The organism is Amycolatopsis sp. NPDC039088 (genome assembly GCF_055598845.1).
In genome coordinates, this window is sequence record NZ_JBVKAE010000043.1 from 1 (window position 1) to 57,671 (window position 57,671).

Below are 57,671 nucleotides of genomic sequence, written 5' to 3' on the forward strand. Positions count from 1 at the left end.
AAAAAATTAAAAGGGTGGCGGGTCGGAATGTTTTTGGTGGGTCTGGGGGGGGAGTGGGGGGGGGTGGGGGGGTTGGGGGGGGGGGGGTGGGGGAGGGGAAACGCCCAAACTCCTCCACACTCGGACCCCTTAGGCATCAGCGATGTCACATCCGGACCACCAAGAGCCGCACTGACCAGCAGCTATGCGACTTTGCCAGGACCCTGCCTTGAAGGTAGGGAAGGAGGCCTTCACGGACACACCACATTCGGTTGGCCGGTGGAGAACCGTCATCGCCACTCACGACCGCCTTAGCCGTCGGACGAGTAGCGAGGGACGACGCGGTAGACGCGCAGATCCTTCGGGGTGCCCTTGGCACGGAAGTTCCGGCGCGGCCGCACGGTGACCGTGTCCGCGTCGAGTTCTTCGACGACGCTTTCGCTGGCCAGCACCTCGTCGCCGTCCGCGGCCGCCATGATCCGGGCGGCGATGTTCACGTCGACGCCGAGGTAGTCGTCGCCGACCCGCTGCGGGTTCCCGCGATGCAGGCCCGCACGCAGGTGGGGCAGGTAGCCCTCGGCTTTGATCACGCTCACGGCGGAGCACGTTTCGTAGGCGGCGTTCACCGCTTCGCCCGGGTCGGCGAACACGGCCATCACGCCGTCGCCGAGCCCTTTCACGATGCTGCCGCGATGCCCGGTGACGATCGCCTCGGTGACGTCGGAGACCGCGCGGAGCAGTTCGAGAACACGGTCGTCGCCGGCGTGCAGTGCCCAGGTCGAGAAGCCGACGAGATCGGTGAACAGCACCGTGACGCCGTTCGCCGCCCTCGGCTGCGTTCCGGTCCGCCGGAGCGCCTTCCACGCCTGCACGGCGGCCAGCCCCAGCTCGCGGGTCGCGCTGGGCCGGTCCGCGCCCGCCTCGGCGAGCAGCCGGGCGAGCCGGTCGGACGAGCGGCTCGTCGACGGCGCGAGCGGGTCGTCGCCGGGGACGAGCCGCCGCAGGAACCGCGCACCGCGCACCAGCTCGCCTCGCTGGTCCGTCGCGCGCAGGAAGCGGCGGGTCCGGAGGTGCCACGGCTCGGGTCGGTCGGTCACGATCAAGACAGTAGCCGCTCGCCGCCCGGGACGAGCACCTGTCACCGCCGTGACAAGAATCCCACCCGCGTTTCCCCTTTAAGCCTTCGCGTGACAATTCACGACAAGGCTATTCCGTATACGTGTGACAAGATCGGCACGTAAAGAAAACGCGAGAGATCTTTTCCTTTCCTCGTTGGTGACTTTCCACCTACATTCGGCTCCGAGCCCATTCAACGACGAAAGGACCTGGAAATGACGGAAACCCTCGTACGCAAGGGCGTTCGCCGGTTCTGCGCGGCCGGGATCGCCGCCGCGGTCGCAGGCACCGTAATGCTTTCCGCCGCCGGGACCGCGGCCGCCGTCGAAAAGAACCTCACGTACAAGGGCGGCTTCCCCATCATCGGCGACCAGCAGGTCGCGGTGGTCGTGAAGGCCGAAATCCCGGCGACCGCGAAGGCCGGGGAACCGATTTCGGTGCCGTTCACCCTCGACGTCGATTCGGGGCAGGCCGCGGGTGACGGGCTCCGGCTGGTCGGCGCGAAGAAGCTTTCCGGCACGATCAGCTCGAAGGTCAACATCGCGCTCGGCGAGCAGAAGGTGGCGATCCCCATCGAGCTGCCGATCCCGGACACCGAGGTACCCGCCGAGGGTTCGCTGAAGTTCACCGCGACGGGCAAGGTCGACTTCACCATTCCCGCCGGTACCCCGGCCGGTGACGCGACCAGCAGCGTGGACGCCGCGGCGACCTCACACATCAAGACCGACAGTTCGCTCGGCGAATTCGACGTCAACCTCACCCTCGACCCGCCCGACCAGGACGCGGTCCTCGGCAAGACGACCGTCAGCTGAGCACCCGTCTTCCCCCGGCTCGGTGAGCCGGGGGAAGACGCGTCTTGACCTCCAGCGCACTGGAGGTCACAAGCTGTCGATCATGTGGATTTGCGACAGGTGCGGTATCGAACATCCAGCCACCCCGGAGCCGCCCCGGTGCGTGCTCGACCGCGGCGAGGTCGGCATCGAAGAAGCCGGGGACCTCGGCCCGCACACCGGGCGATGGTGGACACACGAGGAACTGATCTCCGCGCCGCACAAGACCTTGCACCGTGAGCACGGCCGCGGCCTGCACAGCATCAAACGGGAACCGCGGTTCGCGATCGGACATTGGTCGTTCCTCGCGGTGACCCCGGCGGGAACCCTGCTCTGGGACCCGCCCTCCTGGTTGGACACCGAAGTACTCGACATCGTGCGCGGCCTCGGCGACGTCACCGCGATCGCCACCAGCCACCCGCATATGTTCGGCGCCCAGCTCAGCTGGAGCCGCACGCTGGGCGGGGTCCCGGTGCTGGTCAACGAGCACAATCGCGAATGGCTCCCCGCGTCCGACCCGGCCTTCGAATTCTGGGACGAGCACAGCGAACCCCTGCCCGGCCTCGAACTCATCCGGCTCGGCGGGCATATGCGCGGCAGCGCCGTGGCCCGCACGCCGGACGGCAGCATCCTGGCCGGGGACACGATCACCGGCGGACTCGCGCCGAACTGGGTGTCGTTCCAGCGCAGCTTCCCCAAGCACATCCCGATGTCCGCCGCCGTGGTCCGGCGCATCGTCGACCGGCTCGACGACTTCACCTACGACCGGCTCTACACCCTCGGCGGCGACACCATCGATCAGGACGCCCGTGCCGTCGTGCGCCGCAGCGCCGAAACCCATATCCGGTGGGTGAACGGCGACTTCGACCACCTCACTTGATCGCGCGTTTGTCCTTGTGGCGGAAGGACAACGCGATGAAGCCCGCCATCGCCATGAAGAACGCGACGGCCCACATCCCCGCGCGGAAGCTGCCGGTCAGCCCCTGCAGCCAGCCGGTGAGGTAAGGCCCGACGAAGCCCGACAGGTTACCGAAGGAGTTGATCAAGCCGATCCCCGCGGCGGCACCGACGCCGGTGAGAAAGGCGTTGGGCAGCTGCCAGAACACCGGGATTGCGGTGAACACGCCGACCGCGCAGATGGTCACCGCGATCATCACCCACAGCGGCGAGCCGAGGTACAGCGCACCGGCGATCGCGACCGCGCCGACGAACGCGGGGATGGCGACGTGCCCGGCCCGTTCGCCGGTGTGGTCGGAATGCCGTGCCCACACCACCATGGCCACGGCGGCCACCGCGTAGGGGATCGCGGTGATCAGCCCGATCTCCACGATGCTGTAGTCGGTCTGGAACTGTTGCTGGAAGCCCTTGATCACCTGCGGGAGGAAGAACGCGAGCACGTAGAGGCCGAAGATGATGCCGAAGTAGACGGCGCTCAGCGCGAGCACGCGCGGATCGGTCAGCGCCGATCGCGTGCTCACCTCCTTGCCGACCTCGCGGGTGTCTTCCGCGTCGATGGCCGACTGCAACGCCGTGCGCTCCCCCGAAGTCAGCCACTTCGCGTCCTTCGGTTTGCTCGGCAGCAGGAAGAACACCGCCACACCGAGCAGGATCGACGGCACCCCTTCGGCGAAGAACATGAACCGCCAGCCGGCGTCGAAGCCCAAGACGCCGTCACCGTGTTTGATGAGCAGGGAGGAGACCGGGCTGCCGATGACCGACGAGAGCGGGACCGCCAGGAAGAACAGCGCGACGATCTTCGCGCGCTGCTTACGCGGGAACCAGTAGGTCAGGTACAGGATGATGCCGGGGAAGAAGCCGGCTTCGGCGATACCGAGCAGCACCCGGACGATGTAGAAGCCGACCTCGCCCTGGATGAACGCGGTCGCCGAGGCGACGATGCCCCAGGTGACCATGATCCGCGCGATCCAGATCCGGGCACCGACCTTGTGCAGGATCACGTTGCTGGGCACCTCGAAGAAGAAGTACCCGACGAAGAACAGGCCCGCGCCGAGCCCGTAGGCCGCCGAGCTGATGCCGAGGTCGGCGTTCATGGTGAGCGCCGCGAACCCGACGTTGACCCGGTCGAGATAGTTGAGCAGGTAGAGCAGCCCGAGTAACGGGACAAGCCGGATCATCGCCTTGCGCACCGCTGACGCGGTGGACACCTCTGCCGTCTGTTCGTCCATCGCGCGAGTGTAGGGGGCGATCAGAACAGCGGGGGAAGAAAGGCGCCGAAATTGCCGCCCGCGGCCCGGTCGGCCGGGTCCGGGTCCACTTGGACCGTGTCGGGATCGCGCGGGTCGTAGGTGACCTTCACCGTCGAACCACGGGACGGGGCCTGCAGTGGCGGGGAGATCATCGTCGCGAGCACCGTCCGCTCCCCGGCGTCCGTGGGAAACCGGACCCGCACGGTGAACCGCGGGTTCCCCATCACCCAGACGTTCGTGAACTCGACGCCGACGACGTGGCCGATCACCTGACGGCCGGTCTGCGCCAGCGCCTGCGCCCGGTCGTCCGCCTCCGCCCTGGCGACGAAAGCCCGCCCCAGCACCATGAGCATGACCAGCGCCGTCACCCCGGCCACCCCCGGCACGAGATACGGCTCGTAGTAGACGACCCAGTCGACGTCGGTCCAGGGTTCGGCCGCGCCACGGCCGACCGGCAGCCGCTGCCCCACCGCCTCGGGCCGCGTCCACGAAGGAATCGCGACGCCGCTGCCCAGCGCCACCCCGAGAGACGCCGCGAGTGAGCTCGCCCGGAAGCCCACGCCCATTCCCCGCAACGACATCCCGCCGCCCCACAGCATCGCGAAGCCGAGCGACGAGGCGACCGTGATCGAGATGCTGAACAACAGGACGAGCGACACCGCCGGACCCGTTTCGTCGCCCCACGCGTCGACGCGGTTGAGCGACATCAGCCGGAAGCCGTCCAGCAGCCCGAGCACGCCGGACCAGCCCACGACCGCCCACGCGAGCGTCGTCGGCACGCCGAGCAGCCACAGGCGCGGCCCGGGACGGCGGGCCTGCCGGGGATCGCCCGGCAGGCCGAACTCGAAGGACCCGAACATCTCCGCCTCCCTACGCGATCGGGCCGAAGACAGCGACCTTGGCCGGGTCGGCGGGGTCTACCCGGGCCTCGTGCCGGGTGCCGGGCGCGTACTGCTGGATCGTCGCCAGCGGCGCGATCAGCGGGATCACCGTCTCGTAGGTGGCGCCGTCGGCGCGGGTGACTTCGAGGGTCGCGGTGTACTGCGCCTGCCCGGCGATCTTCCGGCCGGTCGGCTCCAGGCGGCGGATCACCAGGGTCGCGGGCTCGCAGGTCTCGTAGAGCCGCCGTAGTTCGGTGCCGTATGCCTGCAGTTCCTGCTGCTGGCGCAGCTGCTCCTCCATCGGCAGCGCCAGGAACTCCGCCATGTCCGGGTCCGCGTTCAGGTTCCGGAACGCCTGCGCGGCCAGCTGCGGCGTCGGCAGCTGCGGGGTGATGTCGTGGCCCTGCGCGGCGGCCGCCCGCCGGAACTGCTCGGCGTGCCGCTGGAAGTCCTGCGCACCCCGCGCCATGCCCTGCTGCGTCGCGTCGTTGATCTTGTCGCGGATCTTCTTGAACATCGGGTGCCGCCTTTCGCCGTGTCGTTCTCGCTGGACACAGCTTCGGCGGGGCGGCACGCTACCGAACCCAGGTTTTCCCGTCGTCGGTGGCGTCGAGGCAGGTCAGGGGCGCCCAGAAGACCGGCGAGCCGGCCGGTTCCGGCTTTTCGCGCCAGCGGGCCAGCCTCGCTCGCTGCCAGGCGTTCAGCTCGGTGACCGGATCCTCACCGGCGAGGGCGGTGTCGACGGCGATGACCAGATCGGACATCGGGTCCGCGCCGGGGACCGCTGCCGACGTCGGCAGCGCCCAGACCGTCGCCGCGACCAGTCCCGCTCCGGCCGCGACAGCGGCGAGCAGCACGCCGAACGGCTCTGCCAGGCCGAAATCGCTCGCGCTGGCGCAGCCGATCAGTGCCACCCGCGCGGGCATGGTGTCCACTTCGGACAGTGCGAGGTCGGCGGCGGTGAACGGCCGGTGCGTCCCGATCGGCGCCGCCGTGCCGGGCAGATCGGCCGTACAGGACAGGTGCAGCGCGGTCTGCGCGCCGTACTCGTCGCGGACGCGGCTGACGTGGCCCACGAACACCAGCCGTGAACAGGGCCGCGCCAGGAGGTCGACGAGCAGACGGCGGTCGGTATCGGTGCGGCGGACCAGATCGAGCCCGCGCGCGGCGGTGGGAAGCACCGGGCCGTCGGCCAGCCGCGCGTCCAGATGCCGGATCAGCGGCGACGTCGCGTCCTGCTTGCCCAGCACGGAACCCAGCTCGCCGAAGGCACTCTGACCGGGGATCCGCGGATCGAGCAGGTAGACGGGCGGGCCGTCGGCGGCGGGCGGGCGGCGCGGGATCCCGGCCGGGGCGAGCAGTGAGACGTCGGCGATGTCGAGGACGCGTTCGTCGCTGTCGAAACACGAGCCGATCTCGCCGATGTCCAGCACGTGATCGGCCCGCCGATCGGGCAGGGCGAGCAGTCCCCACGGGACCCCGGCGAGGCTCGGCGACGGCTGGATCCGCAGCAGCGGGCGGTTTCCTCCGGCGGCGGACCGCCGAAGCCGTCCGACCAAGTCGGCGGGCAGGAGATTGAGGGCGAGGACCCTGGCCAGGCGTTGTTCACCGGCGTGGCTTCCGAAGGCCTCTTCGCTCAGCGACCGCCGGACGGCGTCGGTGACGCTCTCGCCTTCGTGCGGGGTCGGCGAGGCGGCGTCGAGGTATTCGCGGGCGGTTCCGACTAGGGCGGCGTCGATCGGATGCGTGTGGACGGTGTCGAGGTCCTCGGTGGTCCGCCAGGTGAGGAAGGTGTGACCGGCGTCGGCGAACCGCAGGAGGAACGTCTCGCGCTCTGGCCGCGCGGCGGGCCAGGTTTCGACGGTTTCCGTGGCACGCCGCGGCAGGCGATACCGCTCGGCGGCGAGGCGGAGCCACGGGTCCAGCTCCATGGGCGAGGACGGCGACCAGCGCAGGTCGGGCGGTGGAGCGAGCCGGAGCGGCAATGACGACGTGACGGAACCCAGTGCCGCCAACGGAAGCCGATCGTCCTCAGTGGACGGAAAGACATCGAGGGTCGGCAGCGTTCCGGTCAGGCCGAGCGACGGCCCCTCGACCCCGGTGTACGCCCCGACCGCACAGGTGCGCTCGATCAGTTCGGCCGCCAGCCTCGGCTCCTTCAGCTGGGCCAGCAACGCCAGTGTCAGAGCCATCGTCGGAGCCGCGATGTCGCGTGCCCAGGCCGTGCGCGCCGGTGGCGAGACGAACTCGAATCGGTACTCCGCCGCCGCGAGGGTCAAGGGGAGCGCCAGCTCCAGCACCGCCCGCAGGTCTTCCCCTCGGGCGAATCCGATCGTGGCCGCCACGAAATCCGTGTGCAGGTGGTCCGACCAGTCCCCCGACGCCCGCGCCGATTCCCTGGCGCGGCTCGCGAGGTCCTCAGCCGTCGCCCAGTCGCCTTCCGCGGCGGCACACCGGGCCAGTGCCGTGTCGACGAGGCGCAGGCCCGGAACGTCACCGTTGGCCGTCCGGATCGTCTTCGCGTGTTCGAACTGAGCCCTGGCCTGCGCGACGTCGCCCGCGTACAGCAGCAAGGTGCCCAGCGCGTGGCTCGCCTCCGCGACGTCGCCGGTCAGGCCCGCCGCCGCGAGTTCGTCGCGGGCGGCGACGATCGCGGCGACCGCGCCGGGGAAGTCACCCGCCAGGGCACGGGCCTCCGCCAGCCCGATATCGGCCTTCGCGGCCACGGGAGCACCCGCGTGCTGGGCGCTCAGCCTCAGCAGGTCGGCCCGGGCGTCCGCGTCCTCACCGCCCGCCTGGAGGATCCGGGCACGTTCGGCCCTGGCCATGGCCTGCTGCTGGACGGCCCGCTCGCGGACCTCGTCGATCTCCGCGAGGACGTCCAGCGCTGCCAGGATCTCCTCGAGCGCGGCCCGCGCCCCCGCCAGCTCGCCGGCGGCGATCTGGACGCGCACGTCGAAGATCCGCAGTTCCAGCTCGTCGGCACCGTGGACGTCGAGCAGCTCGGGCGGATACTGTTCCGGCCCCGCTTCCTTGCGGAACGCCGCCCGGCGGCGCTGCCCGGCGATCAGCTCACGCGCCTTGGCGACGTCACCTTCCTCCGTGGCCAGCGAGATGAGCACGCGTTCGGCGACCTCCCGGGAGCCCTCGATCATCCGCGCCTCGGCGTACTGTCCGAAGTGGACTATGGCGGCTGCGCTCACTGGGAAGACTTGGAGCACCGCCTCGGCGCATTGCCTCGCGTTGCGCAGGTCACCCGCGGAGTAGCAGACGTGGGCCAGATCGCTGACGGCGGCGAGTTCGAGGTCGGTCCGGTCCAGTTTCCGCGCGATCTCCCGCATCCGCGCGTACTTCCGGTGCGCGCCGGCGACGTTCCGCGCCGCGGCGAGCTGTTTGGCCTGATCCTGGACTTTGGCGGCTTCCATGAGCAGTTTGCGGTACTTGCCCTCCGAAAGCGAGCACGCGGGCACTTCGCCGTACGACGCCGGGTCGAGACCGAAATGCCTTGCGACACAACGGCAGTTGTAGCCGTGTGAGGTCGCGGGACTCAGTTCGGGCGGGAGCGGACGGTCCGGCGGGGTCTGGGGCGGCGGCATGCCGACGAGCACGTCAGAACTCCTCTTCGGCGGAAGCGGCCGCCGCCCGTTCGGCGAGTGTCCGGCCTTCCGGCGGGCGAGCCCGCACGAGTGCGACCACTTCCGCCCGGTCTTCCGCCGTGGTCCCGATGACACCCTCGCCCGCCACGCCGACGACGACCGTTATCCGTCCACTCTGGACACTTGCCGCGAGCCGGGTCGAGGACTCGTCGAGGTCGGCGGTCCCGGTGAACCGTCCGGCGCCGAGCGAAAGCGGGACCTCCGCGAACGGCTCCCCGTCGTGCAGCGCTGTCGCGGTGAGGACGGCGTCGGCGAACGCGCCCGCGACGTCGACTTCGAGCCGGGCGGTGGCCGCCGCCATGACGACCCGCCAGGTCACCGTGTCCTCGGCGGCGTCCAGGATTCCCGGGGGAACCCGTGCCCAGTCGACGCTCGCCCGTCCCGTAGCCAGTACGCCTTCACCGGACACGACAGGATCGGTTCCGGCGGCCAGCGCGTACGCGCGTTGGCTCGGAGCCGCGATTTCCAAGCGCGCCACCACATCCGCCGCGGCTTCGGCGCGCACGACGTCGTCCTGGTCGTCAAACCACGACGCGAGGCGGCCGCACAGGCCGCGGACCTCGTCGGCGACCGGGGACGCGGCGGCCACCAAGGCGTCGTCCGCGGTCGCCGCGTCGAACAGCTCCGCCGGGGAGGCTTCGAAACCATCGAGGAGACCTTCGGCCAGGTCTTCGACCGCGGCCGTGGCGACCGCCGATTCGAGGTCCAGCAACGCCGGGTCGAGCGACGGCACCCCGAGCGACGGGCCGGCGGGCCACCAGCGACGGATCCACAGCAGCAGAGCGAGCCTGGCCAGCTCCGGCCGAGCGGGGAGGTCGGCATGGCCTTTATCGATCGCGTCCAGGCAGGCCTCCGCCCCGATGAGCCGGGTGAGCCACGGTTCGGCCGCGCCCGGGTCGCTGAGTTCGATCCGCATCGAGGAAACCCTGCCGGAAAGGAGATCGGCGAGGGCGAAACGGATGAGAGCGCCGTCCGCCGCGACGACGGGAGTGTGCACCGGATGCGTCACGACACGGCCTCCAGATCCGGGAGGCGCGCCACGAGCGCGCGCCGCACCTTCGTCCGCAGGTCCATCGAGGTCGACCGCACCACGCCGGTGACGAGGTCGCGTACGTCGGCGGCGTCGGCGGGCAGGTCACCGCGAACGTCGAAACCGTGCAGGCGGATCCAAAGCCTGCTGAGGAACTGCTTGGCGAACTCACGCAGATCACGCAGGAGTCCGGCGTCGGGTCGCGGGGTGAGCGGCGTGGCCCCGGCCAGTGCGCGGCGGGCGTGCAGCACGTAGCCCTCCCGGGCGACCTGGGCGTTGAGCCGCCGCGCGAACTCGGGGGCCCCGGCGGGCGCGGCACCGTCGAGCGGCCGGAGCGCGGGCGCGAGCCCGACACCGACCGCGAAGCAGGCGGCCAGCGCGGGCAGACCGAGCCCGAACCCGGCGGCGACCCGGGTGAGTTCGTCGTCGACGAGGTCGGCGACAGGACCCCGTTCGTCCGCCGGGAGACGGCGCAGGGTGGCCCGCACCCGCCGTTCGACACTGCGTTCGAGCAGTTCCGCACCGGTTTCGTCCCGCCGGTTCAAGGGCGGGACCTCGGTGCGTTCCCCGCGTTGCAGGCCGAGATCCGGCACGGGCAGACCGGCGATCTCTTGGACGGCCTCACTCAAGGCGCGCGCCCCGTCCGGACCGCGCAGGGCCAGCCCGAGAGCGTGCCCGGCGGCCGAAGCGGTGAGAGCCCGCCACGAGGAGTCGGTCAGCTCTTCGACGAACGCTCGGAGCGCCGGAATGTCCTGAGGTGCCCCGGACTCGGCGTGCCAGCGGCGGTGAAGTTCCGTGGTCAGATCCGCCGACATCCGGGGATCCGCGAGATACCGGGTGAGCTGATCGACGCCCGCCGCGCCGCCGTCACCGTGCAGATCACGCAACGCCGCCGCGGCCGTCGCGGGCGCTTCCGGACCCGGCGCGCCGAACCCCGTCGCCAGCTCGTACGCCAGCGGGAAACACACGTCCTGGACGTTGCCCGCCGTGATGCGCAACGCGCGGCGCTGGCGCTTCAGCTGCGTGAACCACGCGGCGGTGGCGCGCAGCCTGTCCGCGTCGGCGAGCAGCAGTTCCGTCAGCTCCGCGGCCGCGACCGCGTCCAGCACCGGACGGCCGAGCCGGGGACGCGCCGCCGTGCGGATCACCAGCGGGTCGATGATCTTCTTGATCGTCCTGGTCAGCGGGCCACCGTCGGCGGACGAGAGGACCTCCACCCCGGGGATCTTCTGCCAGGCCCGCGCGAGGACGGCCGATCGCAGCCGGGAGTCACCCGAATCCGTCGTCATCACCTCCCCCTCCCATGACCCTCCCCCTCGCGCTGCTTGCACTCTAACCGAGCAGACGACGGCTTCTCCCGGTCCAGCAACGTAGCGAAGGCCTCCTTTCCTACTCTCACCGTCAGGGTCCCGGCAAAGTCGAGGTAGAGCTTGATCAACGGAAGATCAGGGACACTCAACGTCCCTGATCTTCCGTTGATCAAGGGCGAGCCGAGGTAGGGCAGGCCTGATTCTGGACGCCGCGGGGCTACAGGTGCGGTTTCGGAGGAATGGTGTGAGTGGCGGTTCGGGTGAGGGCCACTTGTGTCTTAGGTACCTGCCACCGGGCGACACGCGTGATCCGACGGAGAACACGCGTGAGTGAACGGAGAACACCCGACGAAACCTGCCGCTCCCGCGTGTCATCCATCCAGTCACACGTGTCCTCCGTCTGATCACACGCGCCATCCATCCAGCCACGCGAAACCACCGACTCGGCCCCTCGCGAAACCGTGCAAGATACCCAAATCGGGCATTTCCATCTCGAAAAGTGTCCCTTATGGACAGTCCGGACCCGGGTGAGGCCCCTTGTGTGGGCCCGCTCCCGCCGTGTCCACCACGACGCGTTCGTCTTGTCCCGCTATAGAGGTGCAGCCGACCAGCACTTATGCGACTTCGCCGGAACCCTGCGCCTGCGCACAGGAAGGGGGCCTTCACGGACTCCCCGATCGACGGCACACTATCCACTGTGGACAGTCGTCCGACGCAGGTAGCGACCCCGCGCGGCCGTTCGGACTAACTTTCGTCCGAGTTGTACAGACTTTCGTTGACTTCGAACGAAAGTCCTCCTAGGTTCAGCGGACGTCACAGAGGTGCTCTGCCGCCAACCTCGAGGAGCAACGATGCTTCCGTCTGTCCGCAAGCGCTTCAACCGGTCCATCGTCGCCTCATTGGCGCTGGTCACAGCCCTCTCGGGGCTCGTGACCGCACCGGCCGAAGCGGCTGTCCCGCCCCAGCAGCCCGGGGTCACGCTCCGCACGTACGACCTCCAGCGCGAGATCGACAAGCTCTGCGTGATCAAGTCCGGTCAGACCCCCAACGTCGACAAACTGATGCCGACGATCAACTGGACGAGCACCGCCGATTTCGGGATCGGCGAGCAGTTCGTGTCCGAGGTGACCGGCAACATCACCATCGCCACCGCCGGCCGGTACGAGTTTCGCCTCACCAGCGACGACGGCTCCCGGCTGCTCATCGACGGCCGGCGGGTGATCAACCACGACGGCCTGCACGGCGCGACCCCGGCGACCGGCTCCGTCGAACTGGCCACGGGATACCGCGCGCTGCGGATCGACCATTTCGACAACCTTTACGACCAGCAGATCACCCTCGAATGGCGGCCACCGGGCGCGGCGGATTTCACGGTCGTGCCGAATTCGGTGCTCAGCACCGACGCCGACGTCGTCCGGGTGACCTCACCCGGCCGCAAGGAGTGCGAGGGCGTCGCGGACTCACCCGGTGACGGCCTGCCGCTGAACGGCGTCCACCCCGGTTTCACGCTGACGAACCTGCGGCCCGACGGTTTCCAGCCGCAGGTCACCGGGATGGATTGGCTGCCGGACGGACGGCTCGCCATCGCCACTTGGGGCGGCTCCGACAAGGTCCTCGGCGAGGTCCACCTGCTGAGCAACGTCACCGGGAACACCGACCCCACCAAGGTCCGGACCAGGCGCGTCGCAAGCGGTTTGAAGGAACCGATGGGGATCAAGTACGTCGACGGCAAGCTGTACGTGTCGGAGAAGACGCGGCTCGTCGAACTGAACGACACCAACGGCGACGAGGTGACCGACGACTACCGCACGGTCGCCACCTGGCCGTTCGGCGGCAACTTCCACGAGTTCGCGTTCGGCCTGCTGTACAAGGACGGCTACTTCTTCGCCAACCTTTCCGTGTCCATCAACTACGGCGGCGCCACGACCGACCCGCAGCCCGCGCCTAACCGCGGCACCACGATCAAGATCAGCAAGGCGACCGGCCAGGTGTCCTACGTCGCCGGCGGGCTGCGCACCCCGCACGGCATCGGGTGGGGCCCGGAAGGCGACGTCTTCGTCACCGACAACCAAGGCGGCTGGCTGCCCGCGAACAAGCTCGTGCGGATCAAGCAGGACCGCTTCTTCAATCACTACACCAATCCCCCGGGACCGTTCGACTCGAAGCCGGTGACCGCGCCCGTGTTGTGGTTGCCGCACAACGAGATCGCGAACTCGCCGAGCAACATGGTGACGCTGTCGCAAGGTCCTTTCGCCGGGCAGATGGTGTACGGCGACGTGACCTACGGCGGGCTTCAGCGAGCGTTCCTGGAAAAGGTCAACGGCGAGTACCAGGGTGCCGTGTTCCGGATGACGCAAGGACTCGAGTCGGGCGTCAGCCGGATCAGCCTCGGCCCCGACGGCGCGATCTACACCGGAGGCATCGACGGCGGCGGTAACTGGGGCCAGCCCGGCAAGCTGGCCTACGGCCTCCAGAAGGTGACACCGAACGGCACGAACGCCTTCGACATCCGCGCGATGCGCGCCGTCGCGGGCGGCTTCGAACTCGAGTACACCCAGCCGTTGTCGGCCGAGACCGCGCAGAACCTCGCGGCGAAGTACCAGGCGCAGCAGTGGCGCTACCAGCCCACTCCCGCGTACGGCGGGCCGAAGATCGACGAGCAGACCTTGTCCGTCACCTCCGCGAGCCTGTCCCCCGACCGCAAGAAGGTCACGCTGCAGGTGTCCGGGCTGAAGGCGGGACACGTGGTGCACGTCCGGTCCCCGCGCCCGTTCGCCGCGGAGTCCGGTGCGGCATTGTGGAGCACCGAGGCGTGGTACACGCTGAACTCCCTGGTCGGCGGCCCGGCGGCGAGTACGACCTACGAAGCGGAACGTGCCGCGCTCAGCGGTGGCGCCGCGGCCAACACCAACCACGCGGGCTACACCGGCACCGGCTTCGTCGACGGCTACTGGAACCAGGGCGCCGCGACGACGTTCACCGTGAACGTCCCCAAGGCCGGGACCTACAACGCGGCCTTGCGCTACGCGAACGGCCCGGATCCGGCGCCCGGGACCAAATCCGTGAACGTTTACGTCAACGGCACCAAGGTCGAACAAGTCCGGCTCGCCAGCACCGGCAACTGGGACACCTGGAACTCCCAACCGGAAACACTGACCCTCGCCGCCGGGACGAACTCGATCTCCTATCGCTACGACAGCGGTGACGCGGGCAACGTCAACCTCGACAGCCTCACCGTCACCGCGACCCAGCGCATCCCGTTGTTCGACGGCAAGAACCTCGACGCGTGGGAGAAACGCGCGGGCGGGGCCGCGACCTGGCCGGTGGCGGGCGGGGCGATGGAGTCGAACGGCGGTGACATCCGCACGAAGCAGCAGTTCGGCGACTTCCGGCTGCACGTCGAGTGGACCGAGCCGAACTATCCGCCCGAGGTGACCGGACAGGCCAGGGGCAACAGCGGCGTCTATCTCCAGGAACGCTACGAGCTTCAGGTGCTGGAGTCGTTCGGCGACACCACCCTCGCCAACAATGAAGCCGGGGCGATCTACCTGAAGAAGGCGCCCGACCGGAACATGGCGGCGGCGCCGGGAACGTGGCAGACCTACGACGTCACCTTCCGCGCCGCGCGATTCGACGGCGCCGGGAACAAGACCGACAACGCCCGGGTGACCGTGGTCTGGAACGGCGTCGTGGTCCACGACAACGTGGAGATCGACGGCGGCACGGGTGACAGCAACCCGGAGAACGCCGGGCCGGGCGCGATCCGGCTCCAGGACCACGGCGACCCCGGCGAGAACCCGCGGTTCCGCAACATCTGGATCGAACCCGTCGCCTGACAACGGAAGAGCGACCGGCAGGCCCGCGAGAGGGCCTGCCGGTCGCTCCTACACGGACACCGGCTCAGAGCTTCTGGGCCACAGGATCGGCCGCGAGGACTTCACGGGCGACGAGAACACCGCCGACGAAGCCCACCGGCATCACGATCAGGACGGCGAACGGGATCAGGCTCAGCAGCGAGGCGGGAAGGCCGAGACCGAGAGCGAGCGCCCGGCGTTTGCGCAGCAGCAGCCGTCGCTGCTTCAGGTCCATCCCACGCCGGTAGAACGAGACGGCGATCAGTTCCAGTGCCAGGAACCACGCCGTGACCAAGGCCAGCAGGACCGGCACGACGGTCTGCCCGACCACGGGGATGAAGCCCGCGATCAAAAGCGGGATGGTGAACATCAGCGAGCGCAGCACGAGCGACAGCCCGTCCTTCAGGCCCATCCCCAGCAACCGCCAGAACGACAGGTCCACCGCGCCGGGGACGCCGCCGAGATCGTCTTCGACCTTTTCCGCGATGTGCTCGTAGAACGGCCCGCCGACGGCGAGGGTGATCGCCGTGAACCCGATCAGGCACAGCGCCAGCACCACGCCGAACACCGCGACGCCGACCGCCACCCGGATCGTCGTCCGCCAGCCCGGATCCCAGTCGTCCGCGAACGGGGTGACCAGCAGGGAAAGATCGTCGATCCAGAACGCCAGCGCGACTACACCGCCGAGCAGCAGCAGTGTGGTGAGCACCGCGGGCAGCGCGCCGATCAGCAGCAGTTTCGGCGATCGCAGCAGGATGCCCAGGCCTTGCCAGAACATCCGGAAACCCTTGAAGAAATCCCGCATCGGACAGTTCTATCAGCCACCGTCCGGCAATGAGCCACTGCCGTCGGGGCCGGTCACGACGACGCGGAAGCTGACGTCGCCCCCGAACGGGACGGCGGTGACCTGCCAGGTCTGCGGCGAACCGACGTCGATCGTGGTCCTCGCCCGTTCGACCAGTACCGGGACGCGGTCGACGGCCAGTGCGCGCAGGTCGAATCTCGGCACCTGGGCTTCGGTCGGCGCGAAGACCACGGTCAGCCGCCGCTCCTCGACCACCGCGGTGATCACCTGCGAGACGTCCGTGGCCCGCGCCAGCGAGTCGATCGCGCGGCGCAATTCCCCCTCGCCCAGCAGCGACCGCTCGACGGTGACCGTCGCGGAGCCCGACGATGACGTGGTCGTGCTGGACTGCGTCTCTTCCGTCCGGGCAGGCGCTTGCGGCGCGAACAGTTCCGCGCGGAACAAGAACAGCACGAGCGCGGCGCCGAGCAGCAGCCCGAGGAACGCGAGCGCGCCGAACGCGCAACCCTCCGGCGGCTCCTGCACCAGGCTGGACTCCGGGGCGGATTCGATCACGGCTTCGGCCACGCGACGCTCCCACTCCGGCGACAGCCGCTCCACGATCTTCGCCTTCCAAGGCCGGTCCGGCGGGTACTGGACGACGAGGATGTTGCCTGGCCGGTGATCCGGGATGTCGACCAGATTGACGCCGTGCATGATCTTCACGCGGTGCGACGCCGCGCCGTCGGGTGCGACGGTAAGGACGAAGTCGACCGGGATGTCGCCCGTTTCCGTGCCACTCGCCCGCAGGCTCTCGATCTTGGCGAGCGCCATCACCGGGACGATCGCCGCCTCGCGAGCGCGTCGCGGTGCCCCGGCTACGTAGAGCAGAAGGCCGTAGACGAGAGGAAGCCCCAGGCCGGCGACGATCAGGGGGACGTACTCGATGATGATGCCGACGACGAAGGCACACAGTGTCGTGCCGATGACGATCCCGGCCAGGAAGCCGCGGACGACGGCGAGCGGACCGGGCCGGGCGGGTGCGGGGGCAACCGACATGGACGTACTCCAGATTTTCGGGCGGCGTTCAAGCCGCGGGCAGCCAGTCGCTGAGGGCGGGACAGCGCCGGAGCGCCACGAAGATCTTCTTGTCGTCGTCCGGTGACGCCGGATCGAACAGCACTTCGGCGGTCGCGATCGTGGTGTCCCGGGTGCGGCGGGTCACCCAGTGCCGGACGCCCGCGAGATCGGTGAAGCACAGCGTGACAGTCGCGCCGACGGCCCGCTTCCCCGACTCGTCCCCGCCGAGGTGGACCTTCACCTCGACGATCCGGGCGGGCACACGACGGCCATAGGCCAGGAGCCGGTCCCGCGTCCGGACCATTTCGGCGTACCGGCGGGAGAGCTGAACGGCCAACCACAGCGCGAGAAGCGTCAAGACGAGCATGAGCAGGGGCACCCACCGGTCCGCGTAATACATCAGCCACGCCCAGAACCCCCACTTTTCGTCCTCGTGGAAGACGGGGTCGACCGCGGTGCCGACGGCGAGCGGCGGAAGCCACTCTCGAGCGGAGTCACCGGTGCCGAGCGTGATGGCCGCGAAGACCAGCACGACCGGGAACGCCGGTCCCGAAGGCCGCCCCTGATAGCGCCGCACAGCGCCGCCCGCGAGCGTCGCAGCGAAGAGACAGCCGACGAAGGCGAAGGTCCCCCACATCAACCCGTACGGCGGATCGCTGTCGCCACGGTCGTCGAAGACGCTGTCGATCGCCATGGTCCGGAACATTTCGACCAGCGTGCCGAATCCGTGCCCGGCCAGGAAACCGCAGGCCAGCGTGACGGCCGAAGCCACGATCGCGCCGGCGAGCAGCCGCCGGTCTCCCCGCCGGCGCTCGATGCGGTCGTACCGGGCCCGCGCCGGGTCCACTGTGTTCATCACGTTCACCTCCGTTCGGCTTGGTCCCAGCGTCCGCCGGACCGGGTGCTACCGAACCCAGGTTTGGTTTCCTAAAAGCATTAGGCAAATCCAGAATGGACTATGGTAACGTGGCGGACATGGCAAGGGCGGGACTGACCACGGAGCGCGTGGTGCGGGCAGGGGCGGAGATGGCCGACGAAATCGGCTTCGAGCAGGTGACCCCGACAGAGCTCGCGAAGCGGTGCGGCGTCAAGACGGCGAGCCTGTACTCGCACGTGAAGAACGCCCACGAACTGAAGACCGAGATCGCCTTGTTGGCCTTGGCGGAACTCGCCGACCTGGCGTCGGCGGCGGTGGCGGGCCTGGCGGGCAAGGACGCGCTGATCGCCCTGGCGAACGTCCACCGTGACTACGCCCTCGAACATCCCGGCCGGTTCGCCGCCGCGAGATTCCGGCTCGCGCCGGAGACGGCCGCCGCCAGCGCGGGTATCCGGCACGCCCAGCTGATGCGGGCGATCCTGCGCGGCTACGACCTGGCCGAACCGCACCAGACACACGCGGTGCGGCTGCTGGGCAGTGTCTTCAGCGGTTACGTCGGCCTGGAGTCCTCCGGAAGCTTCAGCCACAGCAGTCCCGGCTCACAAGAGAGCTGGACCGAAATCCTCGACGCGCTCGATGTCCTCTTGCGCGCTTGGCCCCGAAAGAAATGACGAAGGAAATGCTCACGACCCCGATCACCGCCGCACTCGTCCGCGGCGCGTTGGACCTGGAGTACACCGAACGCGGCGTGCTCCCCCACCGGCTGACCGCGCACGCCCGGCAGCAGATCCCCGACGCCCTGCTGGCCATGGCGGAATCGCAGCCGTCCGGCGTGCGGCTGGTGTTCCGCACCGCGGCCACGATCGTCGAACTGGACGTCATCGCCACCAAACGGGTCTACATCGGCGCGCCGCCCAGGCCCGACGGCGTCTACGAACTCCTCGTCGACGGGCAGTTCACCGGCAAGGCCAGCGTGGACGACGGCGACACGCTCACCATCGACATGGCCGCGGGCACCGCGCAAGCCGAGCCCGGCCCGGTACGGACCTTGCGCTTCTCCGGCCTGCCGGGCCACGAGAAGGACGTCGAGATCTGGCTGCCGCACGACGAAGCCACCCGGCTGGTCGCCTTGCGGGCCGACGCGGAAGTCCACAATGTACAGTCGGTCGGCCGCAAGGTCTGGCTGCATCACGGCAGTTCGATCAGTCACGGCTCCAACGCGGCGACCCCGACCGGCACCTGGCCCGCGCTGGCCGCGAGGCTGGCCGGCCTGGACCTGGTCAACCTCGGGTTCAGCGGCAGCGCGCTGCTCGACCCGTTCACCGCACGTGCCATGGGGGATACGGCGGCCGACCTGATCAGTGTCAAGATCGGGATCAACCTCGTCAACTCCGACGTGCTGCGGTTGCGCGCGTTCGGCCCGGCCGTGCACGGTTTCCTCGACACCATCAGGGAAGGACACCCCACCACGCCGCTGCTGGTCATTTCGCCGATCTACTGCGCCATCCACGAGCACACGCCGGGACCCAGCGCCATGGATCCCAGTGCGCTGGGCGAAGGAAAGCTGCGGTTCGTGGCCACCGGCGATCCGGCGGAGATCCCGGCGGGCAAGCTGACCCTCACCACGATCCGCGGTGAACTCGCGCGCATCGTCAAGGAGCGCGCCGCCACCGACCCGAACCTGCGCTACCTCGACGGTCTCGAACTGTACGGCGAGGCCGACAACGCCGAACTGCCCTTGCCCGACGAGCTCCATCCGGACGCTGCCACGCACCGGCTCATCGGGGAACGCTTCGCCCGGCTCGGTCTCGGCGGCTGAAAACCTCGTGGCACGCCTTAACGAAGTACCTGAAGGCCCCCTTGCTTGCGCCAGGCGCCAGGGTTCCGGCAAAGTCGGGACCCTAGGTCCGGGGACCTCTTCGTCGTGGCGCAGGCCGACGTCTATGAAGGAATTGGGACGTTGAGTGTCCCAATTCCTTCATAGACACGGGTTCGCACCCGGTTGCGAAGCTTGATCAACAGAACTTCAGGGGCATGCCTCTGAACCCGGTGTACCTCGAGTGTGGAGGATTTGGGACGTTCACCGTCCCAAATCCTCCACACTCGGACCCCGCAGGCATCAGCGATGCCACATCCGGACCACCAAGAACAAGTGCCGACCAGCAACTCTGCGACTTTGCCGAGACCCTGCGCCTAGCGCAAGGAAGGGGGCCTTCATGTACTTCACGACCGGCCGCGGAGGTCACAGCCGTCCCACTGTCACCAGGGCTCACATCCGACGCTAGCGAAAGCCTCCTTCACTACCGTCAGAGTAGGCAAGGAGGCCTTCACTACCAGAACAACGCGTACACAAGAGCGACACCGGCCCCACGCCACGACACGTTTGCCTTACCCCTCAAGAGAACCGTCGTCACCGCTCACGAGGTTTAGGTAGGGCACAGGGCGCGGTACCTATTTTTCTTCCTGTCCAACGAAAGTCGGTACCGGGGTCCGGTGTCGCGGGATCACCCTGATCGACACCGGATCACCGGTGCCGGGCCACCTTGGTCGCGCCCGGCAACCCACTGTGTCCAGTGCGGCCACCTCTCGCGCTGGATCTTCCCTCGCGAAAGTGAGTCACCGGTATGCGCCCAACCCCCTTAGCCCGTACCGCCACCACGCTGGCGGCCGCGGCCGCGGTCATCGGCTTCCTCGCCCCGTCCACGGCCACCGCCACCACCATCGAGGGCTACTCCCCCACCGTGCAGCGCGAGGCGGTCACCTCGCTGGCCTCGGAGGCGGGGATCAGCGAAGCCGCCGCCACCGCGTTGCTGCGGAAGCAGACCGGCAGTGTCGAGGCGCTGCAGAAGGCCACCGCCGCCTTGGGTTCCCGTGCCGCCGACGGTTATCTCGACGACGCCGCCGAACCGGTGGTGAACGTGCTCGACCAGGCCGCCGCGGATCAGGTGACCGCGACCGGCGCGCGGGCGCGGGTGGTCAAACACTCCAGTGCGGCGCTGGCGGGAGCGCAGAACGCCTTGCAGGCGCTGCCCACGGTCGCGCACACGTCTATCGGCCTCGACCCGAAGAGCAACCAGGTCGTGCTGACCGTGTCCGACGCGGCCAAGGGCACCGAAGCCCTCGTGAAGGCCGCCGAGGCACTCGGCGACCGGGTCCGCGTGGAGCGGACCACCGGCGAAATGCACACCGCGATCTACAACGGCGAGGCCATCACCGGCGGCGGAACCCGCTGCTCGGTCGGGTTCAACACCAACCGCGGCGGCCAGAACTACATCCTCGACGCCGGCCACTGCACCCGCGCGGTGTCGCAGTGGAACGTCGGCCCGTCGCAGGGCGCGAGCTTCCCGAACAACGACTACGGCCTGATCCGCAACACCACCGGCAGCGCGCCCGGCGCGGTCACCCTGTGGAACGGCTCCACCCAGCGGATCGCCTCCGCCGGATCCGCCACGGTCGGGCAGCGGATCAGCAAGAGCGGCAGCACCACCCACCTCACCTCGGGTTCGGTGCAGCGGCTGAACGTCACGGTGAACTACGCCGAAGGTTCGGTGTACCAGCTGATCCAGACCAACGCGCTGGTCAACCCCGGTGACTCGGGCGGCTGCCTCTTCTCCGGCAGCGTCGGACTGGGCATCACCTCCGGCAAGGGCAGCGGAACCTCGTACTTCCAGCCGCTCGGCGAGGCCATGAGCGCCTACAGCGTCACGCTCAACCCGTAGCAGGTTCCCGGGGCCGGGTCCTGGTCAGCCCGACCGGGACCCGGCCTCGGCCTGCGCGTGGAAATGGTCGACGGTGTGGTCGCGGAACCGCCGGGCGGCGGCGGAAAGGTAGGTGTCCTCGCGCCACGCGACGCTGAGCACGCGGCGGCAGTCGGGATCGTCGACGTCGAGCCAGACCACCGAAGTCCTGATCTCGGCCCGCAGGCCGAGCGAGGGCACGAACGCGATGCCGAGACCCGCGTCGATGAGCTGGAAGAGCACGGCCGCTTCGTCGCCTTCACAGACGATGTGGAGGTCGAGCCCGGCCTTCGCGAACAGCTGATCGGCGAGCTCGCGTTGCCAGTAACCGGGCCGCGTGGTCAGGAACGGCTCTCCGGCGAGGTCCGCGAGGCCGACGCGGCCGCGGCCGGCGAGCCGATGGCCGGACGGCACACACAGCATCACGCGTTCGTCCAGGAGAACGCGGCTCCGGATGTCGTTGCCGGACAAGGGTTGCGACGTGACGCACAGGTCGACGTCGCCGGACCGCAGTTTCTCCGCCATCCCCTCCGCCGATGCCTGCGAAAGCCGCACGTCCACCTGCGGATGCCCGGGAATGAAGGTACGGAGCGGTTCGGTGAGGGCCAGCAGGCTTTCCGCCGCGACCGTGACGGTGCCGCGTTCCAGCCCGGCGGCGTCGTCGAGTTCCTGTCGGGCGTCTTCGAGTTCGGCCAGAACCCGGTCGACGCGGCGGAGGAACGCGGCGCCGAACCGGTTGAGCCGGATCCGGCGGCCGTGCCGGTCGAACAAGGGGACACCGAGGTCGTTTTCCAGCCTGGCCAACGTCCGGCTGAGCGAGGGCTGCGCGACACGCAGTTTCTCGGCGGCCCGGCCGACGTGTTCGAGCCGGGCGACCGTCTGGAAATACCGGAGCGCCAGAAGATCCATCGCTGATACCCCGTCTGCTATGAATAGATAACCGATCTTGTCTTGGACAGCATAAGGCCTCGGCTCTTACGTTCGGTCACGTGAGTGAAACCGTGACTACCCGAAGCCGGAAGGCGAACGGGACGCTGATGGTGAACCGGGTGCTCGTGAGCGTCCACGCCGTCGCGATCATCGGCCAGCCGGTCTTCGCCGGCGGCTATCTGGGCGGCGACTACGACATGCTCTCGCTGCACCGGGTGGGCGCCGATGCCGTGTCGTTCCTGGCGTACGCCCAGATCCTGGCGGCGCTCGTCCTGTGGCTGGTCCGCGGACCGCGCTGGTTGTTCTGGATCAGCCTGCTGCTCGCGGCGGGCGAGACCGCGCAGTACTTCGCCGGCATGGACGGCGCGCTCGACCTGCACATCCCTCTCGGTGTCGCCCTCGTCGCCGGGATGGTGCTCACGACAGTCGCGCTCTGGCGTCCGCAAGTCTGGCGGACGGCCCGATGAGCCGCCGTCTTCCCCGGCGGACGTTCCTCGGGCTCGCGGGCGGAGCCGGTGTCCTGCTCGCCGCCGGGCTCACCGCTCCCCGGTTGCTCGCGCAGGGTTCGCCGGGCACCGGCGAGTTGCTGCGCAGCGGGCTCCCCCTGCCGGAACCGTTCCGGGTACCACTGCCGATCCCGCCGGTGCTCCGTCCACACAGGACGGACGAAGCGGATCACTACCGGATCACCCAGCGGGCGGCGACGGCCGAGATCCTTCCCGGTGTCCGGACACCGATCTGGGGCTATGACGGGATCTTCCCGGGGCCCACGATCGAATCGCGGCGGAACCGGACGACGGTGGTGCGCCACCGCAACGAACTTCCCGTCCCCACCGTGGTCCACCTGCACGGTGGGCACACGCCCGCCGAGTCCGACGGCTACCCGACCGACCTCGTCCTGCCCCTCTCCGGCTGGGACGCCGGACACGGCGGGCACGGTATGGTCGACGCCCGCGCCCGGATCGCGAACGGCGAACGCGACTACGTCTTCCCGTTCCGGCAACGGGCCGCGACCCTGTGGTACCACGACCATCGCATGGATTTCACCGGTCCCGCCGTCTACCGGGGCCTCGCCGGTTTCCATCTGGTGCGCGACGACGAGGAAGAGGCGCTGGGGCTCCCGTCCGGAGATCGTGAGCTGCCGCTGATGATCGCCGACCGCTCCTTCGACGAGCACGGCGCCTTCGCGTACCCGTCGCTCGACCGGACCTTGCGGACCACGCCGGGAGTGGAAAGTGCTTTCGTGGAAGGGGTTTTCGGGGACGTCATCCTCGTCAACGGCGCGCCGTGGCCGGTACACGAGGTGGCGGCCGCGCGGTACCGGCTCCGTGTCCTGAACGGCTCCAACGCCCGCCGCTACGACCTCGCCCTCGACCCTCCGCCGCCCGGCGGAGGCGGCTTCGTCCAGATCGGTGGCGACCAAGGCCTCCTCGACGCGCCACGCGCCCACGACCACCTTCCCATCGCGCCGGCGGAGCGGTACGACCTCGTCGTCGACTTCGGCCGGTATCCGGTGGGCACCGAAGTCACCCTGGTGAACCGGCTCGGCACCGGCTCGACCGCCCAGGTCATGCGGTTCGTCGTCACCCGCCGCGCACCGGACGAGAGCCGGGTTCCGGCGAAGCTCGCCGAGATCGAGCCGCTCGCGCGCGAGCAGGCCACGACCACGCGGGAGTTCTCGTTCCGCGCCGGGACCGTCCACGGCCGCGCGGGCTGGGTGATCGGTGGCGAACCGTTCTCACCGGATCTGATGTCGGCGAGTCCGCGCCTTGGCGACGTCGAGATCTGGCGGTTCGTCGCCGACATCCACCATCCCGTGCATCTGCACCTGGTGGGCTTCCGGATCCTCTCGCGCGGCGGGCGTCCGCCGGGACCGTTCGACGGCGGGATCAAGGACACCGTCGATCTGAAACCGGGCGAGTCGGTCGAGGTCATCGCCCGTTTCGACGGCTACCGCGGCCGCTACGTCTTCCATTGCCACAACGCCGAACACGAGGACATGGCGATGATGGCGAACTTCGAGGTGGTGTGATCCGGCTCAGCCCCGGACCGGGTTCGTCAGTTCGCCGACCCCCTCGATGGCCACGGTGACCTCGTCCCCCGGCTTCATGGGGCCGACACCCGCCGGGCTGCCGGTGAGCACGACGTCGCCGGGGCGCAGTGTGAACCAGCGGGTCACCCAGGCGAGGATCGCGGGCACGTCGAAGATCATCTCCGCGGTGGCCGTCGGCCCGCCAGTCGGGGTGACGGCGTTGGGCGCTTTGAGGAACAGGGCTGGCCGCTCCGGCCACGGACGGCCCTTTTCCTTGAGCTGACAGGCATAGTTGCTGCCGACGCAGACGATCGTGCGCGGGTCGCACGGCGCCAGCAGCCGGACGCCGGACAGCGGGCCGACGACCTCGCCGGGGCCGCTGGCCGGGTCGTAGGCGCGGACGAGGTCATCGTCGACACATCCCGTCCGGTCGGTTCCGTCGGTGGCGAAGCGGATCAGGCGCATCCACACCGCCGAGCGCTTCGCGGAGCAGTTCGAGCGGATGCCACGCCGTCCGGCCGGCGCCGTGGAAGATCTGCTGGCGGCAGGAGACTCCCGTGGCGGTGACCAGCGTTTCGGCCGGTTCCTTTTCCATCGCGGGGAAAAGCCGGTCCCGGCCGACGGCCATCGAGGTCTCGTAGTGTTCGGCCTCGAAGCCGAACGAGCCCGCCATCCCACAGTATCCGGAGTCGATCTCGGCGACCTCCAGCCCCGGGATACGGCGCAGGAGTGCCATGGTGGCGGCGGTGCCGACCTCCGCCTTCTGGTGACAGTGGCCGTGGAAGACCACGCGCCGTCCGCTGAGCCACGACCGTTCGGGCAGCTTCAGCCTGCCGTCGTCGATGGCCTCGACGAGCAGTTCCTCGACCTGCCGGACCCGCTCTTTGACCTGCCGTGCTTCGGGAAGGTCCGGCAGCAGCGCCACAGTCTCGTCGCGCAGGGTGAAGACGCACGAGGATTCACAGCCGACGATCGGCGATCCCGGTTCGGTGTCGCGGGCCAGCGAGGTGACCAGTCCGGTGGTCTTCTTCTTGGCGTCGTCGAGCAAGCCCTTGGACAGGCTCGACCGTCCGCAGTAGCCACCGGAAGCGAGTTCCACCGCCCAGCCCGCTGAGATCGCAAGGCGGGTTAGCGACTGTGCGAAACACCGCGTTGTTGCCCTCCGCGACATCCGCGCGCTCGCTACCTGGTCATAGCGATCGCAGCACGGTCCGCGACCTGCCCCAAGAAAGCTCCGCGAAATCACCACGCGAGACCCCGCATTTAGTCGACTAATTGCGCCGAGGCGCACGCCGATGTCCGACCCCTCGCCCAGCGGCGTGACGCACAGCACTTGGACTTTCCGTCCAAGGCTTATACAGTCAGTCTTGTGACCAACGAGCATCCGTATCCCCCGGCCTTCCGCAGCGGCGACCTGGTTTCCGTGTCCGGACGGCTCGGGGTGACCGAGACAGGCGAGCTGGCGCCAGGCGGATTCGACGCCGAGTGCCCGCAGGCCTTCGCCAATCTCGACGCCGCGCTGCGCTCGGCGGGTGCGAGCCGGGCCGACGTGGTGAAGGTCGTCGTCTACCTGACCGACATCGCCGACCGCGACGGTCTCAACCGCGTCTACGAAGAGTTCTTCGCCGAGCCCCGGCCCGCGCGCACCTGTGTCGGCGTGGCTTCCCTGCCCTATGGCGGTGTCGTCGAAGTCGAGGCGCTCGCCCGGGTCCGCGATGTCTGAGCAGGACGCGATCCTCGACGCGCTCGCCCCGGTCGCCGACGGCATCGCGGCGACGCTCGGCTCGTTCTGCGAGGTCGTCGTGCACGACTTCCGCCGTCCGGAGAAGTCGGTGGTGGCGATCGCGGGATCGGTCACTGATCGCAGCGTCGGCGGGTCGATGAGCGAGATCGGCATGGGCTTACTCGCCCGCGGTGACAAGGCCGAGGACCAGCTGAACTACGTCACCCGCACCGCTTCCGGCAAGCTCGTGAAGTCCTCGACCATGCTGCTGCGCGACAGCGGCGGCTCGGTGTTCGGCGCGCTGTGCGTCAATCTCGACGTCACCGCTCTCGGCCAGCTGCGGACCCTTGTCGGCGAACTCGCCGACGTCGGCACCACCGCCGAGATGCCGACCACCACCTTCGGCGACGACGTCGACGCGGTGGTGGACGCGATCGTCGACGAACACCAGCTGCGGCTGAACAAACCGTGGGCCGCGCTCAACCGTGAAGAGCGGCTCGACCTGTTCCGCAGCCTGCACGCGCGCGGCGTCTTCGCCGTCCGGCGGGCGGTGCCGCAGGTCGCGGCCCGGATCGGGATCTCCCGCGCCTCCGCCTACAACTACCTGTCCGAAATCCGTGATCAAGGAGCATCATGACCGCCCCCGTGACCATCGACGACATCCGCGACGCCGCCGCTCGCCTGGCCGGTGTCGCACACCGGACCCCGGTCGTGCGCTCCCGCACCCTCGACGACCTCGTCGGCGCCGAGGTCCTGATCAAATGCGAGAACCTCCAGCGCGTCGGCGCCTTCAAGTTCCGTGGCGCGTACAACGCCGCTTCCCGCCTCTCGCCGGAGCAACTGGCCAAGGGTATCGCCGCCTACTCCTCGGGCAACCACGCCCAGGCCGTCGCGCTCGCGGCGCGGGAACTCGGGAGCAGCGCGGTCATCCTGATCCCGGAGGACACCCCTCAGTCCAAAAAGGACGCCACCGCGGGTTACGGCGCCGAGGTCGTCACCTACGACCGGTACACCGGCGACCGCGTCGCGATCGGCGAGGCCCTGGCCGCCGAACGAGGCCTCGCGCTCATCCCGCCGTACGAACACCCGCACGTGATCGCCGGGCAGGGCACCGCGGCGCTGGAACTGCTGGAGGACAGCGGTTCCCTCGACACGCTGATCGTCCCGGTCGGCGGCGGTGGTCTCATCGCGGGCAGCTCGACCGCCGCGAAAGCCGTGCAGCCCGGAATCCGCGTCGTCGGCGTGGAACCCGCCGCTGGCGACGACACCAAACGCTCGCTGGAGGCGGGCGAACGCGTCTCGATCCCGGTCCCCCGGACGATCGCCGACGGCCAGGCCGCTTCCATCCCCGGCGAACTGACCTTCTCGATCAACCGGAAGCTCGTCGACGACATCGCGCTGGTCACCGACGACGCGGTCCGGGAGGCGATGCGGTTCGCGTTCGAACGCCTCAAGCTCGTCATAGAGCCGAGTGGTGCGACGGGTCTGGCCGCGCTGCTCAGCGGTGCGGTTTCCGCCTCCGGCCGGGTCGGGGTGATCATCAGCGGCGGAAACGTCAGCCCGGAACGCTTCGCGGAACTCATCACCACCCGCGGCTAGTCCTCTAAATGCCGAGTGCGCCGGCCAGCACCGGCCACGAGTTGCGCAGGGCGCGTTGCCAGTACGGCCAGCTGTGCGTACCGGCGCCGTAGTAGTCGACGGTCACCGGGATTCCCTTGAGTTTCAACCGATCCGTGAAGCTCACCGAGGTGCCCAGTGCCGAAGGTTCGAAGATGTCGGACTGACCGGGCGGATCGAGTGGCCCGGTCTGGCCATTGCCACAGGAGACATAGAGCGCGGTGCCGCGCAGGTCGTCGATGTGGTCGTAGGGGTTGTTCGCCGACCACAGCGGCCGCATCCCCCAGCTGTCGCCCCAGAGTTCGAGGTAGTTGAAGATCCCCGCGCGGGCCAGGATCCCTTGGATGAACAGCGGAGTTCCCTGGTAAAGCGTGTTCGGGACACCGCTGTAGGACGCGGCCGCGCCGAACATCCCCTTGTGCTTGTACGCGTAGGCGAGGGCGCCGTACCCGCCGATCGACAATCCGGCGATCGCCCGGCGGGTCCCGGCGCGGTACCCGCGTTCGACGATCTGCCGCACCTCCAGGGTGTGGAAGGTGTCCCAGTCCGGCGTGCTCTTGAGGCCGAAGTTCCACCACTTCGTGTACATCCCGGCCGGTCCACCGGTCGGCATCACGACGACCGCGTCCTTGTCCGCGGTGAACGCCTTGACGTCGGTGAACTGGTCCCACGAGCGATAGTCGACCGGTTCGCAGCAGCCGTGCAGCAGGTACAGCGTCGGCCAGGTCCGCGTCGGTTGCGCGGCCCAGCCGGCCGGAACGAGCAGGCGGACCATGCCGGTGGTACCGAGCGCGGGCGAGCTGATCTTGAGGTCGAGCGTGCGCGCGTCCAGCCAAGTCTCCTCGACGACCTTCGCGCCGTTGTCGGCGGCGGCTGTCGTGGGAGCGGCGCTCGCCGGGATCGACGTCCCGAGCAGAGCGACCATCGACAACACCAGCAGACCCCACCGCCGCGTTCGGTTCATCAGTTCTCCTTGGTCACAACGGGATGTTTCCGTGCTTCTTGGCCGGGAGGGCCTGCCGTTTGGTCCTCAGCGCCTGCAACGCCCTCGCCACCTGAAGGCGGGTCTGCGACGGCGCGATGACCTGGTCGACGTAACCACGTTCCGCGGCCACATAAGGGTTCGAATGCCGTTTGCGGTACGCCTCGGTGAGCCGTACCTGTTCGGCGGACCGCAGTTCCGGCGGCAGCGCGGCCAGTTCGCGCCGGTGCAGGACCCGCACCGCGCCCTCGGCGCCCATCACCGCGATCTCCGCGGTGGGCCACGCCAGGTTGACGTCCGCGCCGAGATGCTTCGACCCCATCACCGCGTAGCCGCCGCCGTAGGCCTTGCGGATCACGACGGTCACCTTCGGCACGGTCGCCTCGGCGTAGGCGTAGATCAGCTTCGCGCCGCGCCGGATGATCCCGTGCCGTTCCTGCTCGGCACCGGGCAGATAGCCGGGGACGTCGGCGAGGGTGAGCAGCGGGATGTTGAAGGCGTCGCAGAAGCGCACGAACCGCGCGGCCTTCTCCGAGGCGTCGATGTCGATCACGCCCGCCTGATGCCGCGGCTGGTTGGCCACGACACCGACCGTGCGGCCCCGCACCCGGCCGAACGCGCAGAGCATGTTGGGCGCGAAGCCGCTGTGCACCTCGGTGAACTCGCCGTCGTCGACGAGGCGGACGATCACCTCGGTCATGTCGTAGGCCTGGTTCAGCGAATCGGGCACCAGCCGGTCGAGTTCGAGGTCGGCGGCGGTCAGCTCGGGCTCGGTCTCGTCGGCGTACTCCGGGGCGGGGTCGAGGTTGTTGGACGGCAGGTAGCCGAGCAGGGTCTGCACCCAGTCGATCGCGTCCTGTTCGTCTGCGGCCCGGTAGTGGGCGTTCCCGGAGACCTCGCTGTTCACCAGGGCGCCGCCGAGTTCCTGCGCGGTGACGCGTTCGCCGCTGACGGCGTTGACGACGTCCGGCCCGGTGACGAACATATGCGCGGTCTCGTCGACCATCACGGTGAAATCGGTGATCGCCGGCGAGTAGACCGCGCCCCCGGCACAGGGACCCATGATCAGCGAGAGCTGCGGGATGACCCCGGACGCCAGTGCGTTGCGCCTGCCGAGTTCGGCGTAGTACGCCAGCGAGACGACACCTTCCTGGATCCGAGCGCCGCCGGAGTCGTTGATCCCGACGATCGGGCAGCCCAGCGTCATCGCCAGATCCATCACCTTGAGGACCTTCTCGCCGAAGACCTCGCCCATGCTGCCGCCGAATACGGTGAAGTCCTGCGAGAACACGCAGATCTGCCTGCCGTCGACGGTGCCGTGCCCGGTCACCACGCCGTCGCCGTAGGGCCGGTTGGCGTCCATCCCGAAGTCGGTGCACCGGTGCCGGGCGAACTGGTCGAGTTCGACGAAGGAACCCGCGTCCAGCAACAGATCGACGCGTTCACGCGCGGTCAGCTTGCCCTTGGCGTGCTGCCGGTCGACGGCCCGCTTCTCCGCGATCCGGACGGCTTCGTCCTGACGGGCGGCCAGATCGGCGATCCGGAACGCCGTCGTCGGAGTCAAGGGGACGTCGGTCATGGCCTCGCCGCCCTCGGTGCCGCGAGCCGGTTCGCGAGTGCCGAGGCGACCACCTCGACGTGGGGCGGGTCGATCATCGACAGGTGATCGCCAGGGATCCGCACGACCTCGAGGTCGGCGCAGAAGGCGTCCCAGCCGAGGGTGTCGTCGGTGCGCAGATAGCGCGGATCGAGGGTGGTGGTCAGCGGATGCGGATCCTGCGCGCGCAAGAGCAGCACCGGCCCGGAATACGGCTCCGGGGAGTACCGTTCGGCCACCCGAGCATCCACATAGGACTCGTACTGGTGCCGCAGCACACCCTGCCCCATTCCGGGCACCCGCGCGGCCAGTTTGCTGATCACCAGCCGGATCTGGTCGTCCTCGCCGAGCTGGACGAGGTCTTCGCGCGGGAGGTCCAGCGGAACACCGTAGGTCCGTTCGACGTGCTCGGCGAACCGGTCGAAGCGGTCCAGCAGGATCTCGTGCGCCGGTTTCCCCGGGGCGGGCAACGGCAGGATGCTGTCGATCATGAACACGACCTCGACCCGCTCCCCCGCCGCGGTCAGCCGCCGGGCCGTCTCGTAGGCGAGGCAGCCGCCGAACGACCAGCCGCCCAGCCGGTACGGCCCCCGTGGCTGGATTTCCCGGATCAGCTCGAAATAGCAGTCGGCCTTTCCCTCGACGGTGTCCTCGTCGTCGATCCGTTCGAGCCCGTAGACGGCCCTGCCTTCCGGAAGGAGGCGCACGAGTCCCTCGTACACGCTCGTCGGGCCGCCCGCCGGGTGGAACAGGAAGACCGGCTCCCCGCCGCCTTCGCGCAGCGGCCGGACCGGGCAGTCCCCGCGTCCTTCGATTTCGGCGCGCAGCAGATCGGCCAGCGCGGCGATCGTCGGAGTGGCGAAGAGCCGGTCGACGTCGGGGACCGCCGCGAGCTGACCGGCGAACGCCGACCGCAACCGTTCCGCGGCTTCCGTATCCCCGCCAACGGCGAAGAAGTCGTCGTGGACGCCGGGTTCCGCGCCGCCCAGTTCCGCCTGCCAGTGCCGGGCGACCCACCGCTCGGCCGGATCGCGTGGTCCGACCTTGACGGCCGGCCCCGCGGCTCGCGGGCCGCTCGGGCCGAACCCGGCCTGTTCGGCGAGATGGTCGGCGAGTTCGCCGAGGCTGGCGCCGCGCAACAGCAGCGGAATCGGCAGTGGCAGGCCGAAGTCACGCTCCACGACACCTCTGGCGCGCATGGCGGTGAGGGAGTCCAGGCCGAGCCGGGTGAGCGAGGCGTGCCTGTCGATCTCGTCCGCGGCGAGTCCGAGCATGCCGGCGACGAGCCCGGCAAGGTAGTCGGCCAGCATCTCGCGGGCGGCGTCGGGCAGGACCGCGCGCAGTGCGTCCAATCCGTCCCAAGTGGACGGTGTTGCCTCGGGTTCCTCCCCCGGTACCAGCATTTCGAAGAACGGTCGTTCGGTCAGCCGGGGGAACAGGGCCAGTACGGTTCCGGCGTCGACACGGGCGATCCCGGTCGCGACACGGTCATGTGTCAGCACGGCGTCCAGCGCCGCCAGCGCCTCTTCCGTACCGAGCGGTTCGAGCACCGGGTTGCGGCTGCCGACGGCCGCGCCCGCCTCGCCCCAGGCTCCCCAGCAGATGGTCGCCGCCGGTAGGCCGGCGGCGCGGCGCCACGCGACGAGCGCGTCCACCCAGGCGTTCGCGGTGGCGTAGGCGGTCTGGCCGGGCGAGCCGAACAACGCGGCCGCCGACGAGTACGCCAGCCACCAGTCGAGGTCGTGTCCGGCGGTCGCTTCGTGCAACCGCCACGCTCCCAGCGCCTTCGCCCGCCAGGCGGCCTCGACCGCGTCGATGCCGACGGTGATGGCGGCGCCGTCGGCCAGTACACCGGCCGCGTGCAGTACACCGCGCAAGGGCACACCGCCTTCCGTGGCCGCCGCGACCAGTGCCTCGGCCGTTCCCGGCTCGGCGATGTCGCCGGTCACCACGTGAACGTCGGCGCCGAGGTCTCGCAGTGCCGCCAGCGTGGGTTCGGTGTCCGGGCCCGCGCCGCTCCGGCCGGAGAGGACGAGCCTGGTCGCACCGCGTCCGGCGAGCCAGTCCGCCGCGACCAGGCCGAGGCCGCCGAGTCCGCCCGTGATCACGTAAGCGCCCTCGCGCACAACGGTTTCGCGGGCGGGCTCACCGAGCGGCGGACGGCCGAGCACCCTGGTGTACCGGATGCCTTCGCGCCACGCGACCTCGTCGTCCGGCGCGTCCGCCCGGATCTCCGCCACGAGCCTTCCGACCCACAGCAGAGCGGGATCCGGTTCGGCGTCGAAGTCGACCTGGCTCGCGCGCAGTTCGGGATGTTCGAAGGCGAGGACCCGGATCAGCCCGCGCAGGCAGGACTGGCCGGGGTCGCCGCTCTCACCGGGTTCGACGGCCGACCCGCCCGCGCTGACCAGCCACAACCGTGGGGGCGTGGTGCTTTCGGCCAGTTCGGCAACGACGGCGGAGAGGGTGGCGATCGTCTGCCCGGCCCGCATCGGGTCGGGCTCACCCGTCGTGGCGACACCCGCGAGCACGCCGGTCACCTCGCGGGATCGCAGCAGTTCCGCCAGCGCCGCCCGGTCGCCGAGCGGGGCCATCGCCAGCTCGTCCCCTGCCTCGGTGAGCCGGTCGCGCAACGCCGTCAGCCACGGCGCGCCTCGGTGTTCGTCGTCGTGCAGCACGACCCAGCTGTGTCCGCCCGCCTCGGCCGTGGGCAGCGCGGCCTGCCGCCAGACGGTTTCGAACAGCAGGTCCGCCATCGGTACCGGCAGGGCCGAACGCTGGAACCGGCGGCAGTAGACGTCGCGGAACTCGACCAGGACGACGTCGTCGGCGTCGACCAGCTGGACACCGCCGACCAGGCCGTCACCGGCCGGATCGAGCGAATCGAGCAGGGCGTCGACCCGGACACCGCGGCGGGGATCACCGGCCAGGACGACCTCGCCCACGGTCAGCGGCAGGAAAACGCCGTCGGCTTCGCGCAGCGCGTCCCCGCCAGCCGCGGCCAGCGCGTGCAGGCAGGCGTCGGCGATCACCGGGTGCAGGACATACGCCGGATGGTCGGCCGGCAAGGTGATCGACGCCGAGGCGCGGCCGGGCGCGGCCATGACCGCCTGCAGCCCGCGGAAAGCAGGACCGTAGCTCTGCCCCATCTTGGCCAGCGCCTGATAGAGATCGACCGGCCGGGCCTCCTCACCGACAGCGCCGAACGGCACCACCGTGGTGTCCCCCTCGCGAACTCGCGCGGCGGCGTGCCGGATCCAGCCGCCGTTCCCCGACCGCGCGTAGATGTCCACTTCGGACGGACCGGAACCGGTGCTGAGACTGGTCGTGACGTCGGTGTGCGCGGTGAGCGGGAGCACCCGGTGCAGTTCGAGATCGCCGACGCGCAGTTGCCTGCCGGGTCGCAGAACGGCTTTGACCGCCGCGAGCGCCAGTTCCAGGAAACCGGCGGCGGGGAACAGCGGGACACCCATCGCCGCGTGGTCGGCCAGCCACGGCAGTACCGCGGTCCCGACGTCCGCGCGCCACAGGTGGCCACCGCCGGTGGGCTGTTCGATGTGGACACCCAGCAACGGATGCGCGCCACCGGATCCGGACCGGGTGACCGGACGCCGCGGCCAGAACCGTTCGTGCCGCCACTGCGGGCCGGGCAGGGCGACCGGGATCGAGCGGGGACCGCGCGCGTCGAGCACGCCGGGAAGCCCGAGGGTGTGGAGCCGGGCGAGCGTGGTGAGGAACGCCGTCCGCTCGTCGATCTTGCGGCTCGCCGACGGGAGCGCGAGCGCGCCGGTACTCTGCTCGATCGCGGCCAGCGCCACCGGATGCGGGGAGATCTCGACGAAGACGCCGTATCCCTCGGCGGTCGCCCCCGCCAGTGCCTGGCTGAACCTCACCGGACGGCGCAGGTTGGCCGCCCAGTACTCGACGTCGAACGACGGCGTCCGCTGTGGATCGGCGAGAACACTGCTGTAGCAAGGGATTTCGGCAGGTTTCGGGGTGAGACCGTCGAGGTCGGCACGGAACCGGCCGAGGACGACGTCGACGGCTTCCGAATGCCCGGCGCCACCGACGGGTAGCCTTCTGGCCAGCCTCCCGAGGCTCTCGACGTGTGAGACCAGCGCCTCGACCTGATCCGCGGCCCCGCTGACGGTGCACTGGACCGGGGAGGCGTACACCGCGACGGTGATCCCGGGAAACTCCGCTTCCAGGTCGGCCAGTTCGGCAGGCGAGAGTTCGACGACGGCCATCGCGCCGTCTCCGGTCGCGTCGACCTCGGCGAGCAGCCGTGCCCGCGTGGCCATCACGCGCAGCCCGTCCGCGACGCCGAGCGCCCCCGCGACGACGGCGGCCGCGACCTCGCCCATCGAATGCCCCAGCACCGCCGCCGGGGCGACACCGTGCGCACGCCAGAGCCCGGCCAGTGCGAGCTGCATACCGAACAACGCGAGCTGGGTGGCGCCGAGATCCGGCAGCTCGTGTTCGCCGGAAAGCACCTCACGCAGGGAGAAACCGGCTTCGGCCACGAACACCGGATCGAGTGCCTCGACCTCCGCGCGGAACGCGGGTTCGGTGCGCAGCAGGAGGCGGCCCATCCCCGGCCACTGCGAGCCGTAGCCGGAGAAGACGAACACGACACCGGGCACGCGTCCGGCCTCACCGGTGACGACGTCGCCGCCCTCGCGTCCGGCCGCCATTTCCCGCAGGGCGGCGACGATCCGGTCGCGGTCCTCGGCGACCACCGCGCCCCGGACCGGCAGGTGATCCCGGCTCCGCGCCAGCGTCGCGGCGACGGCGTCCAGTGGCACCGCGCGATGGGCGGGGTCGTCGAGCCAGTCCGCCAGATCGGCGGCCCGCGCCCGGAGCACATCGGGCGACTTGGCCGATAGCGCGAACACCCTTGGGCCTTCGGTTTCCTTCCCGCGAGCAGGAAACGCCGCCGCGGGCCACTCTTCGAGTACGACGTGGGCGTTGGTCCCGCCGAAACCGAAAGCGGAGATCCCGGCCCGCGCGACGCCGGAGTAGCGAGGCCAGTCCGTCGCCGTGCCGACCACGTGCAGGCCGAGGCCGGAGAAGTCGATGTGCGGACTGGGCTCGTGGTGATGCGGGGTCGGCGGCAGCCGCCGGTGGACCATCGCGAGGACGACCTTGATCAGCCCGGCGATTCCCGCCGCGCCTTCGAGATGGCCCAGGTTGCCCTTCACCGAACCGATCAGCAGCGGGCGGGCGGGTTCACGTCCGGCTCCCAGCACCGCACCGAGCGCACCCGCCTCGATCGGATCCCCCAGTTCGGTGCCGGTCCCGTGTGCTTCCACGTAGTCCACAGAGGACGGTTCCACGCCCGCCGCCGCGTACGCGTGCCGCAGCAGCGCGGCCTGCGCGTCCGGGCTGGGGGCCACGAGGCCGTTGGACCGGCCGTCGGAGTTCACCGCGCTGCCGCGGATCACCGCCAGCACGCGGTCCCCCGCGCGCCGCGCGGCCTTGAGCGGTTTGAGCACGACCACACCGCAGCCCTCGCCGCGCGCGATACCGTCGGCGGCGGCGTCGAAGGGCTTGCAGTGCCCGTCGGGAGCGAGCACCCCGGCGCGGTGGAAGGTCGCGGTGACGGCGGGCGAGAGCATCAGGTTCACCCCGGCGGCCAACGCCGTCCCGCATTCGCCGTGGCGCAGGCTCTGCACCGCCTGGTGCACCGCCACCAGCGAAGACGAGCAGGCCGTGTCGACGGTGAGGCTGGGGCCGCGCAGGTCGAACAGGTACGAGAGCCGGTTGGCGGCGATACTGGTCGCCGCTCCCGTGGCGGACCACACGTCGACGGCGGCGGGGTCGGACATGGTCAGGTGCCCGTACTCGCCCGCCGAAAGCCCGACGAACACACCGGTCCGGCTTCCCCGCAGGGTGGAGGGCGGGATCCCGGCGTCTTCCAGCGCGGCCCAAGCGACTTCGAGCAGCATCCGCTGCTGGGGATCCATCGTTTCGGCCTCGCCCGGCGTGATGCCGAAGAACTCGGCGTCGAAACCGGCGACGTCACCGAGGAAACCGCCGCGGCCGGGCAGCCAGTCGAGGTCGGCGCCGAACGCCTCCCAGCGACCCTCCGGGACGTCGCGAATTCCGTCGCTTCCGGCGTCCAGCAGCCGCCAATACCGGTCTGCGGACTCGGCCCCGCCGGGCAGGCGGCAACCGAGCCCGACGATCGCGATCGGTTCCCCTTCACGGCCTTCGGCGCCCGCGACGTCGTCATGTTCCACTGTGGACAGATGCTCGGCGAGGGCGTTGATCGTCGGGCATTGCCACACCAGGGTCGGCGCCAGCGGACGGCCGAGGTACCGGCCCAGATCCGCGGCCAGCGCCATCGCATCCCGTGAGGAAAGCCCGCTTTCGTGCAGCGGGCGATCCGGATCGACCTCGTCCGCCGTCAGCCCGGTCCGTTCCGCCACCCGCGCGATCAGCCAGTCCCGGATCCTCGCGGTCATCCGAGCCGCCGTGCGGTCAGCGCACCATCCACATAGGACTTCCGGCACAGTACCCTGCTGATCTTGCCGCTGGAGGTGCGCGGAACCTCACCCGGTTCGAGCACGACGACGTCGTACGGGCGCAGGCCGTGCGCGGCCGAGACCGCTCTCCGGATCTCCGCGGTGACCACCGTGACGTCGGCCTCGACCCCTTTGGCTCGTTCCAGTACGACGACCGCCGCCTCGCCCTCTTCATGCTCGATCGCGAAGGCCGCGGCGGAATGCGGCCGGACCGCGGGATGCGTCTCCACCGTCTGTTCGATGTCCTGCGGGTAGTGGTTGCGGCCGTCGACGACGACGAGATCCTTCAGCCTGCCGGTCACGAACAGCTCGCCGTCGTAGCGCACGCCGAGGTCGCCGGTCGCCAGCCAGCCCGCGCCGGAGTCCGGATCGACCGGCGGCAGGCCGAAAACGGCGGCCGAGGCGCCGGGCCGCCCCCAGTAGCCCACGCCGACGTTCGGGCCCTTCACCTGGATCTCGCCGACTTCGCCAGGCCTCGCCGCGGCCCCGGTGACCGGGTCGACGATGCGGATCCGCTGGCCGGCGGGAAGTCCGCAGGAGACGAGCGTGGTGGGTGCCGCGCCGGATCCGGCGGGCATCGCGAACCCGGCGGCGAGCCGGTCGCGGTCGAACGTGACCTGCCGTGGTGCCTTGCCCGCCTCGGTGACGGAGACGAGCACGGTGGCCTCGGCCAGGCCGTAGGACGAGCGGTGCACCTCGGGCCGCAGGCCGCAGTCCACGAAGGCGTCGTGGAACTTCGCGATGGTCGAGGGCAGCACGGGCTCGCTTCCGTTGATCAGCGAGACGACCCGGCTCAGTTCGAGGTAGCTCTTCTCCGCTTCGGTCACGCGGGAAGCGGCGTAGGCGAAGGCGAAGTTGGGTGCGGCGCTGATCGCGCCAGGGCTGGCCGTGAGGGCGCGCAGCCATCGCGACGGGCGTTCGAGGAACGCGAGCGGATCCATCAGCACCGACGCCGCGCCCGCCGCCATCGGTGCGCCGATGCCGAGGATCAAGCCCATGTCGTGGAAGAGCGGCAGCCAGCTGACGGTGGACGTCGCGGCGGTTTCGACCCCGTAGGAGTCGCAGGCCTGGCGGGCGTTGGTGAGCGCGTTGCGGTGGGTCAGCATCACTCCCGCCGGGCTCCGGGTGGAACCGGACGTGTACTGCAGATACGCCAGTCCGTCCGGTTCCGGTCGCGGCCAGGAATGCTCACCGGCCGCGACCGGAGAAGGGGTGTCGACGGCGAGCACGGCGGGCCGCTCGATCTCCGTCGAGGTGAGGAACCCGGAGACGCCGTCGATCGCGTCGGCGGTAGTGAGCACGACCCGCGGTGCGCAGTCGGCGAGCACGGCCGCCAGCCTGCCCGCGTGTCCTGGCAGGTCCGGGGCGAACAACGGAACGGCGACCAGCCCGGCCCGGATCGCGCCGAGGAAGGCCACGACGTAGTCGGCGGACTGGCGGGCCAGGATCGCCGCCCGCTCCCCTGGTACGGCGAAGTCGGCCAGCCGCGTGGCGAGGACACCGACCCGGTCGTCGAGTTCGCGCCAGGACAGGGTGACGGCCCTGCCGTCCGCGCCGGCACGATGGTCGAGGTAGGTCACGGCGACCTCGTCACCGAGGCGGCGGGCCCAGTACTCCAGCAGGGTCGCGAACGACTCCCCGGCGAGTGCGTCGTCCTGCCCGTGGGCGACGACGACCGTTTCCGAAATGGTTTCCATGGCCCCTCGTTTGACGACGTGAGCAGGAGCGGGTGAATTCGGAACGGCACCGTTGCCGAAAGCGGATTCCATTCCGGAGACCGTTCTTTATCTGCGCCGAACTGTATGGATCAGGCGGGAAGAGTGTCAATGAGGTGACCGCGAAACGCTGACGGCGATGCGGTCATGCTCACGGGGAAGTGAGAAACGGGGCACCACGCTTGTCACCTCGGGACGGATTTCGGCCCGCTCGCTCCTTCAGCAGCCTGAACGCGAGGAGTGCGCCGGCGAGTTCCAGGGCCGCCGCGGTCAGCAAGCCCGCCGTGTAGCCGCCCGCCAAGGCAGGCGCGGCGCCTTCGCCGAGCCGCGCCGTGCGCACCACCGCCAGTACCGTCCCGATCAGCGCGACCCCCAGCGCGCTCGACAGCTCGCGGGACGCGGTGAGCAGGCCGGAGGCGGTACCCGAGTGCCGCTCCGCCACGATCTCCAGCGCGTAGGAGGTCAGCGGTGTGGTCAAAGCCGACCCGGCACCGATCAACACCAGCCCGGGAACCCTGGGAAGCACCTCCGGAACATGGTTGACCACGGCGAGTGCCAGCAGCCCGATGACGACCGTGGCCAGCCCCATCGCGACCGTCCGATGTGGACCGAAACGCGGTACCGCCCAGGGAACGAGTGGAGTCGCGGCGACGACCGCGATCGCCACCACGACCAGCGGCAACCCGGCGAGCACCGGACTGAGGCCCAGAAACTCCTGATGCAGCAACGGCGTGAAGAAGAAGACCCCGGAGACCCCCAATCCCCACAGCATTTGCACGCCGAGCGCGCCGGTGAAGACCCGCTGCCCGGTCAGTTCCGCGGGAACCAGCCGCTCACGCGCGCGTTTTTCCCGCAGCACGAACCAGATCGCGAAGGTGGTTCCCGCGGCGCCGAACGCCACCGGCGCCAGCACGTCACCCTCGCCCAGTCGCACCACGGCGGCGGTGATCAGGACCATTCCGGTGGTCACCACCAGCATCGAGAGCACGGCGGGCCGCTTCGCCGCCGGATCGCGGCCGGCGGTGGCGACCTTGCGGCGCAACACCAGCATCGCCGCCACGAAGGGAAGGTTGACGAAGAAGATCCAGCCCCAGCCCAGGTACTCGCTCAGTACGCCGCCGAGAGGCGGGCCCAGTGCCAACGCGACCGCGAGGCAGGCCGTCCACACCGTCGCGCCGACCGCGCGCCCTCGCGCGTCGAGATTGGTGCGAAGCAGGCTCAGCAAGGCCGGTACCAGGAACGCCGCCGCCGCACCCTGCACCACCCGTGCGGCGATGACCAGCCACGCCGTCGTGGCCAGTCCGCCCACGGCCGCTCCGGCGCCGAACGCGAGCAGCCCGGCCCGCAGGGTCGCGGCCTGCCCCCAGCGGTCCACCAGGGTACCCGCCACCGGCAGCAGCCCGGCGAACGGGAGCATGTACCCGATGCTCACCCATTGCAGGGCGGGCAGGCCGAGGCCGAGGTCACGCGCGATCGAGGGCGCGCCCGCCGCGACGATCGTGTTGTCGAGGGTGGTGACGAACGCCCCGAGCCCGATCATGACCAGCGTCGGATTCATCGGTCACCTCGCGAGTGGTAATGACTGTTATAGCCGTCATTACCACTCGCGAGGCCGGAAAAGGCGACAGGGCGAATTCCTCAGGCGAAACTCGGGCGTGAGTGACAAGCTTCCCGCGACTGGCTCGGGTTGTCGTGAGTGTTTTGGGTCGTTAGAACGAACCTTCTCTCAGGTACCTACTCGTGGCCTGCGGGCTTGCTCGCGTGAAGTACATGATGGCCCCCTTCCTTGCGCTAGGCGCAGCAAAGGGGGCCTTCATGTACCGGGAAAGGTGTGAGGGTCGAGTTTCCTCGGCTGAGCCGAGGGAAGGGGTCCTTCACGCGCCGCTGTTGTGACTGGTGGTGCCGCTGGGGCTTGTGATGGGGTTTCGGGTCCGTGAAGGACTCCTTGAGGGACTCTGGGTCCCTCAAGGAGTCCCCCACGGACGCAGCGCTACCCAGCTCACCCGCCGTAGGTAACCAAAACACCGTTGGCCAGAACGACCCAAAACACTCACGACAACCCGACCCACCCCTTCATGGCGCCTTCGAGGTGTGGCTCCGGGCGCCGACCACGCTAGAGTGTCCGCAAAGGACAGTCACCGGCGCTCAGATGTGCGATTGACACCTATGCACGGTTCAGTACGGGGTCGTGAGTGGGTGGTTTCGCGTGGCTGGATGGATGGCGCGTGTGATCAGACGGAGGACACGTGTGACTGGATGGATGACACGCGGGAGCGGCAGGTTTCGTCGCGTGTTCTCCGTTCACTCACGCGTGCCCTCCGTCGGATCACGCGTGTCGCCCGATGGTAGAGGTACCTAAGCCGCCTTGACATCGATGTCGGACGCGCCGTCCGCTGTTTGCGCTCGCTGTTCTTGAGGGGCGAAGGTCGTGGATTCGTGCGGCCGAACCGGTAACGAGGGGATCACAGACCCTGGCGCGGGTTCTTCCGTCCGGAAGAACCCGGGATCAGCTGTGGACGGGCATCCCCTTCTCGTCGGCCGCCGCGGTGGCGGTTCCTTCGAGGAGTTCGCGCACGATCTCGTTCGCCTTGCGCACCTCGGGGCTGACCATCTTGATCTTGACCTTGCCGTCGTGCCCGAGGTGGCCGCCGACCTCGACCGTCTTGTCCTCACCGGGCAGTGGCAGCCCTTGGCAGCCTGTGAACTTCTTCTTCGGCGTCAAGCCGGTCTGGAAGTAGGCCACGATCGGGTCGTCGACGCAGTCGGTGTTGTACGGAAAGATTCCGTGGCTTCCTTCGTTGTCGACGCTGACCATCTTGGCGCCCGGCAGGTTGTTCGCGGTGGCGAGCCCGCCCTCGTACGGCGTGGCCGCGTCCAGCTCGGTCTGCACGATGAGCAGCTTCGGGAAGGTCTTCGCGTCCGGCGCGGGCTTGGCGTTGGTGGTCGGCCAGAACGCGCACAACGGCGCGCCCGAGAGAGCCATGATCGGCGCGACGAAGGGCGCGTTCTTGGTCAGGTCGGCCTGCCAGTAGTTCCAGTAGTGCAGGTTCTGGTTCCACTGGCCGTCCTGGCAGCGGATCGCCTCGAACGCGGCGTCCCAGGTCTCGACCTCGGCGCCACCCTGATAGAAAGCCTTGCGCTCGACCGAAGCCTTCTTCGCGATGGCCTCCAGCGCGTTGCCCTTCGCCTTGGCCAGGAATGCCTTGTTCGCGTCGGTCAGGCCCGGAGTGGTCAGCGCCTGAGTGACGACCTTCTCGAGCTTCTCCGCGTCGGTCCCGGTGGGCGCCGGACCCTTGACGAGCGCGGCCACCATGGACGCGGCCGACGGGTACTGCGTGGTGTCGTACATCGCCGGGATGATGAACCAGGCGGCGTAGAGCATGCCCGAGTATTCGCGGGTGCCGCCCGCCTTCTCCCACTTGCGGCGGATCTCGAGCGGGTCGGTGCCCGTCCGGTACTTGGCGTCGTTGCGCGCCATGTAGGGCAGCAGCGCTTCCTGGAACTGGCGGTCACGGCTGCGCGGCTGCAGGTCCCAGGTCTTCTCCAAGGTCGAGCGGCTGGCGTCGGTCGAGGAGTCCAGCAGGAACCGGTGCGCCTTGCTCGGGAACATGGTGGCGTACCAGGTGCCGAGCCACGTGCCGTAGGAGTAACCGATGTAGCTGGTCTTCTTCTCGCCGAGGATGACCCGGATGAAGTCCATGTCGTACGCGGTCTGCTCGGTGGTGATGAACTTCGTCAGCGGGTTCTTCAGGCAGCCGTCGACCTTCGCGCGGTTGATCACGTTCTGGTCGGTGCTGTCCGGGACGGGGTAGCTGCACGTCAGCGGCGTGCTCAGGCCGACGCCACGCGGGTCGAAGCCGACGAAGTCGTACTGTCCGGCCAGCACCGGGCTGCGCTTCGCCATCGCGGCGCCCCACGGCAGTCCTACCCCGCCGGGGCCGCCCGGGTTGACCAGCGCGATGCCCTGCCTGCCGGTACCGGGGTAGGCGGTCGCGGTCTTGGAGACGCGGATGCCGATCGTGTTGCCGTCCTGCGGGTCGTGCCAGTCGCGCGGTACCTGGATGGTCGCGCAGGCCAGGCCCTTGACCTTCTTCAGTTCGGCTTCCGCCGCCGGCGCGACCGAGGGGAACGAGCACTCGCCCCAAGCCACGGCCTGCTCGGTCAGCGCACCGGCGAGCGCCGCGGTGTCCGGCTCCGCGTTATCCGCGGGTGCCGCACCCGTCGCCGGAGCCAGCAGCAGGCCCGACGCCAGGAAGGCACCGGCAACCACGGACACGATGCCCTTCCGCGTTTCTCCCGTACCGCTGATCACCATCATCCCTTTCGACAGGAGCCCCGACGTCCGTACGAGAAGTAAAGACGGATGATCAGCTTACCTACTCGGCTCGGAGTTGGTGGGTATCCGACATGCCGGAATCTCGGCACCCTGGACGCGACTACGGGTGCAGACCGGGCCCGTGGTCGGGATCCGGCGACGGCGCGATCGGAGTCGGGCTGAGCGACGCCTCGTCCTCGCCCTCCTCCAGGAGGGTCGCCGCGGCGCCGACCACCTTCAGATCCGGCTCGCCGACGACGTCCTCGTCCTTGTCCGCGTAGTCCAGCCGGGCGAGCACACTGCGCATCGCCTCGACCCGCGCCCGTTTCTTGTCGTTGCTCTTGACCACCGTCCACGGCGCGATCTCCGTGTCGGTGGCGCGGAACATCTTCACCTTCGCCTCGGTGTAGGCGTCCCAGCGGTCGAGTGACTTGACGTCGTTGGCGCTCAGCTTCCATTGGCGCACCGGATCGACCTGCCGGATGAGGAACCGGGTCCGCTGCTCGGATTTCGACACCGAGAACCACAGTTTGACGAGGACGATCCCGTCGTCGACGAGCATCCGCTCGAACAGCGGGGCCTGCCGCATGAAGCGTTCGTACTGTTCGTCGGTGCAGTACCCCATCACCGGTTCGACGCCGGCGCGGTTGTACCAGGACCGGTCGAACAGCACGATCTCGCCCTCGGTGGGCAGATGGTTCACGTAGCGCTGGAAATACCACTCGCCCCGCTCACGTTCGGTGGGTTTGCTCAGCGCCACCACTCTCGCGCCACGCGGGTCGAGGTGTTCGGTGAACCGCTTGATGGTGCCGCCTTTACCCGCCGCGTCCCGTCCTTCGAACAGGATCACCATGCGGCCACCGATGTCTTTGATCCAGTACTGCAGTTTCAGCAGTTCGATCTGCAGCAACCGCTTCACCACGTCGTATTCGTCGCGTGGCATGCGTGTCGAATACGGATAGTTCTCCCGCCAGGTGTCGATGGGGGAACCGTCCGGGCGGAGCAGGACCGGGTCGTCGGCGTCGTCGTAGTCGACGACGAGACGCTGGTCCCGCAATTCGGGGAAGTGCGCGGCGAGATCAGCTGATGGGTCGAGCACGGGCGAGGGGTACCCGCGATGATCTTTCCGTAAACGTCGGCCTTCATCCGTCGCGCAGATGATCGCGCAGCGTCCGCGCCACGCGCGCCATCAGCACTTCGGCCTCCGGCTGGATCACCGCGGGGACCCGGGATTCGGTGAGCGCGGCGATCGCGAAGACCCCGCCGTCGGCGTGTTCGACGACGCCGACCTCGTGCCGCAGGTTGAGCAGTGTCCCCGTTTTCGACGACCACTTCGTGGCGTCGGAGGCGAAGTCGGGACTCAGCCGCTGACGCAACAGGTTGAGCCCCATCAGCTCGCGCACCCGCCCCGCCACGGACTCGTCTACTTTGGACGGTGTCCACAACGCTTCCAGCAGACCGACGAAAGCGCGTGCCGAACCGGTACTCGCGCGCGTGATGTCGAGCTGAGGAACGGGATGTCCTTGCCCGGCGGTGCCCGCGTTGATCGCGAGAGCGTGCGCGAGGTGGACGTCCTCGGGGCCGAAGCGTTCCGCGGGGGTGTCGCTCAGGTCCGCCGCCGGATGCCGCGCGGAAATCCCCGGCACTCCCCATTCCCGCGTCATCCTGGTGACTTCGGCCGGCGGCGTCAGCGAGAAGAGCGCGTCGGCCGCGGTTTCGTCGCTGATGGCCATGGTGAGGTAGAGCAGGTCGTCGATCGCCACCTTGGCCGGATGCCGGAACCGGGTCAGGCCGGTCGGACCCGGCGCGGTGGCCCGGCCGGGCTGGACCTCGATGGGTGCCGAACCATCCAGTTCACCCCGGCGAATTCGTTCCAGGGTCGCCGCCGCGAGCGGGATCTTCACCAGCGAAGCACTCGGGAACTCGAGGTCGGGATCGATGCCGATCTCGGATCCGGTCCGCAGATCCCGGACCAGGAAAGAACCGCGCAGACCGCCGTCGTCCAGTTCCGCGCGCAATCGCGGGAGCAGCGATTCGGTGTTCATGTGGTCTCCTCCGCGCCGAGACACCGGGCGATGTCCGGCCACAAGCGTGCACGGAGCCGCTGCGCGTCCTCGCCGAGCCCCGCGGTGATCTCGTAGCCGCGAACGAGCCGGATCTCGCCGATGGGCCGCCAGGCCAAGCCGAGTTCGGTGGCCTGCGCCGTCGAGCACAGCAGCAGATCGGCCGAACCGAACACGGCCGCCGCGGCCGCGGTGAGCGAATCGGCGACGGTGACCTGGGCCGGCCGCAGTCCCACCGAATCGCGGACCCGGAACAGGCGGTCGCGCAGATGCGGGACGTCGTCCTCGGGCTGGATCCAGACCCGCCGAGGCGTACGGCCGGACCGGCCCACCCGCAAGGTTTCCAGATGCAGCGGACCCGGCCGCGACCCGCCCGTACCGGCCAGGCCCAGCGTGACCTTCCAGGCGCCCTCTTCCCCGGGGACGGTCGTGAGAGCCGCGCGGACCTCTTGGGTGCGGACGAGTTCGGCTCGTTCCCGTGGCGGGGCCTGCCGGAACTCCAGGAAGACGTCCAGTGCCCGTGCCGCCGCGTCGAGTTCGGCGAGCTCGCGGGTGGTGCAGATCTCCGGCATCGCGACCCGCGTCGGCCGCAGTTTGGCGCGCCGCGCGTCGTGCTCCATGGCGTCGGCCAGGGTCACCAGACGTTTCGCCGAGGGCAGCATGTCCCGGCCGAACGGGGTGAGCAGCGCGCGGCGGGTGGTGCGGTCGAACAGCCGCTCGCCGAGATGCCGTTCCAGCGCGGCGATCCGACGGCTCGCCACCGGTTGGGGAATGCGGGCGAGCGCGGCTCCCGCGGTGAAGCTCCCGGCCTCACTCACGCTCACGAACGCCCGGCAGCCGCCGATCAGGTCCACGACCGCATACTATGCCTGATACGCATGGAACAGCTCATTCGTGTCTTGGACAGCATGAGCGGCGCTCGCCAGACTGCGGACACCGAACGATCTTGAAAGGAATCTCCGTGTCCGTCTCTTCTCGCCGCCGGCCCAGCCGGGTGGCTCTCCTGGCGCTTTCGGTCGTGTCCCTCGCCGCGTGTTCCACGCCGGCCCCCGCACAGCCACCTGCCACCCCATCCACCGCCGTTCCGGTCGTGGCGGACGGTCGTGCCGACTTCGAACAGCTCGAACGCACCTTCGGCGCCCGGCTCGGGGTGTACGCGGTGGACACCGCGACCGGCCGCGAGGTCGCCTTCCGCGCCGACGAGAGGTTCGCCTACGCCTCGACGCACAAGGTGTTCACCGCCGGCGGCGTCCTGCAGCGGACACCGGTCGCCGAACTGGACCGGACGGTGACCTACAGCCGGCAGGACGTCGTCACCGGATCACCGGTCACCGAGAAGCACGTCGGGACCGGCATGCCGCTGCGCGCGATCATGGACGCCACCCTTCGCTACAGCGACAACACCGGCGGCAATTTGCTCTTCCGCGAACTCGGCGGTCCCGCGGGTCTCACCTCGGTGCTGCGCGGGATCGGCGACACCACGACCCACGTCGACCGGATCGAGACCGAACTCAACGACACCGCTCCGGGCGACATCCGGGACACCAGCACGCCTCGTGCCCTCGCCGTGAGTTTGCGGGCCTTCGCCCTCGGCGACGCGCTCCCCGAGGACAAGCGCAAGATCCTCGTCGACATCATGCGCGGCAACACCACGGGTGACGCGAACATCCGCGCCGGGGTCCCGGGCTGGCCGGTCGCCGACAAGACCGGGACGGCGAGCTACGGCACACGCAACGACATCGCCGTCGTCTGGCCGCCGAACCGGGCGCCGATCGTCCTCTCCGTACTGACCGACCGGTCCACAAAGGACGCCAAGATCGACAACGCGCTGCTCGCGCAGGCCACCGCGGCCACCGTCAAACTGCTCCCCTGACTCACGGAGCAGCTGGACAGGCCGGGCGGACGGGAGTTCCCCGTCCGCCCGGCCGATTCATCCCATCAGCGGCGGCAAGGGTTGCCCGCCGGGTGCGCGGTGGTGCCGTGCACGTCGGCCTGGGACTCCGCGAGCACGATCTTCGCGAGCGCGGTGTCCAAGGCGACCGCCTGCTGTTTCACGACGCCGTTCGACACGGTCTGGCCGTTGAGCTTCAGCGAGCCGATGACCAGCGGGATGGTCAGCGGTTCCGAGCCCACCGTGACCGCCGAACCGTTGATCTTCAGCGACGCGACATGCGAACTGCCTGCCAGTACCGGGGCGAGACCGCCCGGCGCGGGCTGACAGGTCGCCGTGGCCCGCGACTGGATCACGCCGAGTTCGATGGTCAGCCCGACCGTGCTGATCACCGTCTTGTCGATCCTGGCCGTGGCCAGCGCGCGGTCGCCCGCGGCCGGGGCCGCCGACTGGTCGTCCGGCGTGAGATCGGTCGACGCGGTCAGCGCCTGGGTGTCCACCTTGATCAGACCGGCGTTGAGCGTCGCGGCGGCCACGGTGCTCGCGTCGTCGGCACACGGCAGATTCGCCGGGTTGGCCCGCGCCGCGGTCACGCCGAGAACGTTCGCCGCGGTACCCGTGCAGGAAAAGACGCCGTCACGGTCGTCGTCGACGATCGTCCCGACACCGACCGGATCGACGAGCCCGGCGCCCGACGGGGCCGAGAGGTTCACCGTGAACGTCTCGTTCGGTTCGTCGACGGTGTCCGGGCTGACCAGAACGGTCACCGGTTTGACCGTCTCACCGGGCGCGAACGTCACGGTGCCGCTCGCGGTCGCGTAGTCGACGGGCGCGGTCGCGGTGCCGTTGGCGGTCGCGTACTGGACGGTCACCGGATTCGGGCCGGGGCCACCGAGCAGTGACACCGTGAAGGTCGCCGGGACCGGCGCGCCGCCTGAACCTTCGTCGACCGTCACGTCGTTGATACTCAAACCGAGCACGCGCACGGTCGTGGTCTCGAGATACCCCAGCAAGACACCATCGACCTGATAATCGACCACACAGTGGTAGGTGCCGGGAGCGGCCCCGGCCGAGGCGGTGATCGTCTCGGTGAACTGGGCGACGCCGCCGCTGACCACCTTGACGCTGCCCGGGTCGTTGGTGACTGTGAGCTGCGGGTCGCAGCTGGTCACCTTCGGGGTCACCGTGACCTCGATGGACTTGATGCCGTCCAAAATGGCTTGGGAGACCTGACCGGCGGGGACGTTGTTCAGCAGCACCCCGCCCGTGGCCGAGGTGATGGCGCTGGCCTGCCCGGTGGCGTCGAGGCCCCCGACGTTCACGGCCACGACGCGGATCTTCGCCGCCTGCAACGCCGCGATGGTCTGCGCCAGGTTGTGGCCGCCGCTCGGATCGTGCGACGGCGCGTCGCCGAACCACGCGATGATGCGGGTGCCATCCGGCCGGAAGGTGACCGCACCGGTGGCCAGCTGATAGAGCGCGTTCAGGTTGGCTTCCGGCGTATCCCCACCGCCCGAGGCCACCCACTGGTTGATCCCCGACTGGACCGCGGTGGTGTCGCCGGTGATGCCCTGGTTGACCTTGAACGGCACCGAATCGGTGAAGTCCTTGTATTCGGCGACACCGAACTGCGCGGTCGGCTGCGCGGCGAGCACGTCGCCGGTGATGGCATTGGCGTTGGATCGCACGTTGCCGATCGGCCCGCCCATACTGCCGGTGGTGTCCGCGAGCAGGACGAGATCGGGGTTCGGCGGCACCGCCGAGGTCGTCACGTTCTTGGTCACGGTCGTGCTCTGCCCCGCGGCGAGGGTGAGATCGACCGTGGCCGGGTCGACCCCCGGCGGCGCCGCGGCGGCGACCGCGGTGGATACGAGCGTCGCCGTGACGGCGGTCAGGACGACGAGCAGTGGTCTTCGCGACATGGACTTCCCTTTCGAGACCCGGCCACAGCCGGAATTCTGTGGGTTGCCTGAGAAAGACGGAAAAATTTCTTCTTCCGTTAGCGCGACAGCCGGAGATCACCGGAGTGCCGCGCGTCGATGCTCTCAACGGGTTGTTACCGCGAATCCGGGCTACTCGGACCATGTCCGCATTGCGCCGTTCAACCGAAAGCCCTTCGGCCCTTCTCACTCTTCAGCGTGAGAAGGGCCGAACGTCCCGGCAGTCTCCGTGATCACCTCGCCGGGCGGAACCCGGATCCCACCGATGTTGTCAGTGAAACTTCACCGAATGGCGCAGCGCCGGCTGTCGGCCGATAGGCCCTGCCGGGAGACGCGCTCAGTAGGCACACTGGATGATCGCGTCGTCCAGGCGGACGTACTTCGCCGGGCCGCCGTTGTTACCGTAGATCGGCTGGAGATAGACGGTACCCACGCCGTTCAGGTTGAGGTTGGGCAAGGTGATGAGCTGATAGCCCTGCCAGTCTTCGATCCACTTCACCGTGTGGGAGATCTTCCGCCAGCCGTTGGGATCCCAGATCTCCAGCCCGATGTTCGCTCCGCCACCGACCGGGTCGGCGTAGATGGCGGCGGCGCAATTCGATCGATTCGACGGGAAACCGCCCAGCGACTTGGGAACCCGCATCGCCGACCAGCCGTTGTCCGCGAAGAGCCAGCCGTTGTTGTTGCCGGTCCGCGCCACTCCCATCCCGATGTCGAACCAGGAATGCCCGTCACCGCCCTGAATTTCGCGTTCCCAGGTACCGAAGGGATTCGATTCGTACCCATCGGACCATTGCACGATCCCGGCATGCGCCGTACCCGCGACACTCAAGAGCGCCAGCGAAAGCACCGCCAGTACGGCTGATATTTTTTTGACCACGAGTGTTCCCCCTCGTCGCGCGAAATGAATCCCGTCAGAGGACCAGGATCCGCACGGCGGCCGCAACGTACCTTCGCGCGCACAATCGACTGCCTCGAAGTACTTAAGCGAGATCGACGGGGCGCGTCCGCAGCTTGGCGGCGATCCGGGCCAGCTCCCGCTGCTCCTCCGCGGTCAAGGGGTCGAGGACGAGTTCCCGCACCGAACGGACGTGCGTGGGCGCGGCCGCGACGACCACTTCGTAGCCGTCGTCGGTGAGCACGGCGAGGGTGTACCGGCCGTCACCGGGATCCGGCGTCCGCTCCACCCAGCCCCGCTGCTCGAAGCGTTTGACCACATTGGACAGACGTGAGAGCGAACCGTTGGCGAGGTAGGCCAATTCGCTCATCCGCAGCCGTCGTTCCGGGGCCTCCGAAATATGACTGAGGGTCAAGTACTCGAACAGCGTGAGCCCGGCGTCGTGCTGCAGTGGCGACTCGAGCCGCCCCGGCAGCAGGAGGACCAGGGAGACCAGGCCGGTCCAGGCCTCTTTTTCGGCAGGGGTCAGCCACAGCGCTTCGTCCGGATCCGAGGTGGCCATGACGGAACCTTACCCAGAGCCAAAGGACTTCACACGTGAAGTAAAAGCGTGCTACTTTGACTTCAAAGATGAAGTCAACGAGAGGATCCCCCATGCCCCAGCCGGAGTTCTTCGCCACACCCGGATATGGCGACCGGCAACTGGCCAGAATGCGCTACAGCCAGGCGGTACGCGTCGGCGATCGCGTCGAGATCTCGGGCCAGGGAGGCTGGGACGACGACTTCACCTTCCCCGAATCGCTGGAGGAGGAAATCGTCAAGGCCTTCGAGAACGTCGCCCGCACCCTCGCCACCGCGGGCGCCACCTGGCGCGACGTCATCGCCGTGAACTCGTACCACGTCCCGGAAACCCCCGGCTTCATCGGCGAGACCCACAACCGCGTGATGGTCGAGCAGTTCCGCGAGCACATGGGCGACCGGGCACCGATCTGGACGGAGATCGGCGTCCCGGCCCTCGGCGCGCCGAAGATGCGGGTCGAGATCAGGGTCACCGCGATCGCCGGGAGTCCCCGCGTGTGAATCCCGTGTTCCCGGGGTACTCCCTTGAGCACGCCCATGCTCTTGGCCAAGCTGGGAAACCCGCTGAGGAGAACGCGTGGGTATCACGAGAACACGACAGGTTTACGAATTCCGCACCGGGATCGCCCCACCGCTGGGAGAGATCCGGGCCTGGTTGCGAAAGCGGCTGAGCGAGGTCGGCCGCGCCACGATCGCGGACACCGAGCTGCTGACCACGGAACTGGTGACCAACGCGCACGAACACGCGGACGGCGCCGCCGAACTGAGGGTTTCCGTACCCTCAGGCCGGCACGTCGTCCGCGTCGAAGTGGACGACTTCCGCCCCGACCTGCAGCCTCGCCGCGTGAAGAACCGGGACCCGGCGAGCCCGCACGGACGAGGCCTGGCCCTGGTCGGCGCGATCAGCAGCGCCCAGTGGGGTGTGGACGCCGGAGCGGAATGCAAAACGGTGTGGGCGGAGATTCCGGTGCCCTGACACCAAGGCGGGGCAAGAGAGCTACTTCGCTTCGACTCGCCCGACTGGAGCGGACTCGGTGGCCAGCGCCTCGGCCGCCTCCTGCCAGGCGGGGTCGCCCGGGTAGAGCTCGCTGCGGAGATAGGCCGCCGTGAGCCGCTGCAGCGCGGCCACTCGCTCCGGGTTCTCGTCCGTGGTCTCGGCGACGTCGTAGCCGGAAATCCCGCCGAGACCGTGTTCCGCGTCGAACAGGGTGAGCAGGGTCTTGCGCCCCGGCGAAAGGAAGTACGGATCGGTGTGCCATTCCGGACCCCGAACCGTCAGATGCGCCGAGGAGTCCTTGTCACCGGCGACCACGAGCGCTGGCGTGGTCATCGCCGAGAAATCGGTACTGACGAAGAAGGGATAGTTCTCCGCCACGAACTCGGTGACCGCGTCGCCGCCGCGGCCGGGCGCGGCGAGCAGGACACCGGCCGAGATCCGAGGCTCGGCGAGGTTCACTTCCTCGCCGCTGACAGGATCGATGTAGCGCGCACCCAGCAGAAGGCTCGCGGTGTGCCCACCCATCGAATGCCCGGCCACGGCGACCTTGTCCCGGTCCAGGCGTCCGCGCAGACCCGGCACCGCGGCCTCGACCTCGTCGAGCCGGTCGAGAACGCTGATCATGTCCTCGGCCCGGGACCGTTGGTACAGCGGCGCTTCGGGGTGACCGGACCCCAGATCCAGAGTCCTGGAACTCAGATGGGTCGGCTGGAGAACGACGAATCCGTGCGCCGCCCAGTAGTTCACGAGCGGGGCATAGCCGTTCAGGGAGGAGAGGTGATTCGAATAGCCCTGGCCGTGCGACAGCAGGATGATCGGCAATTCGCTTCCGGTCACCGGAGCCGAGATCCGCAGCCGTAGATCCACGGCACGTTCCGGAGCCGGCAGCTCCACCGGGGCGATCGAGATTACTGGGGTGCTCATGGTGTCTCTTCCCTCGTAAGACGGCCCGCGCTAAGCGGAACACTGTTCCACAAACATACGGAGCAGTGTTCCGCTTTGTCAAACACCCCTCGCCCGGTTCGCGAGAGCGCTCGCGAGCGAGGCCACCTCCGCCGAAAGGCCGGTCCAGTCATCGGCAGCCGTACCGAGGTAGCCCGCCCGCGCGCGCTCCAGCAGTACGCCGCCATCGACCATCGCCACCGCGGCGTCTTTCGAGACGATCCGGCCCGTTTCGACGGTCACGACGATGCGCGCGAGCGTGAGCAGGACGTTGCGTTCGTCGCCTTCGACCTCGGACAAGAGGCCGGGGATCACGCCGAGTGCCGCGTCGCGGAGCAGGTCCGGCGGCACCGGATCGAGGACCTCGGCGAGGGCGGGGCCGCGCAGAACCCGGTGCGCCGCATGGGCCGTGGCCGCGAGGATCACGACATCGGGATCGTCCGCGGGCACGGGAAGACAACCCTTGACGAAGTCCTCCCGAAGCCATTCCCCGTACTGGAAATCCCGGCGAGACGGTTCGTCCCCGGCCACGATCCCGGTCAGCTCGATCGGACGACGGTCCGCAGCGTCGGGAAAGCGGTCGGCGTGGCCACTCCAGCCCGAAAGCCGCGACAGCAGTGACACCAGCGCGGCGCGTTCTTCTCGGCCGAGCGACCGGCGGGTGACCAGCAGCAGATCGACGTCACTGTCCGGCTTGAGCCCGCCCGCCGCGGCGGAACCGTAGAGGTACAACCCGAGGACGCCGCCGGGATCCTCGCGGTCGAGGTGGTCCAGTAGAGGTGTGACGCACATGCCCCAACGATCACCTATTACGCAAGGTATTTCCGCGCCCAGTCGGCGAAGCCGGTGAGCGGGAGGCCGAGGTCCCGCGCGTACTCCGGACGCCCCGGCTGGCCGATCACGTTCAGCCACTCGTGCGAGGCGCCCATCGGCGGCATCCCGGCGGCGACCGCCTGCTCGACGGTCATATCCGGGGCCGTCAGCCTCGTCCCCAGCACACCGGACAGGATCTCGGCGATCTCCGTCATGGTCAGGAAGTCGCTCGCGAACTCGAGTTCGATCCCGGTGAACCGCTCCGGTTCGGCGATGGCCGCGGCGGCAGCGGCGCCGATGTCGTCGACGGCGGCCAGCGACAGGGACGTCGACGGCTTGATGACGCTCACCAAGCCACCCTCCACCCCGCGCGGGAACAGGAACTTCATGTCGGGCAAGAAGTTCTCCATGAAGAAGCCCGGCTTGAGCAGTGTCCACTGAGGAAAGCCCGCCTCGCGGAGACGGTCCTGGATCGCCGCCTTGGCCCCCAGCGTGGGCTCCATCGAGGCCCAGCGGCCTTCGGCCCATCCGTCCGCCTCGACGTGCTGACCGGCCCCCGAAACGGAAGTGTGCACGAACTGCGGCACACCTGCCGCCTTCGCGCCTTCGATGAGGTTGACACCTTGAGTCACCTCCCCGGCGAAGTCGAATCCGTCCTCGTTCACGCCGGGCATCTGCACCGAGAAAACCGCGCGGGCCCCCTTGGCCGCGCGGATCACGGAGTCGACGTCGTGAAGATCGCCGACGACGAGCTCGGCGCCGAGCGCTTCGACGGCCTTCGCCCTGGCCGGGTCGCGGACCAGCGCGCGGACGGGAACACCGGCCGCGAGCAGGGCACGGGCGGTCGCGCCGCCCTGCCTGCCGGTGGCGCCGGTGACCAAAACGGGTGCTGCGGACATGTTGGCTCCTTCGGGCAACTAAGTGGCGGGGCCCGCCACTTATCGTCCGCTACAATATGGCGGGCCCCGCCACTTACGCAAACACCGAGGTGAAACCATGTCCGACGGTCGGCGCGCCGACGCACGGCGGAACTACGCGCGCATCCTCGCGGTGGCCGAGGAAGAAGTCGCGACCCATGGCTCCGGGGCCTCGCTGGAGCAGATCGCCCGCACCGCCAACGTCGGTTCGGCGACCGTGCGCCGCCACTTCCCCACCCGCCGGGCGCTGCTGGAGGCGGTCTCCGCGAACCGGATCGCGGCGCTGTGCGCCCGCGCCGTCGCATTGACCGGCGAAGACGACAGCCGGAAGGCGCTCCTGACCTGGCTCGACGAGGTCGTCGTCTACTGTGTCTCCGCCCGCGGCCTGGCGGCAGCGCTCTCGTACGACGGCCCCGCGACCGAAAACTCCTGTTCCACCGCCGTCGAGAAAGCCGGGGAACCGCTCCTGCGGCGGGCCGTGAGGGACGGAGCGGTGCCGCCGGACGTCAGCGTCGCGGATCTGATCACGCTGATCGTCGGCATCGTCCTGGCCACCGAGCACCATCCGGATCCGGCCGCACAGGCGGACCGGCTGTTCCGGCTGGCCGTGGCGGGGATGAGCCCCCGCACGTGAAAAGGCCGGAGCGGTCCCCCGCTCCGGCCCCCTGACAACCTTCCCTACCGCGTGCCGCGGCGGCCCGACGAGACCACCGCCTGCACCGGGCCGCCGTTGATCACGAACTGCGACCCCGGCTCACGGACGACGTCGCCGTTCGCGGAGCCGCTGATCGTCACGTTCGTCAGCGTCGCGCTGCCGCGGGCGCCGCTCATCGCGAGGACACCGGCCCCGTTGTTCGACTTGTCGATCTTGACGTTCGTCAGAGCCGCGGTCACCACGCCGCCACCCGTCTTGAACTGGACACCGTCGTAGGTCGAGTCATGGATCTCGGTGTCCCGCAGCGTGACCCCGGGAATGTCCTTGCCCTGCGCGAAGAACGTGATCGCACCGAACTCCTGCTGCTCGCCCCAGAACACCCCGCCGCAGCGGTACAGGGCGTTGTTCGCGATGAGTGTCTGCCCGGAGAACGGCAGCGGATCGTGATCGGTCGCCAGCATGATGCCCGGGTAGTTCATCGTGTCGTGGACGATGTTGTTCTCGATCTTGTTGCCGTATCCGCCGTAGATCGCGATCCCGTTGGCCCGCCACGGAAGCTGGATCGTGTTGTTGGCGAACACGTTGTCGTGCGCGATGTCCTGTGACGTGTCCTTCACGTACTGGTTCGCCCACACCGCCAGCGAGTCGTCACCGGTGGTGCGGAACGACGAGTTGAACACCTTCGAGTTCCGGGTGCCGTTGGTGAAGTTGATGCCGTCGGCGTAGGTGTCGCGGATCCGCATGCCGCTGAACTCCAGGCCGTCGGCCGGACCCCACAGCGCCGGGATGTTGGTGTAGTCCCGGCCGACCCACACCCCGACGTTCGCGTGCTCGATCCACACGTTCGAGATCTTCGTACCGGTGCCGAACCGGCCGTTGAGACCGACGCCGCCTTCCGCTCCGCCGTCCCCGCCCCGGATCCGGCCGGAACCGAAGATGGCGATGTCGGAGATCTGGGTGTTCTTGTCGATGTCGAACCCGAAGTTGCCCTCGTGCGGATGGTTGATCCCGCCCGCGTTCTGGGGCTCGATCTGCGAGTACAGCTGTGAATGCCACATTCCGGCACCGCGGATCGTCACGTTGGAGATGCCGATCTGGTTGTACTGGCCGCCGCCGTTGGGCACGTTGGGATCGTCGGTCAGGATCTTCTTCTCCTGCCGCCACTGGCCTGCCGGGATCCAGACACAGGCGATCACGCCGTTCTGGTCGTCGGTGACCGCGCGCTGGATCGCCGCCGAGTCGTCGTTCCCGTCGTTCGGCACCGCGCCGTACTCCGTGATCGACACACAGTTCGACGGCTTCTCCGAGGCCGGGGCGACCTGCTCCAGATCGACGAGGTCGACGATGTAGAACGCGGCGTTGTCCCCGCTGTCGCGCTGCAGCTTGAACTTCGTGCCCGGCGGGTACGACTGGGACAGTAGCGCGTGCGACTCGTCGAACAACCGTCGCGCGTTGGCCTGCGGCGTGTTCGTGAGCCCCTCGGGGTCGTCGGTGCTGCCGTAGAGCCAGCTGTGCTTCGAGGACAACGTCAGCTTCTGCGCGAAGGTGCCGTTGATGTACAGGCTGAGTGTCGCGTCCTGTCCCCCGCCGCCCGGGGCGTCGGGGATGGAGTTGCGCACCACGATCGAGTTCGCTTGGTTCGCCGAAGTGAACTCCACGTACTGCCCCTGGTTCGCCAGGCGCACGGACTTGCGGCCGGAGGACTCGGTCGCGAAGTTCGTGTGCCCGAACGTCCGCAACCGGTCGGCCTCCAGCAATTCTCCTTGGTACTGCGCGGATTCCGCTTCGTATTCGACGTAGGGCACCGCCGCGCCGCGGCCGACGACGATCGCCCGCGAGAGCCCGTTGTTGGACTCGTTGGTCTCCGCGACCGTGCCGGTCGCGTCGGCCGTCGCGGTCAGGGTCGCGCCGCCGTTGGCCGCGGTCCACGTGCCCGAGATCGCGACGTTCGCCGTGGCACCCGCCGTGATCGCGCCGGTGGCACCGGTCAACGTGGTACTTCCGACGGTCAGCCGGGTCACCGAGGAACCCGCTACGCTCGTGCCGCGGTTGTGCACCGCCACGGTGAACGAGACCGCCGCGCCGACCGCCGCGTTCGGCGGATTCGACGTGATGCCGGTGACCTCGAGGTCCGGACCGGGCGACTGCGCGATCACCAGCGGAGCCGGGGAGGTGAAGGTGTTGTTGGTGTCGTTCTGCTCGGCCACCTTGTCGGCGGGATCGACGGTGGCGGCCACGGTGTAAGTACCCTGCGGCCGGGTTCCCGCGTTCACGGTCACCGTGGTGGACGCGCCGGCGGCGAGTGCCCCGACCGCCGCGTCGCCGACGACGGTGCCGCCGAGGCTGACGTTCACGGTCGTCGCGCCCGCGTTCGCGGTGCCGTTGTTCTTCACCGTCGCCGAAACCGCCAGCAGGCTGGTCTCCGTCGGGTTCTCCGGTGTCCAGGTCGTCCCGGTGACGACGAGGTCCGGGTTCGGTGCCGGGGTGCCGATCACCTGGAACTCCGCGACCTGTCCACCAGGAGCGCCGGAGTTCGCGAAGAACTGCAGGCGCACGTCCGAGGCGCGGTCGCTGACCGGGATGGTCACCGTGTTCTGGTTGGTGGCCGGGTCGAAGCGGCGCTCCGCCCGCGCCGACAGGGTGGTGAACGCGGTCGCGCCCTGTTCACGGCCCAGGATCTCGAAGTCCTGCGTCCGCGCTCCCCAGATCGGGTCCGGGTTGAGCTTCACCACGACCGAATCGACGTCCGCGTCGATCCCGAGCTTCACCGTCAGCGAGTTCGGATAGCCCGCGGCGGATTCCCAGTACGTGGCGGTGTTGTTGTCGTTGGCATTGGCGGCGACGAACGAGTGGACCGTCGACGTGGCCTCGATCGGCTTGCCGGCGGCCAGGTTCGCGCCCGCGGTGGTCCCGGAGCGCACGACGTGGTTGCTGTCGGCGGATTCGTTACCCGCCGCGTCCTTGGCCCGCACGAAGTATTCGACCCGCGTCCCCGTGGGCCTGGCCTCCGTGAACGTGGTGCCGGTGAGCGTGCCGGCCGGAGTGCCGTCCCGGTAGACGGTGTAACCGGCGACGCCGACATTGTCGGTCGAGGCCGACCAGGTCAGCCGGATCTGGCCGGCGGCGGGTTCGGTGAGCGTGAGGTTCGTCGGCGCGCTGGGTGCCTGTGTGTCGCCGGTGTCCGGTCCGTACAGCTC

The 57,671-nt window shown here is 69.2% G+C and carries 44 protein-coding genes (1 of these 44 running past the window's edge); 15 read left to right on the forward strand and 29 right to left on the reverse strand.

Translation table 11 applies throughout. From position 1 onward, the window contains the following. Window positions 1–290: 290 nt before the first annotated feature. Window positions 291–1,082, reverse strand: coding sequence for an adenylate/guanylate cyclase domain-containing protein (locus tag ACZ7KI_RS36970; protein ID WP_470277657.1), 792 nt, complete (start codon window positions 1,080–1,082; stop codon window positions 291–293). A 228-nt stretch (window positions 1,083–1,310) separates the two neighbouring features. On the opposite strand from ACZ7KI_RS36970, the gene ACZ7KI_RS36975 reads away from it, so the two are divergent. Both ACZ7KI_RS36975 and ACZ7KI_RS36980 read left to right on the forward strand, forming a co-directional pair. After that, the gene (locus ACZ7KI_RS36975) at window positions 1,311–1,907 is read left to right on the forward strand and encodes a DUF6801 domain-containing protein (RefSeq protein ID WP_470277658.1); all 597 of its coding nucleotides are present in this window, start codon (window positions 1,311–1,313) and stop codon (window positions 1,905–1,907) included. Window positions 1,908–1,989: 82 nt separating this feature from the next. After that, window positions 1,990–2,805 carry an MBL fold metallo-hydrolase gene (locus tag ACZ7KI_RS36980; protein ID WP_470277659.1) on the forward strand — a complete coding sequence of 272 codons (816 nt, stop codon included), beginning with the start codon at window positions 1,990–1,992 and terminating at the stop codon, window positions 2,803–2,805. Here the strand turns inward: ACZ7KI_RS36980 and ACZ7KI_RS36985 are convergent. Genes ACZ7KI_RS36985 through ACZ7KI_RS37010 form a run of 6 tightly spaced genes read right to left on the reverse strand, consistent with a single transcriptional unit; the run spans window position 2,798 to window position 10,988 of the window. Then, window positions 2,798–4,111, reverse strand: a complete 1,314-nt coding sequence (locus ACZ7KI_RS36985) for an MFS transporter (protein WP_470277660.1) — start codon at window positions 4,109–4,111, stop codon at window positions 2,798–2,800. The two genes, ACZ7KI_RS36980 and ACZ7KI_RS36985, sit on opposite strands and share 8 nt — an antisense overlap. Window positions 4,112–4,131: 20 nt before the next feature. After that, window positions 4,132–4,992, reverse strand: coding sequence for a DUF3592 domain-containing protein (locus ACZ7KI_RS36990; RefSeq protein WP_470277661.1), 861 nt, complete (start codon window positions 4,990–4,992; stop codon window positions 4,132–4,134). Window positions 4,993–5,002: 10 nt separating this feature from the next. Beyond that, window positions 5,003–5,530 (reverse strand): hypothetical protein, encoded by a 528-nt coding sequence (locus ACZ7KI_RS36995; RefSeq protein ID WP_470277662.1) that lies wholly within the window; start codon window positions 5,528–5,530, stop codon window positions 5,003–5,005. Window positions 5,531–5,588: 58 nt separating this feature from the next. Continuing rightward, the gene (locus ACZ7KI_RS37000) at window positions 5,589–8,621 is read right to left on the reverse strand and encodes a hypothetical protein (protein ID WP_470277663.1); all 3,033 of its coding nucleotides are present in this window, start codon (window positions 8,619–8,621) and stop codon (window positions 5,589–5,591) included. Window position 8,622: 1 nt separating this feature from the next. Further along, complete coding sequence (locus ACZ7KI_RS37005) at window positions 8,623–9,678, reverse strand: hypothetical protein (protein ID WP_470277664.1); 1,056 nt, start codon at window positions 9,676–9,678, stop codon at window positions 8,623–8,625. After that, window positions 9,675–10,988 (reverse strand): hypothetical protein, encoded by a 1,314-nt coding sequence (locus ACZ7KI_RS37010; protein WP_470277665.1) that lies wholly within the window; start codon window positions 10,986–10,988, stop codon window positions 9,675–9,677. The genes ACZ7KI_RS37005 and ACZ7KI_RS37010 overlap by 4 nt, the downstream gene beginning before the upstream one ends. 872 nt (window positions 10,989–11,860) lie before the next feature. Here ACZ7KI_RS37010 and ACZ7KI_RS37015 point away from each other — a divergent pair. Continuing rightward, on the forward strand, window positions 11,861–14,845 hold the full coding sequence (locus tag ACZ7KI_RS37015; protein WP_470277666.1) for a 3-keto-alpha-glucoside-1,2-lyase-like domain-containing protein: 2,985 nt from the start codon (window positions 11,861–11,863) through the stop codon (window positions 14,843–14,845). Between the two features lie 64 nt (window positions 14,846–14,909). Here the strand turns inward: ACZ7KI_RS37015 and ACZ7KI_RS37020 are convergent, their stop codons facing one another. Genes ACZ7KI_RS37020 through ACZ7KI_RS37030 form a run of 3 tightly spaced genes read right to left on the reverse strand, consistent with a single transcriptional unit; the run spans window position 14,910 to window position 17,583 of the window. After that, entirely contained in the window at window positions 14,910–15,668 is a 759-nt protein-coding gene (locus tag ACZ7KI_RS37020) for an EI24 domain-containing protein (protein ID WP_470277667.1), read from the reverse strand. A gap of 12 nt (window positions 15,669–15,680) precedes the next feature. Next, a complete protein-coding gene (locus ACZ7KI_RS37025; RefSeq protein WP_470277668.1) occupies window positions 15,681–16,706 on the reverse strand; it encodes a hypothetical protein in 1,026 nt (341 codons plus the stop codon). A 28-nt stretch (window positions 16,707–16,734) separates the two neighbouring features. After that, a complete protein-coding gene (locus ACZ7KI_RS37030) occupies window positions 16,735–17,583 on the reverse strand; it encodes a hypothetical protein (protein WP_470277669.1) in 849 nt (282 codons plus the stop codon). Window positions 17,584–17,702: 119 nt separating this feature from the next. Here ACZ7KI_RS37030 and ACZ7KI_RS37035 point away from each other — a divergent pair, with 119 nt between their 5' ends. The 3 genes from ACZ7KI_RS37035 to ACZ7KI_RS37045 all read left to right on the forward strand — a co-directional run bounded on the left by ACZ7KI_RS37035 (window position 17,703) and on the right by ACZ7KI_RS37045 (window position 21,323). Then, the gene (locus ACZ7KI_RS37035) at window positions 17,703–18,275 is read left to right on the forward strand and encodes a TetR/AcrR family transcriptional regulator (protein ID WP_465505220.1); all 573 of its coding nucleotides are present in this window, start codon (window positions 17,703–17,705) and stop codon (window positions 18,273–18,275) included. Window positions 18,276–18,283: 8 nt separating this feature from the next. Next, window positions 18,284–19,423 (forward strand): GDSL-type esterase/lipase family protein, encoded by a 1,140-nt coding sequence (locus ACZ7KI_RS37040; protein WP_470277670.1) that lies wholly within the window; start codon window positions 18,284–18,286, stop codon window positions 19,421–19,423. Window positions 19,424–20,228: 805 nt separating this feature from the next. Beyond that, window positions 20,229–21,323: a S1 family peptidase gene (locus ACZ7KI_RS37045; protein WP_470277671.1), complete on the forward strand. Its 1,095-nt coding sequence runs from the start codon at window positions 20,229–20,231 to the stop codon at window positions 21,321–21,323. A 24-nt stretch (window positions 21,324–21,347) separates the two neighbouring features. Here ACZ7KI_RS37045 and ACZ7KI_RS37050 read toward each other — a convergent pair whose 3' ends face one another. Then, complete coding sequence (locus ACZ7KI_RS37050) at window positions 21,348–22,250, reverse strand: LysR family transcriptional regulator (protein WP_470277672.1); 903 nt, start codon at window positions 22,248–22,250, stop codon at window positions 21,348–21,350. Window positions 22,251–22,330: 80 nt separating this feature from the next. Between ACZ7KI_RS37050 and ACZ7KI_RS37055 the strand changes: the two genes are divergently transcribed. Next, window positions 22,331–22,738 (forward strand): hypothetical protein, encoded by a 408-nt coding sequence (locus ACZ7KI_RS37055; protein WP_470277673.1) that lies wholly within the window; start codon window positions 22,331–22,333, stop codon window positions 22,736–22,738. Further along, window positions 22,735–24,303, forward strand: coding sequence for a multicopper oxidase family protein (locus ACZ7KI_RS37060; RefSeq protein ID WP_470277674.1), 1,569 nt, complete (start codon window positions 22,735–22,737; stop codon window positions 24,301–24,303). Before ACZ7KI_RS37055 ends, ACZ7KI_RS37060 begins: the two co-directional genes overlap by 4 nt. A 6-nt stretch (window positions 24,304–24,309) precedes the next feature. Here the strand turns inward: ACZ7KI_RS37060 and ACZ7KI_RS37065 are convergent, their stop codons facing one another. Both ACZ7KI_RS37065 and ACZ7KI_RS37070 read right to left on the reverse strand, forming a co-directional pair. Then, window positions 24,310–24,768, reverse strand: a complete 459-nt coding sequence (locus ACZ7KI_RS37065; RefSeq protein ID WP_470277675.1) for a fumarylacetoacetate hydrolase family protein — start codon at window positions 24,766–24,768, stop codon at window positions 24,310–24,312. Then, complete coding sequence (locus tag ACZ7KI_RS37070; RefSeq protein WP_470277676.1) at window positions 24,710–25,402, reverse strand: hypothetical protein; 693 nt, start codon at window positions 25,400–25,402, stop codon at window positions 24,710–24,712. The genes ACZ7KI_RS37065 and ACZ7KI_RS37070 overlap by 59 nt, the downstream gene beginning before the upstream one ends. Before the next feature lie 270 nt (window positions 25,403–25,672). Here ACZ7KI_RS37070 and ACZ7KI_RS37075 point away from each other — a divergent pair, with 270 nt between their 5' ends. Genes ACZ7KI_RS37075 through ACZ7KI_RS37085 form a run of 3 tightly spaced genes read left to right on the forward strand, consistent with a single transcriptional unit; the run spans window position 25,673 to window position 27,625 of the window. Continuing rightward, window positions 25,673–26,026 (forward strand): RidA family protein, encoded by a 354-nt coding sequence (locus tag ACZ7KI_RS37075; protein ID WP_470277677.1) that lies wholly within the window; start codon window positions 25,673–25,675, stop codon window positions 26,024–26,026. Beyond that, a complete protein-coding gene (locus tag ACZ7KI_RS37080) occupies window positions 26,019–26,663 on the forward strand; it encodes a helix-turn-helix transcriptional regulator (RefSeq protein WP_470277678.1) in 645 nt (214 codons plus the stop codon). Before ACZ7KI_RS37075 ends, ACZ7KI_RS37080 begins: the two co-directional genes overlap by 8 nt. Then, window positions 26,660–27,625: a pyridoxal-phosphate dependent enzyme gene (locus ACZ7KI_RS37085; RefSeq protein ID WP_470277679.1), complete on the forward strand. Its 966-nt coding sequence runs from the start codon at window positions 26,660–26,662 to the stop codon at window positions 27,623–27,625. The genes ACZ7KI_RS37080 and ACZ7KI_RS37085 overlap by 4 nt, the downstream gene beginning before the upstream one ends. Before the next feature lie 4 nt (window positions 27,626–27,629). Here the strand turns inward: ACZ7KI_RS37085 and ACZ7KI_RS37090 are convergent, their stop codons facing one another. The 9 genes from ACZ7KI_RS37090 to ACZ7KI_RS37130 all read right to left on the reverse strand — a co-directional run bounded on the left by ACZ7KI_RS37090 (window position 27,630) and on the right by ACZ7KI_RS37130 (window position 45,696). After that, a complete protein-coding gene (locus tag ACZ7KI_RS37090) occupies window positions 27,630–28,607 on the reverse strand; it encodes an alpha/beta hydrolase (protein ID WP_470277680.1) in 978 nt (325 codons plus the stop codon). A 13-nt stretch (window positions 28,608–28,620) separates the two neighbouring features. After that, window positions 28,621–30,204 carry an acyl-CoA carboxylase subunit beta gene (locus tag ACZ7KI_RS37095; RefSeq protein ID WP_470277681.1) on the reverse strand — a complete coding sequence of 528 codons (1,584 nt, stop codon included), beginning with the start codon at window positions 30,202–30,204 and terminating at the stop codon, window positions 28,621–28,623. Further along, a complete protein-coding gene (locus tag ACZ7KI_RS37100; protein WP_470277682.1) occupies window positions 30,201–36,689 on the reverse strand; it encodes an SDR family NAD(P)-dependent oxidoreductase in 6,489 nt (2,162 codons plus the stop codon). The genes ACZ7KI_RS37095 and ACZ7KI_RS37100 overlap by 4 nt, the downstream gene beginning before the upstream one ends. Beyond that, the gene (locus tag ACZ7KI_RS37105) at window positions 36,686–38,446 is read right to left on the reverse strand and encodes a fatty acyl-AMP ligase (RefSeq protein ID WP_470277683.1); all 1,761 of its coding nucleotides are present in this window, start codon (window positions 38,444–38,446) and stop codon (window positions 36,686–36,688) included. The genes ACZ7KI_RS37100 and ACZ7KI_RS37105 overlap by 4 nt, the downstream gene beginning before the upstream one ends. Window positions 38,447–38,615: 169 nt before the next feature. Continuing rightward, window positions 38,616–40,022 (reverse strand): MFS transporter, encoded by a 1,407-nt coding sequence (locus ACZ7KI_RS37110; protein ID WP_470277684.1) that lies wholly within the window; start codon window positions 40,020–40,022, stop codon window positions 38,616–38,618. A 948-nt stretch (window positions 40,023–40,970) separates the two neighbouring features. Beyond that, window positions 40,971–42,740, reverse strand: a complete 1,770-nt coding sequence (locus tag ACZ7KI_RS37115) for an alpha/beta hydrolase (RefSeq protein ID WP_470277685.1) — start codon at window positions 42,738–42,740, stop codon at window positions 40,971–40,973. 160 nt (window positions 42,741–42,900) lie between these two features. Beyond that, the gene (gene ppk2 / locus ACZ7KI_RS37120) at window positions 42,901–43,878 is read right to left on the reverse strand and encodes a polyphosphate kinase 2 (RefSeq protein ID WP_470277686.1); all 978 of its coding nucleotides are present in this window, start codon (window positions 43,876–43,878) and stop codon (window positions 42,901–42,903) included. A 43-nt stretch (window positions 43,879–43,921) separates the two neighbouring features. Further along, window positions 43,922–44,824 carry a serine hydrolase gene (locus tag ACZ7KI_RS37125; RefSeq protein WP_470277687.1) on the reverse strand — a complete coding sequence of 301 codons (903 nt, stop codon included), beginning with the start codon at window positions 44,822–44,824 and terminating at the stop codon, window positions 43,922–43,924. Beyond that, complete coding sequence (locus tag ACZ7KI_RS37130) at window positions 44,821–45,696, reverse strand: LysR family transcriptional regulator (protein ID WP_470277688.1); 876 nt, start codon at window positions 45,694–45,696, stop codon at window positions 44,821–44,823. The genes ACZ7KI_RS37125 and ACZ7KI_RS37130 overlap by 4 nt, the downstream gene beginning before the upstream one ends. A 107-nt stretch (window positions 45,697–45,803) precedes the next feature. Between ACZ7KI_RS37130 and bla the strand changes: the two genes are divergently transcribed. Next, window positions 45,804–46,715, forward strand: a complete 912-nt coding sequence (gene bla / locus ACZ7KI_RS37135) for a class A beta-lactamase (protein WP_470277689.1) — start codon at window positions 45,804–45,806, stop codon at window positions 46,713–46,715. Between the two features lie 65 nt (window positions 46,716–46,780). Here the strand turns inward: bla and ACZ7KI_RS37140 are convergent, their stop codons facing one another. The 3 genes from ACZ7KI_RS37140 to ACZ7KI_RS37150 all read right to left on the reverse strand — a co-directional run bounded on the left by ACZ7KI_RS37140 (window position 46,781) and on the right by ACZ7KI_RS37150 (window position 50,133). Beyond that, window positions 46,781–48,655 (reverse strand): Calx-beta domain-containing protein, encoded by a 1,875-nt coding sequence (locus ACZ7KI_RS37140; RefSeq protein WP_470277690.1) that lies wholly within the window; start codon window positions 48,653–48,655, stop codon window positions 46,781–46,783. Window positions 48,656–49,010: 355 nt separating this feature from the next. Further along, window positions 49,011–49,553: a hypothetical protein gene (locus tag ACZ7KI_RS37145; RefSeq protein WP_470277691.1), complete on the reverse strand. Its 543-nt coding sequence runs from the start codon at window positions 49,551–49,553 to the stop codon at window positions 49,011–49,013. A gap of 103 nt (window positions 49,554–49,656) precedes the next feature. Next, a complete protein-coding gene (locus tag ACZ7KI_RS37150) occupies window positions 49,657–50,133 on the reverse strand; it encodes a MarR family winged helix-turn-helix transcriptional regulator (protein WP_470277692.1) in 477 nt (158 codons plus the stop codon). Window positions 50,134–50,225: 92 nt separating this feature from the next. Here ACZ7KI_RS37150 and ACZ7KI_RS37155 point away from each other — a divergent pair, with 92 nt between their 5' ends. Together ACZ7KI_RS37155 and ACZ7KI_RS37160 are read left to right on the forward strand one after the other, a co-directional pair. Then, a complete protein-coding gene (locus tag ACZ7KI_RS37155) occupies window positions 50,226–50,651 on the forward strand; it encodes a Rid family hydrolase (protein WP_470277693.1) in 426 nt (141 codons plus the stop codon). A gap of 76 nt (window positions 50,652–50,727) precedes the next feature. Next, window positions 50,728–51,126, forward strand: coding sequence for an ATP-binding protein (locus ACZ7KI_RS37160; RefSeq protein WP_470277694.1), 399 nt, complete (start codon window positions 50,728–50,730; stop codon window positions 51,124–51,126). Between the two features lie 21 nt (window positions 51,127–51,147). Here ACZ7KI_RS37160 and ACZ7KI_RS37165 read toward each other — a convergent pair whose 3' ends face one another. From ACZ7KI_RS37165 to ACZ7KI_RS37175, 3 genes are all read right to left on the reverse strand, one after another. Next, the gene (locus tag ACZ7KI_RS37165; RefSeq protein ID WP_470277695.1) at window positions 51,148–52,071 is read right to left on the reverse strand and encodes an alpha/beta hydrolase family protein; all 924 of its coding nucleotides are present in this window, start codon (window positions 52,069–52,071) and stop codon (window positions 51,148–51,150) included. A 78-nt stretch (window positions 52,072–52,149) separates the two neighbouring features. Continuing rightward, window positions 52,150–52,881, reverse strand: coding sequence for an aminoglycoside adenylyltransferase domain-containing protein (locus ACZ7KI_RS37170; protein WP_470277696.1), 732 nt, complete (start codon window positions 52,879–52,881; stop codon window positions 52,150–52,152). Between the two features lie 17 nt (window positions 52,882–52,898). Then, a complete protein-coding gene (locus tag ACZ7KI_RS37175) occupies window positions 52,899–53,801 on the reverse strand; it encodes an NmrA family NAD(P)-binding protein (RefSeq protein WP_470277697.1) in 903 nt (300 codons plus the stop codon). A gap of 97 nt (window positions 53,802–53,898) precedes the next feature. Between ACZ7KI_RS37175 and ACZ7KI_RS37180 the strand changes: the two genes are divergently transcribed. After that, window positions 53,899–54,453 carry a TetR/AcrR family transcriptional regulator gene (locus ACZ7KI_RS37180; RefSeq protein ID WP_470277698.1) on the forward strand — a complete coding sequence of 185 codons (555 nt, stop codon included), beginning with the start codon at window positions 53,899–53,901 and terminating at the stop codon, window positions 54,451–54,453. A 44-nt stretch (window positions 54,454–54,497) separates the two neighbouring features. On the opposite strand, the gene ACZ7KI_RS37185 is transcribed toward ACZ7KI_RS37180, so the two are convergent. After that, window positions 54,498–57,671 carry the 3' portion of a CARDB domain-containing protein gene (locus ACZ7KI_RS37185; protein ID WP_470277699.1) on the reverse strand. It continues 522 nt past the right edge of the window, so only the last 3,174 of its 3,696 coding nucleotides appear in the window; its start codon lies beyond the right edge, outside the window — the gene reads right to left on this strand; its stop codon occupies window positions 54,498–54,500.

Bases quoted from the DNA above. Each gene is read 5' to 3' on its own strand.
- ACZ7KI_RS36975 (WP_470277658.1), top strand. From the start codon at position 1,311: ATGACGGAAACCCTCGTACGCAAGGGCGTTCGCCGGTTCTGCGCGGCC.
- ACZ7KI_RS37015 (WP_470277666.1), top strand. From the start codon at position 11,861: ATGCTTCCGTCTGTCCGCAAGCGCTTCAACCGGTCCATCGTCGCCTCA.
- ACZ7KI_RS37125 (WP_470277687.1), bottom strand. From the start codon at position 44,824: ATGAACACCGAATCGCTGCTCCCGCGATTGCGCGCGGAACTGGACGAC.
- ACZ7KI_RS37100 (WP_470277682.1), bottom strand. From the start codon at position 36,689: ATGACCGCGAGGATCCGGGACTGGCTGATCGCGCGGGTGGCGGAACGG.
- ACZ7KI_RS37175 (WP_470277697.1), bottom strand. From the start codon at position 53,801: ATGTCCGCAGCACCCGTTTTGGTCACCGGCGCCACCGGCAGGCAGGGC.
- ACZ7KI_RS37170 (WP_470277696.1), bottom strand. From the start codon at position 52,881: ATGTGCGTCACACCTCTACTGGACCACCTCGACCGCGAGGATCCCGGC.
- ACZ7KI_RS37085 (WP_470277679.1), top strand. From the start codon at position 26,660: ATGACCGCCCCCGTGACCATCGACGACATCCGCGACGCCGCCGCTCGC.
- ACZ7KI_RS37045 (WP_470277671.1), top strand. From the start codon at position 20,229: ATGCGCCCAACCCCCTTAGCCCGTACCGCCACCACGCTGGCGGCCGCG.
- ACZ7KI_RS37105 (WP_470277683.1), bottom strand. From the start codon at position 38,446: ATGGAAACCATTTCGGAAACGGTCGTCGTCGCCCACGGGCAGGACGAC.
- ACZ7KI_RS37050 (WP_470277672.1), bottom strand. From the start codon at position 22,250: ATGGATCTTCTGGCGCTCCGGTATTTCCAGACGGTCGCCCGGCTCGAA.
- ACZ7KI_RS37095 (WP_470277681.1), bottom strand. From the start codon at position 30,204: ATGACCGACGTCCCCTTGACTCCGACGACGGCGTTCCGGATCGCCGAT.
- ACZ7KI_RS36980 (WP_470277659.1), top strand. From the start codon at position 1,990: ATGTGGATTTGCGACAGGTGCGGTATCGAACATCCAGCCACCCCGGAG.
- ACZ7KI_RS37060 (WP_470277674.1), top strand. From the start codon at position 22,735: ATGAGCCGCCGTCTTCCCCGGCGGACGTTCCTCGGGCTCGCGGGCGGA.
- ACZ7KI_RS37110 (WP_470277684.1), bottom strand. From the start codon at position 40,022: ATGAATCCGACGCTGGTCATGATCGGGCTCGGGGCGTTCGTCACCACC.
- ACZ7KI_RS36995 (WP_470277662.1), bottom strand. From the start codon at position 5,530: ATGTTCAAGAAGATCCGCGACAAGATCAACGACGCGACGCAGCAGGGC.
- ACZ7KI_RS37150 (WP_470277692.1), bottom strand. From the start codon at position 50,133: ATGGCCACCTCGGATCCGGACGAAGCGCTGTGGCTGACCCCTGCCGAA.
- ACZ7KI_RS36985 (WP_470277660.1), bottom strand. From the start codon at position 4,111: ATGGACGAACAGACGGCAGAGGTGTCCACCGCGTCAGCGGTGCGCAAG.
- ACZ7KI_RS37020 (WP_470277667.1), bottom strand. From the start codon at position 15,668: ATGCGGGATTTCTTCAAGGGTTTCCGGATGTTCTGGCAAGGCCTGGGC.
- ACZ7KI_RS37180 (WP_470277698.1), top strand. From the start codon at position 53,899: ATGTCCGACGGTCGGCGCGCCGACGCACGGCGGAACTACGCGCGCATC.
- ACZ7KI_RS37030 (WP_470277669.1), bottom strand. From the start codon at position 17,583: ATGAACACAGTGGACCCGGCGCGGGCCCGGTACGACCGCATCGAGCGC.
- ACZ7KI_RS36990 (WP_470277661.1), bottom strand. From the start codon at position 4,992: ATGTTCGGGTCCTTCGAGTTCGGCCTGCCGGGCGATCCCCGGCAGGCC.
- ACZ7KI_RS37025 (WP_470277668.1), bottom strand. From the start codon at position 16,706: ATGTCGGTTGCCCCCGCACCCGCCCGGCCCGGTCCGCTCGCCGTCGTC.
- ACZ7KI_RS37010 (WP_470277665.1), bottom strand. From the start codon at position 10,988: ATGACGACGGATTCGGGTGACTCCCGGCTGCGATCGGCCGTCCTCGCG.
- ACZ7KI_RS37165 (WP_470277695.1), bottom strand. From the start codon at position 52,071: ATGAGCACCCCAGTAATCTCGATCGCCCCGGTGGAGCTGCCGGCTCCG.
- ACZ7KI_RS37080 (WP_470277678.1), top strand. From the start codon at position 26,019: ATGTCTGAGCAGGACGCGATCCTCGACGCGCTCGCCCCGGTCGCCGAC.
- ACZ7KI_RS37065 (WP_470277675.1), bottom strand. From the start codon at position 24,768: ATGCGCCTGATCCGCTTCGCCACCGACGGAACCGACCGGACGGGATGT.
- ACZ7KI_RS37140 (WP_470277690.1), bottom strand. From the start codon at position 48,655: ATGTCGCGAAGACCACTGCTCGTCGTCCTGACCGCCGTCACGGCGACG.
- ACZ7KI_RS37155 (WP_470277693.1), top strand. From the start codon at position 50,226: ATGCCCCAGCCGGAGTTCTTCGCCACACCCGGATATGGCGACCGGCAA.
- ACZ7KI_RS37035 (WP_465505220.1), top strand. From the start codon at position 17,703: ATGGCAAGGGCGGGACTGACCACGGAGCGCGTGGTGCGGGCAGGGGCG.
- ACZ7KI_RS37090 (WP_470277680.1), bottom strand. From the start codon at position 28,607: ATGAACCGAACGCGGCGGTGGGGTCTGCTGGTGTTGTCGATGGTCGCT.
- ACZ7KI_RS37040 (WP_470277670.1), top strand. From the start codon at position 18,284: ATGCTCACGACCCCGATCACCGCCGCACTCGTCCGCGGCGCGTTGGAC.